Here is a 57,671-nt window from a genome sequence, read left to right as displayed (position 1 = left end):
TCAGTCCTGCGGGCAGTTTGCCGTTTTGTCGCCATGTCGGGAAATCAGGGTGTTGGCCAACTTGTTCTAGGAGTTCATTGATTAGGGGCGTGTTTTTCTGTGCCATTAACTCCCAAAGTTGACGGCGGGTGGGCTCGTTGGCGATTAGGCGACACTGGATGGTGATTTGACTCATCGCTGTTTTTAACACTAATGTTTCAATACTAACATAAATGTATAAATTAGCGCTGCTGTAGAATGAGTTTCATGGAAGAGCGCTTTTTTACGAGTAAGCAGGCGGCCCAGATTGCAGGCTGTACGTTACGTCAGTTGCAGTATTGGCGTGAGAGTGGGATTGTTGTCCCTGTGATTACGGAAACGGGGACGGGGAGGAGTATTTACTACTCTGAGGGAAATTTGGTGGAGTTGGCGGCGATGGTTTATTGGCTGTCGGTGGGTTTTACCTTTGAGGTGGCGCGGGAAGTGCTGAAGACGCTTAAGGAGCAGTATCCGGGGCTTTTGAGCGATCAAGAGCCAAAGCGGTTAATTTTTGTCAAAGAATCACAGGAAGGAGCGGCTAAGTTGGTAGAGTTCGATGGGGAGAAGGTAGTAGCCGCTTGGGCTGAGGGTAAGTTTGTTGTGCCGGTGTGGTTGGATGTGATTTATGGGCGATCGCGTGAGAGAGTGAATGTGAGAGTGAGGGTGTAAAGTGCGATCGCTCCAACTGGTAGAGTTTGATTGGGAGAGTGCGATCGCATCGTTAAAATCTGGTCAGCCTGTAATCCCTGTCTGGTTAGATCAGATTCATCAAGGGCTAGCTAGTAAGCTGGTGAGTTAGGCCCGATCGCATTTTTGCATTTAATTAGCCTTGTCGTGGTTTGAGCTGAGGTGATTCATTGGCGGTTGCTGGAAAACTAAAAGAAGTCGATAGTTCCAGTTGAATCTCAATAGCTTCCAAGTGGAGAGCGGTTCAATTCATCTTTATAGAAACGCCAATTAGGAAGGAATCGATTCATTAACAGGGTGAATCGCTCGTTATGATGCCGTTCTAAAAGATGCGTCATTTCATGGACGACGACATATTCTAGACAGTGAAGTTCTTTCTTTGCGAGTTCAAGGTTCAACCAGATGCGTTTCGCCTCAATGTTACAAGTGCCCCATTTTGTTTTCATCTGCTTCACTCCCCAATCATTAACCTGAACGCTTAGAATCGGTGTCCACTTTTCGATTAATGGAGGAATTGCTTGTTTTAACTGCTGCCGATACCAATTCATTATTACTTTTTGGCGTTGGGCTTCATCGCTTCCTTCCTTGACGTAGAGGTCGATATAGGTGTTGTTTCTGACTTTTACTTTGGGGCTACCTTTGTGATAAATAACATTGAGTAAATAGCGTTTGCCTTGAAAATAGTGCGTTTCACCGGATACAAATTCTCTTTTTGATTGGCGTTCTTGTGCTTTAAAATTGGCTTGGTGTTTTTTGATCCAAGCTATCTTTGAGATGGCAAATAAACGAACCGCTTCATCATTTACTTTTAAAGGGACAGCCATCCGCACCCGACCATCGGGAGGATATACCCCTAGATGGATGTTTTTAATATCTTTTCGGTCAATATCAATTACTAGCTCGCTGATTGTTATCTGAGGCATCTTAATAATCGCTTTGATTCTTCACAATATCAAAAATTATATCCACTTTTTCAGCAGGGTCAAGGTGTTTTTTGATGGCATTTCTAACTTCACGTTCCTTGATTTTATTGCCGCGCCAAGCATCTTTTTTAGTTTGGCAAATTGCACGATCGATCGCCAATGCCAGCACCTCATTTTGGTCTAGGTTATCGTATAAGGCTCGTTTGGCGGGAGAGTCCAGAGATGGAGGGTACTGGGTTGAGGTTGCAGGTTGGGTAACTTGTCGGCTGAGAGAGACAACTTTATTCAGGTAGTTTTCATACTCCTGAGCGGCTGTTTTGCGTTCTTGAATCAGTTTATCCAAGAGCTCGGACATTGTGCCGAAATACTTGGGGTTGGTGGGGCGTTGTTCGATGATGACTTTGCGTAGATTGTTCTCAATGGTTTCGGCAACGGCTTCTGGGTTTTGTCTGATGCCTTTGGGTAGGGTATTGACTGCATCCTTGCCGCGATCGACAATCAACTCAATCAGCGTCATATCCTCAAAGGTGGAAAGCACTTCGCTCTCTTCTGCGCCAATGTAGCTATCGATCAGGTGGCGCATCGCGGGTTCATAGGCTTTCAGGTCGATCGCATCCCCGCTGGCAAGTTTGACTTCGGCGCGAATTTGTTCGTAATATTTGACTTCCTGCTTAATGGTTTCAATTTCAGCAGCAGAATAGCCAGCTTCTGGCATATCATTTGCTAGATTAGCGTAAGCTCGAACTAGAGAAGCGGTGAGTTTGTAGAGGCTAACTCGCTTTTGTTCGTGTTCTTTTACTAAATCTGGGTCTTCGGTGTTGGAAGCACAGAAATAACGGATGTAGGCCAGGGTATTTTTTGGCGGTTCTACAGGCTCGCACAGGGCTTTGATGCTTTCTCGGGCAGTTTCTAAACGTTCGACTCCCTTTTCCAGGCGATCGCTCAACAACCCCTCGACATCGCCTCGATCGTAGTCCTCAAACGCTTCGGCGGTGTAGTCGAGAACGGATTTCTCCAGGCTGTTGAACAAATCTTTGTAATCGATAATATAACCATACTCTTTATCGTCACCATCCAGTCGATTAACGCGACAAATCGCCTGAAACAAACCATGATCTCGCATGGTTTTATCTATGTAGAGATAGGTGGTGGGGGGCGCATCGAAACCAGTCAGCAGCTTATCCACCACAATCAGCAGCTTCATCTGGGCGGGTTCATCAACAAATTTATTTTTGACCTCTTCCTCAAAGGCTTCGGGGGTTTTACCATTCAGCATTTTTTGGTAAATCTCATACTGCCGCTGCTTTTCGGTGTATTCGTCTCCGCCGGTGCTTTCGCCTTTGATGCTTTGGAGGGAGCCATCGTAAGAGGTGACGATCGCACATCGTTTGAAGCCGCGATTCTGGAATAACTCATAATATTTGCAGGCTTGGTAAATGCTGCCTGCCACCAACAGAGCATTGCCCCGATTGCTTTGGAGACGGTCTTTGGTTTCAAAGTCTAATAGGATATCGCTGACAATTTTTTCTAGTCTGGATGCCGAACTCAAAACCTGTTGTAAGGTACCCCAGCGCTGTTTCAGTTGAATCTTGGCTTGTGCGGTTAAGCCTCTAGTTTTCGCTTCAAACCACTGGTCGATTTTGGTTTCGGAAGTGATGAATTGATCGACATTGCGGGCTTCGTAGCGTAAATCGAGAACTACTTTATCGGCTACGCCTTCATGAAATTTATAGGTATGAATGTAACCGCCAAAGACCTCAATGCTATTCTGCTTGTCCTTTTTGAGTAACGGCGTACCTGTGAAGCCAATAAACACGGCATTGGGCAGAATTTCCTTCATGGCATCGTGCAGCTTGCCTGATTGGGTGCGGTGGCATTCATCTACAAATACATAGATATTGCCTTTGGAGGAGAAATCTGAGGGGAGACTGCGCTTGAGGTCTGCAATGTAGCTGTCGTAGTCTGCGTCGCTGACTTTATCTTTGTCTTTTTTGCCGAATTTATGAATTAAAGAACAGAGTAGCCAGGGGGCCGTGCGATCGAGTTTATCGATCAGGTCGCTGCCGTTTTCGGTGCGATAGATGTCTTCGTTAACGCCTTTAAAAACTTTCTCAATCTGCTTGTCTAGTTCATCGCGATCGGTCACGATCAGGACACGGGCATCGGGGATATTTTCGCGAATCCATTTGGTCAGCCACACCATTGTTAGACTTTTGCCACTGCCTTGGGTGTGCCAGATAATGCCGCCCTTCCGTTGTTGCAGAAAGGTTTGAGTGGCTTTAACACCAAAATACTGGTTATGACGGCAAACTTTTTTGATGCCTCGATCGAACACAATAAAATCGTGGATTAGTTCGAGGAATCGTTGTTTTTCGCAAAGGCGCAGCAGAGTGCAATCGAGTGCGTTGTCGGCAATCCCGCAGTCTAAACTGGATAAATATTTGTTTTCTTTAGGGTCTGTTTGAGGATTATAGTCTGGGTTTTCTTCTTTCCACGTGAGATAATATTTTTCAGGAGTTTCGATCGTGCCGTAGCGTAAGCCTTGAGTGTTATTGCCTGCCATAACAAACTGCATGGTGGCAAAGAAGGATTTGATAAATCTTGAGGTTTGGTTATCGAGGTTTTGACGGATGCCTTCGGAAACGGAGACAGTGCTGCGTTTGAGTTCTAATACACCCAAGGCGATACCGTTGATATACAGCACCACATCCGGGCGTTTGGCATTTTCGCCTTTGACTGTCACCTCTTCGGCAATAGCGAAGTCGTTTTCTAAGGGGTTTTTCCAATTAATCAGCCAAACGGTTTGGGCGTTTTCGCCGACTTCTTCCCGGACTTTGACCCCATAGCGTAACAGGCTGTAGACGGCTTTGTTGATGTCGTAGAGGCTTTTACTTTGGTCGTCTGCGGCTTTTTTGAGTTGGTCGAAAGCTTTGTTAATCAGGCTGTCGCTGTAGTGTTGTTTGTGGCGCAAAAAGTTGGTGAGGAGATCGCTTTCAACATGGCTATTATTGGGGCGGTCTTGCCAGTTGCCTAGATAGCCATAGCCCAACTGCTGCTGGAACAGTTGCACAACACGATTTTGGGTTAAGCGTTCCTTTTCTCCGACGTGACTCATACCAGCCGTGTCCTCCCAGTGAGAAGTTCCTGCATCATACCCTGTTTGATGGCTTTGTATTTATCGCGTTTTTGCTCTAAGGCTTCAATTTCGGCATCCATGCCGGTGAGGACTTGGGCGATCGCTTGTTGCTCAGAAATATGTGGAATAGAAACTAATAAATTTTTTAACTGAGCTCCTGTGATCAATGGTTGTCCTGAACCGAAAACCAGAGTATTGAGCTTATAATTCACCAATTTGTAGTAAGTAAAAATAATATCTACACTCTGATTAAGACTAATAATCAAGGTGTTATCTGATACACAATAATAGCCACTGACTAAATTGGTTGTTCCGGCATTTGCTCCAACTCTCGCAACTAATATCTTTTCACCACAGTAATCAAAGTTATTGTTATATCCAATTATTCCTGTTGAGCCATAGACGGGATATAACCCACTTTCTGATTTTGAATTGGATTTACCAGAAGCTATTGAGTGGCTAATTTCTCTTAATGTTTTTACTTCCCAAGTGTCAATAAAACCAGGTAAAGTTTTTCTGCCCGCCAAAAGCTCCTGCATTGCGCCTTGCTTGATGTTGCGCTTTTTGGTGATGAGGAGATCGAGTTCTGCTATCGCGGCATCGGCATCACTGAGGGCTTGTGCGATCGCTCTTTGTTCAGAGAGCGGAGGTAGAGGTATGGGAAACTCTTTTACATTCCTACTTGTGATGTTTGGATCTTTCCGGCTACTGATAGCAACACTTTTCCAGTAACTAACTCGAAAATTCAGATAGTTAATTATAAAAATTGAATCTAAAGTTTCGCGTTGTGGCTGAATAGCTATTAGTGCCTGATTAACAGCGGCTGGTATCTTGAGTAATCCTGTCCTTCCAATTTGATTAAATCCACCATACATGGCCACTAAAACTGTGCCAATACTATATTCCTTCAAGCAAGTCTCATTTAGCGCTAACTCGGTTATTTTTTCTCCGGTATGAATTATATTGCTATTATTTAGATCGGTGGTTTTTACCCAGTAAATGTTTCCGTTAGAATAGTACCTCTCCTCTAATTTTCTCGATGGTGTTGTTCCAGAAGACAGTTTGCTCACGTCTTCCAATCTTTTTTCCTGCCAATCATTAGGAATTAGCCCTACCTTAGTCTCTTTATAACCTTCTGGTACATTTGTAACCATCACCATGCCATCCCCATTCTCTTCAAATGAGCCTCCACCCGACTTGTCAACTCATCCACCCGACTTGTCAAATCTGGCAAAGGTGTCTCATATCGTTCTGCTAACTCCTTAATCCGTTGCGCCAACCGTTGCGAAATCCGCTCCATCTCTGAATTTATTGCTTGTTGCAGCGTCACCATCCACTTGTCATCTACCACCAGCGTTTTAATCTCGTCCTGCGTTAGATCCCGATATTTTTTTAACACACATTCATCTAAAAATTGAGTCCGTTCTTTAATTTTTTTAGTAAGTTCTGCCTCTTCGTCAATCAGTTTTAAATAAGCCTTTAACACCTTCAAATCATCCACAAACATTGTTGCATTATTCTTAATTTTCTTGATGCGATCATTCACGTTTGCTTTCGTAATTTTGCCACTATCATTAGTAACTTCTTCCAGCAAACCCTCCTCGCCACCGTGTTCTTCTTGCAGTTCCTCCTGCTGGCGAACCATGTCATCTCTTTTCGCTTCGAGTTTTTCAATCGCCGCCTGTTCAGCTTTAAAATAGCGGTTAATCATCAACTCTTTGGGAATCAGTTCGCAAGTAGCATCTGTAACTGCACCTTTTTTATTCCTCACCATTTTCAGTTCTGCCTTCCAGCCATCCTCAACCAGAATATAAACATCATCCTTCATACTCTCTACCCAATAAGTCATTAGGTGCTGATAGACATCGTATTTATCTATCAGACTTTTTCCAGTAAAAGCTTGCAACAAATCTTCTGAAAGACTGTAAATAATATCCTTGGGATGATGTCCCGGTTGGATCTCTTTCAGCCAATGTGTATTTTTTGCTTGCCACCCTTCAAAAACCGCCTGAATTTCTTGCCCATAGCTAATAAATTCGGGATAGTCAAAAATGCAGGCTTTGACCTCCTCTATGGAGATCTTTAGCTTTAAATATCCAGGTCGCTCTGCTATTTCAAAAAGCTTCTGCTTTAGCGTCGGATACACTTGCCAATACTCACTCAACGCCTCAACATCTCGCTTGGGAATTCCTCCCAACAGATGCGCCTCAATATCCTGAATATCTTCCTCTTCCTGGCTGTCGATGTAGCGGGGAATATTCAGGTTGTAGTCGTTTTTGGGTTCAGCAATTTCCTCAAATGGCACAAAGCGGGAATACTTCGGAATCTCTAGCTGCCGATTAAACACATCAACAATTTTGTGACTATCCTGATCCCGCAATCGGTTCTTATTGCCATCTTTGACAAAACTTTTGCTGGCATTGATCATAAAAAGGCCCTGGCGCTTCTCGGCATTTTCCTTGTCCAGCACAATGATGCAGGCAGGAATCCCCGTTCCATAAAATAGGTTGGGCGGCAAGCCGATAATGCCTTTAATCACACCCTGGCGAATCAGATTCTTGCGGATCTCTGCTTCGGCATTCCCCCGAAATAGAACCCCGTGAGGCAGAATAATCGCTCCTTTACCCTGACTTTTAAGCGATCTGAGCAGATGCAGCAAAAAGGCATAGTCGCCATTTTTCGCCGGAGGGATGCCATCCTCAAATCGCTTAAATTCGTCTTGAACCGGGTTAAATCCATTGCTCCAAGCTTTTGAAGAAAAAGGCGGATTAGCAACAGCAAAATCAAATTGTTTCAGTTTCCCATCTGCTTCTTTAAACAGCGGGTCTGCCAACGTATTCCCTTGTAAAATATCTGCCGTAGGATGCGCGTGCAAAATCATGTTCATCTTAGCCAAGGCGCGAGTAGCGTTGTCCATCTCCTGCCCATAGATGGTTAACCCCCGTGCAGTTTCATCCGCCGCCTTCAGCAACAAAGAACCGCTGCCACAAGTCGGGTCATAGATACACTGCTCCTGGCTTTCGGCAGTATTGACCCCAATCACCTTAGAAATAATCCGAGACACTTCCGCCGGAGTATAAAACTGTCCTTTGCTTTTCCCCGACTGGGTGGCAAAGTTCCGCATCAGGTACTCGTAGGCATCCCCTAACAGATCGTCCCCATCTGCCCGATTTTTACTAAAATTCAGGTTCGGATCATTAAAGATATCTACCAAGTTAGAGAGCCGATCCTGCATCTCCTTACCTTTACCCAACTTGTCAGCATCATTGAAATCAGCAACATCAATAATGCCCTTCAGGTCATTCGCTTCCGCAAGTTTGGCAATAATTTTATTGATTTTGTCCCCAATTTCTTTGTCGCCTTTGAGCGCCACAATGTCCTGAAAGCTTCCCCCATCCGGGACTTCAATCAGGGCATCCTCTACCCCAGCATAGCGGTCAGAAACATATTTAATGAACAATAACGCCAGTACATAATCTTTATATTGCGAGGCATCCATGCCGCCCCGCAACTCATCACAGCTTTTCCATAACGAACTGTAAAGTTCACTTTTTTTAAGTGCCATCTTGTGCCGCCTTGTACAGCGCGTCCTAAGTTTTGTCTGCTAGACAGTGTTAGAACGCAATTAATTATTTTACCTGGAAACGCAACCAGCCCGCAAAGAACCAGTAATATTTCACAACATCCAAATCTATTCACTGACCAAATCGTCTTTTTGCGTAAAGCGTAAAGGCTTTTGGTATATTTTTATTTCAGCAAAAGAGGTAAAACATCTTTGGCATTGCCCTTCAACCCATAAAGCTGGAATTTTGAATCTTGCCCCACAGTTAGGACATTCTGACAGCAAACGTAACTGGTGGCGATCGCACCCCGTTGCCGTCTTAAACTGCCACTCTATCCGGTGACAAGGCGACTGGGCATAACAAGCCCCACACAACCGAATCGGCTCCAACTTCTTCCCCACCCCAGGAGGCGGTAACATTTCCTGTAACCGTTCCCTTTCAACTCCGACCACTACCGCCAACGCATCCAACTGCTGAGGAGAAGGAGGCGGATTAAACCGAAACTTCTCCCAACGGGCGATCGCACCTCCCAACCCCGCCATCTTACCCAACCGATTCGGCGTTAACTCATTCGCCCGTCGAAACCGCCCCAAAAAATGGCTCAAACTCTCACCTTCCAACGGTTCCACCCGAAACAGCCAAGGCTGGATATCGATCGCTTCCATCACTTGTACTCCGCAGCAACTTCCTTGAGAGTCTCCAAATCAATCTTTGATAATCCCCTCTTCAAAGCCCGAATCGCCGTCTCCCTAAGTAATCATATCCAATAGCCCCACATAACCCCCAGTCGCCTCCCCCAAAGTCTTCAGCATGGCATTACTAGAAAGATTAGAAGCCACAGGTAACTGCAAAACCTTCTTTTCCCAAACTTCCGTCAGTTGCAGTATTGGCGTGAGAATGGGGTTGTTGTCCCTGTGATTACGGAAACGGGGACGGGGAGGAGTATTTACTACTCTGAGGGAAATTTGGTGGAGTTTGCGGCGATGGTTTATTGGCTGTCGGTGGGTTTTACCTTTGAGGTGGCGCGGGAAGTGCTGAAGACGCTTAAGGATCAGTATCCGGGGCTTTTGATCGATCGCTCAAAAGCTGTTAATTTTTGTCAAAGAGCCACAGGCAGGAGCTTCTAAGCTGATAGAGTTCGATGGGGAGAAGGTAGTAGCAGCTTGGGCTGAGGGTAAGTTTGTTGTGCCGGTGTGGTTGGATGTGATTTATGGGCGATCGCGTGAGAGAGTGAAGGGGTAGAGTGCGATCGCTCGAACTGGTGGACTTTGATTTGTTGAAGGCTATTGATTCCTTAAAATTTGATCAGCCTGTGATTCCTCTGTGGTTAGCTCAGATACATCAAATTAGGTTGAAGGGGTAGGGGGATCAAATTCTTTGTTTTCGGTAATTTATTGAGCAAAGTTACACAATAGTAATAAATTAGAGTGACCGAACTGATATCACCTTAAAATGGATAAATGTCCCAGTTTGCTTATGTCCCTATCTAATAGTACAATGGTACTATATAGTAGCAAATCAGCAAAATGAAAGGAGACTTACTTAAACGGCTATTTAGAGCGATCGCCAGTGAAGATAAAACGGCGATCCAAAGTATGCTATCTGTAGTCGTTGAGGAAGAACGTAAAAAAGGACACACCCTCCTAGCTGAACAACTCCAAAATATTACCCACAAAAGTAATTCTCAATCTTCTCGTATCCCTCCTGAGATTCCAGCACTTTCACCTAAGCTCTCTCGTGATGCAATTTCTTCTGCACCTTCTAGCGGTGTTCTTTCAAAGACACATGATACTCACTCCCTAACCTTGCTATCGAGCAAGCAACGTTTTAACCATCCCTTTATTGTTACGGTTCCTAGAGAGCGTTTACGACACCATATGATTCTTTCAGATGCTGTGGAAGATCGTTTTCGTCGTATAGAAAAAGAATATGTTGCACGTGACCGACTAGCTCATCATGGTTTACGCTACCGCCAAAAAATACTACTCTATGGTACTCCGGGGTGCGGTAAAACTATGGGAGCCGAACGTCTAGCTTGGAATACAGGACTTACTCTCGTAAAAGTACGTTTTGATGCAATGGTTTCTTCCTTTTTGGGGGAAACTGCAACCAATTTGCGGGAAGTATTTGAAACAGCTTCTCAAACTCCTTGTTTGTTGTTTATTGATGAATGTGATGCGATCGCTAAATCCCGGGAAGACGTTCAGGAAGTAGGAGAAATCAAGCGAGTTGTTAATACTTTTTTACAACTACTTGATGAATACGAAGCCTCAAATGGATTGCTTGTTGCAGCCACAAATTTGACTAAATTTCTGGATGAAGCTGTATGGCGACGATTTGATGATGTCATCGAAGTGCCAAAACCAACACCGGCAGAAATTGAGGCTATTTTGAAACAGACACTTTCTTCGGTAGAGTTTGGTATAATCGACTGGAGAAATATTGTGCTGAAACTAGACAAACTTTCAGCAGCACAAATTGTTCGAGTTGCTCAAGATGCGGCTAAACGCGCCATCCTTGATCGAGAAGAACTTGTCATCCAAGAACACTTAGAGGCATCTATTAAAGACGTTATAATTTCCCATGTCTGAACAATTGAATCAATTTTCTCATTTACCTCTACGTTTGACTAATGAAGGAACTGCTGCGCCACCTCCAAGAGGTGGGAGAAAACCCTCTACAACAACGCTGGCTAATAAAGGCGATGCAGGTGGACATGGTAGCAAGTTAAAGTCTTCTATCTCATCTATTGTCTCAAATTGGGAGAAGGAACGCGAAAAACGCAAGGAAGATGGTAAACCTGATCTGCCAGATGCAATTTCATTCATTTTACAAGTAGATCCCAATTTATTTGATGCAGATGCTCTGAAAAGTTTCGGGATTGAGATTGTTGCTGATCTGGAGGAGGGCTACATCATTGGAGCTTCAGCAGATATAGAACTCTCGGAACTCAGAAAAAAGATTCAGCAATTTATTGAGTCTGAGCATGGTGGCGGTAAGGTTCCAGAAATATGGGAAATTTTGGAGGGGACTCAACGACCAGAATATATCCTTTCCCCTAGCCTTAAAGAACAGTGGGGTCAGATTTTAGATGATCAAGAATATATTGTAGATGTAGGTATTTCTTGCATCAACATTCAAGAACAATATTCGAGATGTCCCAAGCGGAAAGATTTTAATAACGATGACAATTATCTGAAAAGCATTAATAAATGGTTAGATAAACATAATCTCACATCTGAAGAGTGGGATGATCTTTATTGGGTAAGAGAAGAGCAACTTAAAAAATTTATTCAAGCTCCACTATATTGTGGAAAAATTTTGAAGTCTGTTCAAGGTAATGATGTGGGTATTTCACGCCTACCCGATAGCTTTTCCTGCCGAATTCGCATATTTGGTAAAGGTCTGAAGGATCTTGTCCTCAACTTTCCATATATATTCGATGTCAGTGAAGCCGATGAATTTATCGCTCCATCCGTTACACCCAATAGCTCTGAATCCGAGCGGGAACAGTTTGAATTAGAAGCACCTGACCCAAACGCACCCAAAGTTTGTATTATCGACAGCGGCATTCAAGAGCGTCATCCTCACCTGAGAGCAGCAATTGACTCTGCTCTCTCTAACTCTTGGGTACCTAGAGAAACGAATACCACTGTTGATTGTGTTCAAGGTGGTGGACATGGTACTAGAGTTGCAGGAGCAGTTTTATACCCAGGAGGTATTCCTAAAAAGGGTAGTAAGCAGGCAGTATGTTGGCTTCAAAATGCCAGAATTCTTGATGCTCGAAATGAACTACCTAAACTTCTATTTCCGCCAGAAGTTTTAGAGGAAATTGTAGAGATATATTCTCGGCAAACTAGAACGCGCATTTATAATCACTCAATAGCTGGAATTTCACCATGTCGCACCCAATCAATGACTCCTTGGGCAGCAGCTATTGATAAATTGAGTTGGGAAAACGATGTTCTCTTCATTGTTGCCGCAGGTAATATTGAAGCACGGAAAAACTTTGTTACACGCCCTTCAATTTCCGCTCATCTACAAGCCGGTCGTAACTATCCAGAATATTTGCTAAAACCCTCTGCCAGAGTTGCTAACCCAGCACAAAGTTTTCAAGCACTAACTGTCGGTTCTGTTGCTCACAGCACTTACAATAATCCGCCTTTAAGTTCAATAGCGAAGAAGGATTATCCTTCTTCTTTCTCCTGCTCAGGCCCAGGCATTTGGGACACTATTAAACCAGAAGTAGTTGAATATGGGGGTGACTACGTAATTGACTCATCAACCTCACCCAATTTCACTACATCAGAATCTGTTTGCCCAGAATTGATTCGTTCAACCCGTGACGGTGGTAAAGCTGTTAGTGCAGATGCCGTAGGAACATCATTTGCTGCGCCTAAAGTCACCCATATCGCTGCGGCATTAGCAGCAGCATTCCCTCAAGAAAGCACACTGCTTTACCGGGCACTCATTGTTCAATCAGCACGTTTACCAGCGTGGACGAATAACTCGGATGCTAATCTCTATCATGCCATTCGGAGTATGGGTTATGGTATTCCAGATATTAATCGCGCTCTCGGCAATTCCCCAAATCGTGTAACGCTAACAACTACAGGATTAGAACGTATTAAAGCTCGACAAGCTAAGGTTTATCAAGTAAAAGTGCCAGAAAATTTTCTGCCTCAAGGAGAAGGATTTGACATTTTGATTGAAATCACACTTTCTTATGTGGCTGAACCTCGTCGTACCCGACGTAATCGCAGGAAATATCTATCAACTTGGTTAGATTGGACTTGTAGCAAACGAGGAGAAGATCCTGATTGTTTTCTCGATAAACTTGTCAAAGACTATGGTGCACCAGAAGAAACCAAGGAAGATGACGGACTATTCCAATGGACACTGGGAAAAAGACAGTTAGGCAAAGGCCAAACACGAGCAAATGGCATTGATGGCATAGTAAAAGAACTGTCTCGAAGTACAGGAACTGTTCAGAAAGATTGGGCGACTGTAAAATCTTATGAGCTACCCGAAAGCTTCTGTATTGCAGTAGTTGGACACGCTGGATGGAACCAAGATAGCAATGCTGACGTACCTTTTGCACTCGCTGTTAGTTTTGAAGCGGTAAATTCAACTATCGATGTATATGGCTCATTTGTTGAAGCGGAGGCTAAAGCACGTACTGAAGTTAAATCGCAGGAGAAAATACAGATTCAGCAATCAGTCTAAAAAGTTGAAGTATTTGGATTATTTTCCAAATATAGGGGCAATACAAAGAAAGCTAATAGTAAGTCCGAAGTAAATCGTATAGCTTATTTTAAGCTACAAAAAGTTCTAAATTTTGTTTGCGAATCAGAATTTTACCTTTTTTGACTTAGATATTAGTAATTTAATCAGCTTCTGGTATTTTTCCATATCCATAAAAGTCATAAAACAACGCTGACACCACCCATCCATCCACAAAGCCGGAATCTTAAACCTTGCCCCACAATTAGGACATTCTGACAGCAAGCGTAATTTGTGCCGATCGCACCCCTGCATCTCTTTAAACTGCCACTCGATCCGGTGACAAGGCGACTGGGCATAACAAGCCCCACACAACCGAATCGGCTCCAACTTCATCCCTACACCAGGAGGCGGTAACATTTCCTGTAACCGTTCCCTTTCAACTCCCACCAGCGCCAACGCCTCCAACTGCTGAGGAGAAGGAGGCGGATTAAACCGAAACTTTTCCCAACGGGCGATCGCGCCTCCCAACCCCGCCATCTTACCCAACCCAGTTGGCGTTAGATTGTTTGCCCGTCGAAATCGTCCCAAGAAGTGACTCAGACTTTCCCCCTGAAAGAGTTCCACTCGAAATAGCCAAGGCTGAACATCCGAAGCTTCCATTATCTGTACCCCGCCACTACTTCTTTTAACGTCTCCAAATCAATCTTTTGCAAGCCTTTATTTAAAGACCGAATAGCTGCTCCCCTGAGAATCATATCCATCAAACCGATATAACCCGCCGTCGCTTCCCCCAATGTTTTCAGCATCGTCTTACTAGACAAATTAGAAGCCACAGGCAACTGCAAAACTGTCTTTTCCCAAACCTCTACCGTCTGCTTAAACTCTCCTGCTGACAACTTGCCGTAGCGATAGACAGTACAAAAGCGCTTGAGAACTTGCTCATCTCGCCCAATTACCGTCTCCAAGCGGTCAGTACCTACCAAAATAACGGGAATCTCCAACTTGTCAAAGATATCCCGCACCTCAGCAAACGTCTTAGCCTGAAACCGATCCGCTTCATCAATAATCAGCATCTCCACGCAGCACCCCTTGAGCACGCGCATCGTGCGATGGCGAATTTCGGCGACCGTTCCCTTAACCACCTGATACTTCAAATGCTCAAGAATCATCCCAAAAAATTCCTTCGGGCCACACTCTGGCGGAATGTGGATGTAAACCACAGGAACCGTTGGCGGCTGTCCCGGCTCCTGCTTGGGTTTGTGCAGTAACCTGTAAGCATGACACGCCATAGTTTTGCCCGTCCTCGACTCGCCCATAACTCGCCCCGCCTGCCGAGACTCGCGCTTTTCTTCCAGCCACGCATGGAGACTTTTCACCTGTTCCAACTCCACAAAAGTCTTGCGGTTCAATCTTTGAATTTCCTTTTGAATTTTTTCTGGGTTAAGCGGAATATCGCCTTGATTCGTCATTTTTTACCACCCGTAATCTTCGCACATTTCTTCGTAATCCCATACTTGCGGCATTTCTGGTTCAGCTTCATTGTTGTGCGATACCACTTCCTCCGGTTCCGGTTCTATAGATACAGGCTGTTTTGCCTTACGGATTTCACCTTGCTCAGCCTTTTGGCGTTCCTTTTTCGTTTTCTTCTGAGTGAGGAAAGTTTCGCGATCGCGCACCTCAGCCAAAATCGAACGGTTACTAACCGCCTTCCCAGCTTCCCGAACCTTGCGGCTACTAGCTTTTGCCTCATCTATAGACAGTTGCTCTGTCTCCAAATCTTGAGCATGGGCACGAGCTAAAAATACTTCTCGATCGCCCTCTGTTCGATAGACCAAGACCGTTGTAATATCTCTAGGGTCATATCGCAGCGCAACGCTTTCTCCAGCGTATCCTGCCAAATTTTCGCCTCGATAAGTCAAATTTTCAAACTGTAAATAGCCGCCTCGATAAATCGAGCGCCGCGTCTGCTTCATCAAGCAAATATCTAAATCTCTCTGAGAAATTAGATTGGGAACAGCAATCAACCCTGCTTCCCACCGTTGAAACCGCGACTGGTCGCCCATTCGGGCATCAACACTCTGGTTGTATTTATCAACAATAAAGCGCACCAGCATTTGTTCTAATTCCCGCAGCGTCAGACAAGCTTCTTTCTCGGCTTCTTCTGGTCGCTTTTGCACATTTGAACCCGTATATCCCGGTAACATCGAAAACAATTCAGTGTTAAAAGTGCCAAAAGGACGCTCAACAATACCACCTTCAGAGGGGCGATCGCGTAAATGACAAACAAACCCTAACTGCACCCCAATCTGTTGCAGATGGTTAGAACGGAAATCCTTACCGCCATCTGTATAAAAGTGTTCAGGTTTGCCATAAGTCCCCCATTCGCAATGGAGTTGATAATATGAGCCATACTGCTTCGGTAAAATTGCATGGCGCAATGCCAGCGCTACCACCTGAGAACTCGGTGCATCGTAGCCCAAATTAATGCCCACAATGCAGCGAGAATAGGTATCAATCACCGTTGTAAACCAAGGACGACCTAGAATCTGACCATCTCGATCTACCAACAACACATCTGCACGGGTATGGTCACATTGCCAAACATGGTTGCTGTATTCCACGGATAAATCTTTGCCATCACGAGTCTTAACCGATAGCCGCGATCCTCGCCATCCCCTACTCCTGACACTTTGGGTTTGCTCTTGCTTCTCAATAATTGGTTGCAGAACGCGATATACCGTTCTGTAACTGGGGTAATCTTCTTGACCTAATTCTTGCGCCCTTGCCTGAACACGAATCGCTACTTGGGCAGGGGTAATGCGTTTACTACCTTTATTGCCCTCCTTGTAGGTTTTAAGGATGAAGTCTTGCCAGTCAGGGGCGATGCGATGCTTTCCTTTATCGGCGCGTTGATCCTGGTTAAGAGCTGCTAATCCTTCTTGCTCCCACTTAGCAACCAACCGTCGCACCGTTCGCACTGATACGCCCAGCTTTTGGGCTGCTTCTCTTTGCCTTTGCCCATAGGTGCGGTGATCGCACGGTTCCATAAGGGTCTGAATTACCTCCTGCTTAAGCTTTGCTTCATCTGAGAGTTCAGTCACTATTTCCTGAACTTCAACAGGGCTAGCTGTTTCATCTGAGGAAGGGATAAGCATTTATACCTCCAAGCAATTGCTGCATAACGGTTTATACATAAATGTTTTGATTGCAACGTTTATGTATTATAAAGCAAAAGGACAATAATGTGTCAATCCTTAAAAAACTCGTAAAAATAGCGGTTTTCAAGAAAAGACACATAATTTGTCAATTATCGAAGAGCGGACAACTAATTTGTCAAAAGTATCCAGTCGTCAAAGAAAGGTGTTAAAATAGCTCAAAGCCTTATTGTATAAAACTTGTGAAGCGATCAAAAATAGCGGTCAATAATTTGGCAAGCGGACAAATAATTTGACACTCGACATAATTAAAGTGCGATCGGGCGATCGCACTTTTAACTTCTCTGAGATACAGCAGGGACACGGCACTCCCGTGTCCTGTATTTCCTCTAAAACACAGATACCTGGGTAGGGAAACGGCACTGCCGTGTCCTGCATTTTCTCGCATCGCAAACCATTTATTGCATCAAAATCGACACACCAGAAACGTTAGACAAACCTAATTATACCAATTAAAAAAAAGCTACTTATAACAATTATTAAAAGTTGCAGAATCCAGCGCCGTACACGGCAGTGCCGTTTCCCTACAGATGCTCGCGTATGATGATATATGTAGGAATAGTTTCGGGAATTGATATTAGCTAGTTTCATACTATAAATCAAGTATTTTGTCAACACAAACTGAGCAAATAGACCGCTAGATTGGAAAATTAAATAATTCTTGCAGTTTAGCTGGGGCTGCTTGTATTTGTGCTACAAATGAGGGAATAAAGAATGTTGAAGGTCATGCCTCATGGATGAAAACCGCGTCCGAGCTTACCTGAATCTGATTCAATTGCTGCTGAGTTGTCCGGCTGGGGAAGAGGGGGAACTGTTGCAAGAGCACTCTGAGTTTGTTGACTCAGGTTTGATTGAAGTGATGCAGCAAGTGGCGAGTCGGATGGCGGCGGATGGCGAACACCATGCAGGTTTTTTGCAGCAATTGGCGGGGCAAATTAGTCAAGCTTTGGCGGAAGATACGCAGGGAGGGAATGCAGACCGCAATTCTGCTTATCTGGAATTGATTAATACGCTGCTGAGTTGTCCTAGCGGTGAGGAAGCGCAGATTTTAAGTGCTAACTCGGAATTCCTGGATCTGGGGTTTATGCAAGCTTGCGAGGTGGTAGCGGTAACTTTGGCAGAGCAAGGAGAGGAAAATCGGGCTAATTATTTGCAAAATCTTGCCAGTCAGGTAGGGGAATTCTTGGGCTTCACATCCTCTGAGCATAATAATTTAGAGAATATCTCCCCACGTGATTATTTAGCGTTTTTGCAATTGCTGGTGCAGACAGAGCAAAATAATTTTGGTGGGGATTCGCACCACATTTATGCAGTATTACAAGCAAATCTAGACAAGCTAAATCTTAATTTTATTCCAATTTTCCAACAAACTATGACTGGATTACTGGGTGGAATAGAAGACCCTGAAGAAGCTGAACGAGGTGCTGCTTTCATTGAAAATATTGCTATTAAGATTTGCCAATTCCCTAGAGGCAATAGGGCTGAAAACCTAGAAATTTCTATTGCGGCTTACGAAATCGTGCTTTCAGTTCGTACCTTTGAAACCAACCCAGAAAAATGGGCGCAGACGCAAAGTAATCTGGGAAATGTCTATTTATACAGAATCAGGGGAGAGAGGGCAGACAATATCGAACAGGCGATCCTTTGTTACCAAAATGCACTAAAAGTTCGTACACGCGATGCCTTTCCGACAGATTGGGCAACGACCCAAAATAATCTGGCGGCTGCCTACTATTCCAGAATCAGGGGAGAGAAAGCAGACAATATCGAACAGGCGATCGCATCTTTCACTGAAGCACTGGAAGTACGCACCAGCAACCGCGAGATAATTCCCGAACGATGGGCCGAGACACAAAATAATCTAGGAGAAGCTTACCGTCAAAGAATCAAGGGAGAGCGGGAACAAAATATCGAGCAGGCGATCGCATATTACACTGCTGCACTTGAAGTCTTCACCCGCGATGCCTTTCCCGAACAATGGGCAACAACGCTAAATAATCTGGCAATTACCTACTTGCTCAGAATCCGGGGAGAGCGGGCAGAAAATATCGAGCAGGGGCTCACATCTTTCACAGCCGCATTGAAAGTCTGCACTCGCGAAGCTTTTCCCCAACACAATGCTGAAACCTTATGTAATTTGGGACTTGGCTATCGAGAAGTTCCCAACTTACAGTTAGCTTATGATACCTTTGCTGAGGCGATTAATACTGTCGAGTTACTCCGAGGTGAGATTCACTCTGGAGATGAAACCAAGCAGAAATTAGCCGAAGAATGGAATCAACTTTATGTAAATATGGTGGAAGTTTGTATAGAACTAAAAAACTACACCGCAGCCATAGAATACGCCGAACGCAGCAAAGCCCGCAACTTAGTCGAACTCCTTGCCACCCGCGACCTCTACCCCAAAGGTGACATTCCCGAAACCGTTATCACCGAACTCTCGCGCCTGCGTCGAGAAATTGATACCGAACAGCGACGAGTGGACATCGAACAGACAAATCGTAACAGCAACGGCGGCAGACTATCGGGAGAACGCAGCCCCCAAATCGACAACCTACAAACCACCATTCGCGATCAAACTCATCTCACCCAATTACGGCAACAACTAAAGGAATTGATTGCCCGCGAAATCAAACCCATCGACCCCGACTTCGCACTCACCCAAGAAGTTAAAGCCATCTCCTACAGCGAGATTCAATCCCTCACAGCAAAAAACAGCACTATCCTTCAGTGGTACATTACAAACGAGAAATTTCTTGCTTTCATCATCACCCCAGAATCATCAACTCCTATTGTCTGGCAATCTTCAAAAGCAGACTTGACAGCCTTGGAGAAATGGGTCAAAGAGTATCTGACAGAGTACGGAAAAAACAAAACTCAATGGCAGGAAAACCTAGCCTCCCGCCTCCAAAACCTAGCTGAGATTTTGCACCTGGATGAGATTCTAAAAAATGTACCCAAAGAGTGTCATCAACTAATTCTAATTCCCCATCGTTTCCTGCACCGACTCCCCCTTCACGCCTTGCCAGTTAGCCGTGAAACCTGGCAGCGGTTTAATTCAGAAACCCAGTCTCCAGAACCAACTAATCCTTACCTGCTAGATTGCTTCAAACAAGGTATCCGCTACGCCCCCAGTTGCCAAATTCTGCAACAGGCACAAAGCCGAAAACGCCCCCATTTTACACACCTATTTGCGATCGCCAATCCTAGCAACGCCAATCCTACCGACGACCGCTATTTACTTGAACTTCAAGCTGCCAACATCTGTGACCGATTTAAACCTAATGATTTCTTGCTAAAAAAAGATGATGCCAACAAGAAAGCCATCCAAAGCCAACAACTCAGCCTTGCCAACTGCGTCCATTTCGGTTGTCACGGCAAATTTGAGCCTAACTCGCCTTTGGAATCAGCCCTCAAATTAGCAAATAACGAACGTTTGACACTGCTGGAAATCTTGAATCTTGACCTAAATCAATGTCGCCTTGTCACACTCTCCGCCTGCGAAACTGGATTGACAGAATCCAAAACCAGCGATGAATATATCGGCTTACCTTTTGGCTTTCTATTGGCTGGTAGCCCTAGTATGGTTAGTACCCTTTGGGAAGTCGATGAACTGGCCTGCACTTTATTACTGATGCGGTTCTATCAAAACCTAGAAACTCTGTCAACAGTTAATGCTCTCAACGAGGCACAACAATGGCTGCGTAATTTGACCTCCGAGGGGCTGGAAGAGGTATTAGAACTCCTCAAACCCCAAATCGATCAAGTATTCGAGCAATTGCCTCGAAAGGAACGCACGCGCTTTGTTAAAGCTCCTCTTGATGCCGCACTTAACCGCAAGCCGTTTCCCTTTGCTGAACCTCATTACTGGGCTGGCTTCACTGCGCTCGGTGTTTAGCAATCTTTACAAAACTCATCCAGAGCTCTCGTACTGATATAAATAAGTATCAGTGTTAGTGGTAATGCTGAGTAGATGGCCGCGGTTATTAGCCAACCCAATGCAGCCCCAGAACCTTGATTCAATACGTCTTTAAAGGCTTGCGTACAAATATGAGGGCGCAATCTCTCGAATTGTTTGTGTAACAAGCTAGGCTGATTCGGGTCTTTTTCAGCTAGATCGTTCTTTAATTCTCCTGACACAATTGCTATAGTTTCTGCAGCATATTCTAAATCGCCTTCACAATCTTCAAGCACATCAAGGGCTTTCAACGCATCAGGATATTCTGCTAATTGCAAGCGGTAGCGCTCAATTTCTGATTCGGTAACGATAGTCATAGAATTTTTTCGTTTTTAAAAGTTAACTATTGTTAGTTTACCATAATATGTGAATAGGAAATCTCAATATTTTTCGGTACTCTAGCTTACCACTCATAACCGTGTTCTTTTCCCCATTGTATCCACGCTAGGGCCATTTGCTTCATCCGGCCGCGCTGTTCGGGTTTTACCGGATTGTCACCAGTAATTGCCCTCAACGCCCAAAACCAATGGTCTGGCTTTTGTTCGAGGTCACGCAAAATCAACGGGATAACTGGCTGTCCCATGCCGATAATTCTCTGATAAGCCTGGTGCATTGATTTCTGCGTAACTAATGATAGCATCCCCGTTTCGAGGCGCCATTCTTCGGCGAACTTCTTAAACTCTGCTTCGAGTTCTACCTGGCTTTCTAAAACATTTTTTGCTTTTGATGGAAATTCTAAAAAATTAGGCATCAACAAATCATTCATTTTTTGGCAAAAACGCTCTTTCTCTTCTTTTGATAAGTTAGAGAGTTCTTCAGATTGGTCAACAGCATTAATCAGCTCATTCGCTAATTCTTCGGGTGTCAAAGTCGAACTTTTATTTAAGGCATATATAGGAACAATACTCTCTAGTATCTTGACTAAATCATCATGGTTCATGTTTTTTACCTATAACTCAACGCTGGGCTAGTCAAACCTCTAATAAATATGGCAACTTAATTGCTAATCACTAATCGCCCCAAAGCAATTAGCAATTAGCAATCTTACCCAAATTATCACATTTTGCTGATAATTCTTTGCAGGATTTCCACGCCTGATACCGCTTGCCAGCCAAACAGCCCCAAAAGCACAATATTCAGAAAGATGTGAGTGTTTCTCGCCCAATCACTGCCTTTTTGCATTAAAGGAGTCAGCGAGGCTGCGATCGCAATTATTGCCATCATTCCCAACCCAGCTAGCAAGTGCGGCCCGACAAATAGTTTGCCGTTGTTGATGTAGGTGACGGCCATCCCGACGATCGCAACCGTAACCATCAAGGCTAACAGCAAAGAACCCATCTGGTGGTGCTTGACGTTGAATTTGCCCTTAATTAACTCTTTTTTGAGTTCGCCTTCCGCACTTCTGGTACGTCGGATTTGAATGCCCAGATACAAAGCATAAAATGAGATGGCCAGCAGTACCCACATTAAAATTGGGTGGATGAATTGGCTCCAAACTTTCACTGACTGAGGAATTTCGAGATTCATAGTGTTCTGAGGATTAGCAAACATACTTCATAAAACTTAGCATACCAGTCAGGCCGTCTCGTGCGACGGTAAAAATATACGGTATGAGAGACTATTATGCCTGCCACTAAACAAGACGCTGTATTGATTCAAGCCGCCAAGACTGGCAACATTATTCACGTCCAAGCTTTACTCGCTAAGAATGTTAACGCTAACGCCAAAGACTCTGAGGGGACGACGGCTTTGATGTTTGCTGCCCAAAAGGGCTATACAGAAATCGTGCGTACTCTACTAAACAATGACGCTAATGTCAACCAAGTGAGCAGGCGTTTTGGGCTAACGGCTTTGATGCTGGCGGCGGCTCACAAACAAGCTGACTCTGTGCGGCTGTTGCTCGCTGCTGGTGCTGATGTTAATGCTAAAAATGATGATGGAAGTACGGCTTTGATGGCGGCTTCTTTGAAGGGCGATATCAATGTTGTGCGGATGTTACTTGATGCTAATGCTGATGTAAATGTCCGAGATAAAGATGGAGATTCAGCTCTGAAAATAGCTGCTTTATCCGGTCATCAAGCTGTTGTAAAAGCTTTGGTGGATGCGGGTGCTGTTGCTGACAATTCTATGCTGTTTTTAGCTGTCCGTCAAGGAAGCGCTGAAATTGTGCGAATTTTGCTCAAGTGTGGGGCGGATGCTAATGTTAAAAATCTAGAAAGCAAAACAGCTTTGATGCTGGCTGCGACGGCGGGAAATTTGGCTGTTGTCGAGGCGCTGTTGGCTGCTGGTGCTGATGTCGAAATTCCCGACAAAAACGGAGAAACTGCTTTAACTTTGGCTGCAGATGCCGGCAATACTGATGTAGTGCAAACTTTGCTTGGTGCGGGTGCTAATGCGAATGTGAAAAATGGAGATGGGGGCACGGCTTTGATGGCCGCTGCTGCTGGCGGAAATGCGGCGATCGCCCATATCTTACTCGATGCTGGCGCGGATATCAACGCTAAGGATAAAGATGATGAAACTGCTTTGAATTTTGCCGTGATTGAAGGCTGCGAAGATGTGGTGGAATTGCTCTTAAACCGAGGTGCTAGTGTCGGTTCGAGAAATCGGTTGGGCGATACGCCTTTACTGGTGGCGGCTGTTCACGGCCATAGTGCGATCGTATCGGCTTTGCTGCAAAAAGTAAACTCAAATCGGGCTGATTTTCTGAATGCTAAAAACTTTGGGGAGACGGCTTTGACGCTGGCTGCGTTTCACGGACATACCGAGACGGTGAAGGCTTTGCTTGACGGCGGTGCCGATCCCAATGTCCCGGCGGATTTGGGGAAAACGGCTTTAATGAAGGCGTGCGATCGCGGTCATATTGCGATCGTCCAATTATTAGTCGAAAAAGGTGCGGATGTCAACTTGCTGGATGATTCGGGCGCAACTGCTTTAATGTGGGCCGCACATCGGGGTTATGCTGAGGCAGTAACCATTTTAATTGATGCTGGTGCAGAACTAAACCACAAAAATCCAGGAAATTATACAGCTTTAATGCTGGCTGAGTTTAAGGGTTATTCCAATGTGGTGAAATTGCTCAAAAGTGCTGGAGCACTGGAGTAAGAATTAAATAGTTTTGAGTAAGGTAATTCTGTCATTCTGAGGGTAGAGTTTGGGAAGTGAAGAAGCTCACATATCGGAACTTACGCACTGTAATGTGTGGCAATAATTGAGATTCTTCGCCTTACTCAGAATGACAAAATTAGGTGATTAGTGCGTCCAGGACTATGAATTAACCTCAGTTTGCTTGGCGTACCCAGCCGTTAATAGTAAAGCGGCTATCAGCAAAAGCTTTTGAGGGACAGCTAACTCGCAAAACTTCGTGCATATAGCGACTTAGAAAAAATACGATGCTGTTATTGCGAGGCTCAACGGTTCTGAAGGTCTTGTCCGCAACATAAAAATTGTTCTCGATTTTGCTGTCATAAATCTGCAACTCGCCACCTGAAAAACCCTTGGGTTCTCGATAGAAATAGTAAACGTAAGTAAAAAATCGGCTGGCCGTATCTGGCGAGCCACTGTCGTTGTGAAGTTTATAAAAGTTGTTGTCATTGTGCATGGTTAGCTGAGCTTCTATCTCACCTAGGGGAAATGACGGAATATTTAAACTTTTCAGCACGTCGGGGAGAATTGCTTTGATGCGATTAACCATCAGTTCCGAAAATTCCGGGAACGAGTGGAGTACCATCGAACGGCGGTAATCTTCGGCATTAGTTGAGGTGCTGGTACTCACAAATTCTGATTCTTTTGCTAAGACATATTTAATGAGTTTGTTCTTTTCGGCGGGGGTCAAAAAGTTGTCTATTTGGGCGTAGCGAGATATTAAATCGTCATTTACAGGCGGCGCAGGGGCGGGAATTTCTGCGGCGGGAATTTCTACGGGAGTTGCAGGCTGCTGCGGTTGCAGTTCCTGCAAGTAAATTGGGGGTTCGGTGACTAATCCCACTAGGTTTTCGCCGGGAAAAGAAAGGGCGGAACGACCTCCGTCTATAGGGATTTGAAATAAGGTGGAAAAACCGGGTGTTGGTTGAGTGCGATCGACTAATGTTTTGATCAGGCTGTGCAATAATGGTGTATCTGATTTGAGCGTGACGGTGCATTGATGTCCGCCAGTGAGCAGGATTTTGACTTTTATGTCTTGGGGTTTAATTTGCGGTTGAATTGTGCTAGTCATAGCCGTTAGTTATAGAAGAAAAAAGTTCGGCAACGGATTCGCAAGGGCGGATGTAACGGATGGATGGGAGAAGGAAGATGGAATATGGAAGAAGGAAGAACAAAAATTCCATCATTGCTTGAGGGCGGGCTAGAAGCCCACCCCACAATAGAATTGACTCTTTGTGGAATAGGCATCTTCCCTGTTCGTGAGAGATAACTAAGATGTCATTACTACACTAGGAACTTAATTAATGCAAGAAGTGGCGGATATCAGTGAAAACCATTGTGATTCCGAGTTGGTTGGCGGCTTCAATGGAATCTCGATCGCGCATACTTCCGCCTGGTTGGACGATCGCAATTATGCCCGCCTCAGCCGCAGTTTTGACTGAATCGTCGAAGGGGAAGAAACCGTCACTGGCCAAAATCGCTCCTTTGCTCTTGTCTCCTGCTTGTTCTAATGCTAGTTTAACTGAGCCAACGCGATTCATTTGTCCGGCGCCGACACCGATTGTAGTGCGATCGCGCGTCACAACGATCGCATTTGATTTGACGTGTTTCGCTACTTTCCAAGCAAACAGCAATTCTTCCAACTCTTGGGCCGTCGGCTGTTTCTCAGTAACAACCCGCCATTTGCTAGTTTCTTCTACTATATTATCTGAGTCTTGCACCAGCAAACCGCCTGCAATAACTTTAACAGTTTGTGGCGGCCCTTGAGTCAAGTCTGGCAAAATTAATACTCGAACTTTCGCCTTTTTCTTGATAATTTGTTCGGCTTCTGGTTCGCACCCCGGCGCGACGATACATTCTAAAAATGTTTGAGTTAACGCCGTTGCGGTAGCAGCATCTATGGGGCGATTGAGGGCGACAATGCCGCCGAATGCTGAGACTGAATCGGTGTCAAAGGCTTTTTGATACGCTTCAGAAATAGTTGTTCCCAAGGCTGTGCCGCAAGGATTTGTATGCTTCAGAATAGCGGCAGCGGGTGTGTCGGGGAATTCTACGATCAGCCGCCTTGCTGCTTCTAAATCTACTAAATTATTGTAGCTTAATTCTTTGCCTTGCAGGATGGTGCTAGTCGTCCAGCCTGTCGGTGTACTTCCGCTTTGATACCAGGTGGCGGCTTGATGGGGATTTTCCCCGTAGCGGAGAGTTTGCAACTCTTTTCCTGATAAATTAAACTGGTCGGGTAGCGAAGATTCTTCAGCGGATTGGCTGCTGAGATAATTTGCGATCGCGCGATCGTAGTTTCCTGTATGTTTGAAGGTTTCTAGCGCACATCTTTGCCGAAACTCTAAGGATGCTTCGCCGCCATTTTCCCGCAGTTCTTTTAAATAAGTATTGTACTGTTCTGGATCGCACAAAACTGTTAGGTGAGCGTGGTTTTTTGCTGATGCTCTCAGCATCGCCGGCCCGCCGATATCTATCTGCTCAATTGCGTCTGCTAGAGTAACTCCTGGCTTAGAAATTGTCTCTTCAAATGGATACAAATTGACTACAACTAGATCGATCGCCCGAATTTGATTTGCTGTTAAGTCTGCGAGGTCTTCCGGTACATCGCGGCGTGCTAAAATGCCACCGTGGATTCGTGGGTGAAGTGTTTTGACTCGCCCTCCCAAAATTTCGGGAGAACCAGTATATTCCGCAACTTTGGTCACTGGGATGCCTGCTTCTTTGAGAGCCGTTGCTGTCCCGCCGCTACTAATTATGTCAAATTCAAATTCTTCTACTAGACTGCGCGCTAAGTCGATTAGTCCGCTTTTATTGGATGTGCTCAGAAGTGCTAGACGTGCCATTGGTTTGAAGTTGCGATCGCAAAAATAGATAGGTTATATTCTATATCACATCTGCCTGCAGGGAGATGATTTGGTAATGGCTAATTATGATTATTTTTGAGGATTTAAAGATGAGTTCGCTCATTTTTAAGTATATTTTTTCTCCAAACTCTATAATATTTTATACTGACCTGTGGCTTTTAAATATTTAAGACTTTTGCGGGGAACTGATTATTTTGTGAGTGGGAGAGGGATTGAAGCCATATCCAGCTTGCACCGTTCGTATCGCTACGTAAGTATAAATGTTGTGGAAATTACTTAATAAAACGTAATAGATAATTATAGCGCGATTACTCAGGAATTTTAACGAAGTTTTAGGATGAATTAGAAAAGTAATGTGCTAGCATCGGGTGTAAATTGCTATCCCCCTAAGTTCCCCGGAGAATTGGGCGATCGCAATACCTAAATCTAAAAAATAACTTGGTAGGGTAGAAATATGTTTTTTCAAGAAGCCGATCCAGAAAATAAGGTCAGTAATATTAGCAGGAATCATAAAAAAACTGCTCACAATACGATTCACAGAACCGACTACCAACAGATTCCCAAAAAAAGAGCCGAGAATTCGACAGATGCCAACATTTCCGAAGCTTATAGTCTTAGTCTGTGCGAACTGCAGCAGATGGAGCGAGCAATGGAACAGCTAAAGCAGGAGTTGAAAGCTAGCGAATCTCGGTTTCGGAATGCGATCGAAAAAAATGCCGACGGCATCGCAATCGTTAACAAGCGAGGACTTGTCTGTTTTGCCAACCCGTCAGCAGAAGCGCTGTTTAACTGCACGGCAGAGGAACTTCTAGGTCAAGCATTTTTTGGCAATTTAGTAGTAGAAGTTTCAGCTTGCGACCTTGAGATGGCGACGGATATTATTCCCCAAGTTGGAAAAACAGAAGCGCCAGGAACTCGCGTCGTGCAAACAGAAGTTGAAGCTATTCGCAAGCAAAAAGCAAATGCTGTAGTAGAAATGCGGGTGGTGGAAACGGAATGGGATGGAGAAATGGCTTATTTAGCTACGCTACGGGATATTACCGATCGCAAGCGCGCAGAAGAGATGCTTTGGTTGTACGATCGAGCTATAGCAGCTACTAGCACGGGATTTACGATTTCTGACGCCACTGACCCAGAACATCCAATTATTTATTGCAATCCCGCATTTGAAAGCATGACAGGTTATCGGCGGCAGGAAATTATCGGAAAAAACTGCCGATTTTTGCACGGAAGCGATACCGATCCGGCGGCAGTAGAAATAATTCGCCAAGCCTTGCAAACAGAAAGCGAATGCAAGGTAATATTAAAGAATTATCGCAAAGACGGAACCGCTTTCTGGAATTGTTTCTCAATATCTCCTGTGCGCGATCGACTGGGCAAATTAACTCATTTTATTGGCGTACAGAGAGACATCACTGAGCGCAAACAAGCTGAAGAAGCCTTGCATATTTCCGAAGCACAAAGCAGAGAACAAGCCGCTCAACTAGCAGCCACACTTAACCAGCTCAAAGCCACTAATTCCCAATTAGTTCAAAGCGAAAAAATGTCTAGTTTGGGCTTGCTACTTGCCGGCGTCGCTCACGAAATTAACAACCCAGTCAGCTTCATTTACGGCAACCTCACTCATCTCACAAATTATACTCAAGACTTGTTTCACCACCTCGAACTTTACCAAAAACATTATCCCGATCCAGTCGCGGAAATTCAACAGGAAAGAGAAGAAAATGAACTCGATTTTTTAGCTGAAGATTTACCTAAAATACTGTCTTCCATGAGCGTTGGTGTCGAGCGGATTTGCCAGATTGTGCAGTCGCTGCGGAACTTTTCGCGCCATGACGATTCACAGATGAAACCCGTTAACATCCACGAAGGTATTGACAGCACGCTGTTAATTCTCAATCACCGTTTGAAAGGGAACGGAGAAAAGCCGCCCATTCAAATTGTAAAACAATACGGAGAATTGCCGACTGTTGAGTGTTTTGCTGGGCCGATCAATCAAGTTTTTATGAATATTCTCAGCAATGCGATCGATGCTTTAGAAGATGCGAACAATAGGAAAAATTGTCAAGAAATACTAGAAAATCCTAGCCAGATTAGGATTGGTACGGAAGTGGTCGGCAATTTTGTAGAAATTAAAATTGCCGACAACGGCCCGGGAATAACTGAGCAAGTCAAACAGCAGATATTCGATACATTTTTTACTACCAAGCCCATTGGTAAAGGCACGGGAATGGGATTGTCAATTAGCTATCAAATTATTGTAGAAAGGCACAAAGGCGAATTATATTGTAATTCGGAATTGGGCAAGGGCACGGAATTTACTATCAAAATTCCGATCGCACCTTAGCGCAGAATGGGCAATCCGCGCTTTACCAACTTGATATACAGGCAAACAAGCGAGCTGGACGCTCGCACTCCTAAAAAACGATTTTTCTCGTTTTTTCTCGTTCCCAGCCCGAGTCGGGGGACGCATATTTAGAGGCTCCGCCTCCCCATTGTAGAGACAATTTCAGGGTGCTTTTCTGTTCACATTACCCACATAAATAGGGAATTAAAAAACCTCCACACCATCCAACTTCTTAAAAGTTTCAACCTTAGCCCTCGCCGCTTCCCCGCAAGTCTTCGGCGTCGGAAACATCTTCCCAGGATTCGCCAAACCTTTCGGATTAAACACCTGACGTACCCACTGCATCGTCTCCAAATCTACCTCCGAAAACATATCCGGCATAAAACACTTCTTATCAGCACCGATGCCGTGTTCTCCCGAAAGACTTCCCCCAACTTTCACGCAAAGCCTGAGAATTTCTCCGCCCAATTCTTCCACCTTTTCCAGCGCACCTTTTACCGAGTTATCGTACAGAATCAGCGGGTGCAAATTCCCGTCTCCCGCGTGAAATACATTAGCAATTCGATAACCGTATTTCTCGCTCAAACCCTCTATTTCTTTCAAAACATAAGCCATTTGCGTTCGCGGAATTACGCCGTCTTGCACGTAATAATCAGGGCTGAGATGGCCCGCAGCCGCAAAAGCAGCTTTCCGCCCTTTCCAAATTTTTAGCCGCGTTTCCGGGTCGCTTGCTGTCGTGATATTGCGCGCTCCGTTATGCTTGCAAATATCGGCAATCCGCTGTTTGTTTGTGGCAACTTCCACTTCTAAACCGTCGATTTCTATGAGGAGAATTGCGGCCGCATCGCGGGGATAACATCCAGTTGCCACCACATCTTCCACAGCATTGATGCTGATGTTGTCCATAATTTCCATGCCGCCGGGAATAATGCCAGCGCTGATAATGTCGGAAACCGATTCGCCCGCTGCTTCTATACTGGAAAAATCCGCTAGGAGAACGCAAATCGATTCCGGCGCTTTGAGAATTCGCAGAGTAACTTCTGTAGCGATTCCTAAAGTGCCTTCAGAACCGACAAATACACCAGTTAAATCGTAACCGGGCATTTCGGGAATTTCGCCACCGACATCGACAATAGAACCGTCGGGAACTACCAATTTTAATCCTAAAACGTGATTCGTTGTGACTCCGTATTTGAGGCAGTGAACCCCACCAGAATTTTCGGCAACGTTGCCGCCAATCGAACAAACAATTTGACTGGAAGGATCTGGCGCGTAGTAGAAACCGGCGCCGCTAACTGCTTGCGTTACCCAGTTATTAATTACTCCCGGTTGCACTACTACTTGCTGATTTTCTAAGTCTACTTTCAGGATTTTTCGCATCAGGGCAGTGACAATCAGCACGCAGTTTTCTACAGGCAAAGCGCCGCCAGAAAGACCTGTTCCTGCGCCTCTAGCCACCCAGGGAATTGAGTTGCGATCGCATATTTTGACCACTTGCGCCACTTCCTCGGTAGTTCGAGGCAATACCACCATGGCGGGGCGCTGGCGGTAGCTGGCGAGTCCGTCGCACTCGTAGACAATCAATTCTTCGCGGCGCTGCACGACACCATTTTTGCCGACTACAGCCTCGAATTCTTTAATAACGGGTTTCCAGTTGCGTTCTGTTTCTATGGCTATCATTAGTGAATTTAATTAGGGAACTATCAATAATATTGTGGCAAGTTTTACTAAGTTTAGGCAATTATTTTTCTAAGGGTTGCAATATTGACACAGGGAAGGATCGGCAGTCTCTCGACCGTCGGGAAATACTTTTTCTTTAGTATAACCGCAGTTTTTGCATTTATAGATTGCCGATCGCGCTAGCTGAGTCGGAAAATAGCACAGTCCGCAGGGCAATCCGATTTTCATCTCAGCAATATCGAATCCCGGCCAACCGCACTCGGGGCAGAATTGCTTGAATTTTTTAACTAAATCCAGAGTTGCATTTTCGATGTTTTTCATCCGAGTTGGATTGTACATCGCCCGCATATCTGTTTCGATGTGAACTCGGCCGGTTGACGATTTTTTTAAGCCTGCTGTCACAGCGTCAAAAAGTTGTTTTTCTGTCCTAATGCCCTTGACAATTTCGCTGTTACCGAGTGCAGCGTCGCCAACTATAACCACCAGTCCATGTTGGGGAAATCCAGCTTTTTTAGCAAAATCATCTGCTTCTTCTATACTGGAAACTAACTCGTGACTGTAGTTAGTTTCAACGGAGAAAGAGTCGCCGATTAGTTCTAGATTGTTGGCTCGATCTAATAAAATTACTATTTCTCTGTTAGCTGGCAGATACGGCATCATTGGGTGAGGGCCGAAAGTACCTTCGCTGGCAAAGGCAAGAGTTTCGCCCGCAATTTCTAGAGCTTTATGTGCTTTATGGCGAGCCGCTTCTATTTGAGTTCCTAAGCGTTTAACTTCTCTGGTGAAGGTGCCGAAAGTGTCTGTGTCAAGCTCCGCAGGTACTAGAATTTTTACACCCAATTCTCGTTCCAAAACGGGAGCCATCACCCGTTCTTTTTGGTGCATGGTAGCAAGCACTGCGGTGCGATCGCTCAATAATTGATTGGGATTCACAGGCTCAGAAATATTAGACATACAGCAACATTATTTCATAACAGAAGGCTCAAATACACCCTTTGACCTAAGTTATCAATTAAGCACTCAAGCGTCAATCTTAAAAGCGATCGCTAGTTGCCCCCAGTCACTCCCCCAACTTGACCTCTGAGTACAAAAATTACTCCCGTCATAATTAGCGCCACACCTACTAACCGCAGCGGAGGCAAAGGCTCGTGAAATATAAGTTTGCCACCTAAAACCGTAAACAGGTAACTAATTGACAATAAAGGTGAGACTATGCTAAGGTTTGCCCGCGACAAAACTACAATAAAGCCGATGGAAGAAATTGCATACAAAGAAAGACCACCTACAATTAACGGCTGGGTAGCCATTGCTAGAATTTTTTCCATTAAATTAGCAGCGCCAATGGGCCCTAAGATTTTAGCTCCTGCCTTCAGACTGAATTGACCTGCGACGCCGCACAAGATTGCAGCAAGCAATAACATAAAAACGCTTCTATTCATAAGTTTATTAACCTATAGTACAATCAAAAATTGCCGTTTCCAAAAACCTGAAAAACTTTAATTAAGTTTTGCTAGGTTTTATTCACAACTAATATTTTAAGCAGAAATACGGGAAAATCAAGTATGGTCGATCGCGATCGAGAGTCGAACAAATATATGGCAGAGCAGACCAATCCAAGCGGAGAATACACTCTAGAACTATCGATACTCATGCCTTGCCTGAACGAAGCAGAAACTTTAGAAATCTGCATCGAGAAGGCGCAGAAGTTCCTGCGCGAACTTGATATTGCCGGCGAGGTCATCATAGCAGACAACGGCAGCACTGACGGTTCTCAAGCTATCGCTACCAGAATGGGAGCGAGAGTCGTGCCCGTAGCAGCCAAAGGCTACGGCAGCGCCCTCATGGGAGGCATCATCGCAGCGCGCGGAGTTTATATTATCATGGGCGATGCTGACGACAGCTACAATTTTTCAAACCTCGGCGCTTTTGTCAACAAATTGCGAGAAGGTTTCGACTTAGTAATGGGAAACCGGTTTCAAGGGGGCATCAAACCTGGGGCCATGCCGCCGCTGCACAAATATTTAGGAAATCCGGTGCTGACATGGGTTGGGCAGTTATTTTTCGCGAGTCCCGTCGGCGACTTTCACTGCGGACTCAGGGGTTTTAGGAGAGACTCAATTTTGAAACTCGACTTGCAAACAACGGGGATGGAATTTGCTAGCGAAATGGTAGTCAAGGCTTCTGTATACAAGCTGCGGATAACTGAAATCCCAACCGTACTTTCTCCCGACGGCCGCAGCCGGCCGCCACACTTGCGAACTTGGCGAGATGGCTGGCGGCACCTCCGATTTTTGCTGCTTTACAGTCCTCGGTGGCTGTTTTTGTATCCGGGTACTGCGCTGATGATTTGGGGTCTAATTATCGTGGTTTGGCTGTTACCCGGTACTCAAAAGATTGGGAGTATCAGCTTTGATGTACACACGCTGCTTTATGGTGCGATCGCAATTATCATCGGTTTTCAAGCAGTAACTTTCGCTTTTTTCACCAAAATTTTCGCCATCAGCGAGAAATTCCTGCCCGAAGACCCCAAACTCAACAAAATATTTCGCTATGTCACCCTAGAGACAGGATTGATTGTCGGAGTCACGCTGATTTTAACCGGAATAGTGGGCTCGTTCTTGTCATTAACTATTTGGAGAGAAACTGCTTTCGGTACTCTCGACCCTTCTAAAACTCTGCGTTTGGTTATTCCCTCACTAACTTGCCTGACTGTCGGTTTGCAGATGGTTTTGTCGAGCTTTTTTCTGAGCGTGCTGGGGTTGAAGCGTAGGTGATAACATTAAAGTTACTGCCAAGATTCCTCAAAACTAAACTGCCATGCAGGGGAATTTCAGGGGGATCGCACTTCCCTCGATCCTAAATTGCTATAATGACAATCAGCCCAAAAATCTCAACATCAAGCCTATGTCTACTTATAGCGAGGTACTTAGTCAGGCTCAAAATCTTACTCCTGACGAGCAACAGCAACTGTTAGAAGTATTGTCCGCATTGGTTCGCGATCGGGTAACAACCCAGACTCAGGATAGCAGTCAAAGATTGCCCAAGAAAAATCTAAAGAGATGGCGCGGTTTTTTGCCTAAGCGTGTGGATGCTTTGGAATTCCAGTTACAACTTAGAGAAGAATGGGATGATTAATAAATATCTTCTCGATACCAACATTCTGATTTACTACTTCTATGACGAGCCGGAGGTTCAGCCTATATTTGATGAGATTGAAGCTGGAGATGCAGAGGCATTTTACTCTCCGATTAGTTGGGTAGAGTTACTTTGTTACCCCGCATTGACCGAAGAACAAGCGAATGAGATGCGGGAATTTTTGAGGCTTATTAAGTGCGTATCATTAAGAGAATCAGTTTTAGATCGTGCAGCCCAAATTCGTAGAGATTATCGCTTGAAATTAGGTGATGGTGTAATTGCAGCCTGTGCTTTAGTTGAGGGATGTGTCTTGGTAACTCGCAATGCTAAGGATTTTAAGCGCGTTGATGGGTTAACTATATTGAATCCATTTGATTAGGTAAAAGAAGGGGCGATCGCACCTTGGGGAATATCGGGGCGATCGCACATTTATTGACTGTTCTTTACATGATGTTCAACATAAGAGCGCAGCACAGCGTTCATTAGAGATTGATAGCCTTTTCCTTGGCTTTTAAACCACTCTAATACATCGCTATCAACTCTTAAAAAAATAGCTTGTTTGGTCAGTGGTTTTACCTGTTTTGCTTGTGACCAGAAACTCGCATCTAATTCAGAAATATCAGATGTATCGATCGCAGATTCGGGAATATTTTCTAAGTCTTCAAGTCGTTTGGGCGAGATAGTCATAGTAGGTATTTCTTTCTTGCTTAAAATCCGATTGGGGGAAAACAGAGGCGCGATTCCCACGGAATAGCTGCGCTTCACGCACTTTAGGAAAAAAAGGACGATAATACTTGCCTCTCCATCCAACCCTTTAACAACAAGGTTCTTTCCTAACCTTGATAATTATACGTTATTTCTAAGATTTTTTTGAGTTCAATAATGGGTAACGGTTGTTGTCTAGTGCCAAGCAATTGATGAGTCACACCATAAAAAACATTAGTAGTCACATCTTTCTCGCTTAGAATGTCTCCTTTATTTGTTTGCAGTTTATCTCTATTTTCAAAATTCACCGTCCAAACCACTAAAATATCAATATGACTCATATCTTTTTTGTTAGTCTCGATATCTTTATAAATGCTGTTTAAATCTTTTTTAAATTCTAACAAAATTTCTTTTTTTAGACTGCCACCATTAGCAGTGAATATTTCTCTGCGAACGCCTAACTTATTATTTTCTGAATATTCGACTTCTTCATTTTGCTCCAATTGATATTCGTAAAGTCCATCATAGACTTGATAACCTGAAAGAACTTTAAGGAAATAGCCTCTTAAGATTTTTTGGGCCACCATTTCTACAAAGAGACTAATCACTTCTTGTTCTTCAAACGGAGGAAAATATTTATGTGTTAAAATTGAATCAAACCATTTCTTTTCTTTGAATTTAATGCCAAGGTCTTGTTTAGGATCGTAGAAGGGATTACTAATTCGACTATCACCACCTCCTACAATATAGGGACGGTATTTTATGAAATTTCTTTCCTTCAATACATCTTTAATTTTCTCAGCTATTTGTTTCATCCGATAAGGGCTGATTCCTTTACGACCAGCATCGAGTTCTTTCCGGATCGACATATCTTTTATATCCACAATTACTGTATAAGGCAAGTAGTTACTATGTTCAAATGGGTCTAAACAAACACCTATAGGCATCCCACATATAGCCAACCACAATCCATGCTCTAACTGAAAATCTGAGGAAATACCATCCTCATTTCTAAATCTTTCATTAAATAGACTAATATGAGATTTACTTGTGGCAGAAATAAATACACGAGCGTGTATTGGATTTCTTGTGCCAATTTCTATATTGTCTATTTTTTCATCTAATACTATAGCTTTTCTTGCTTGTTCTTTTGCATTTATTGGTAATTTTTCTGTTAACCTTATAAAGTTCTCATACTCACTAGGTCGTTCATAAAATTGACCTTCACTCTTAAGAACTGACTGAACCACCTCTCTGATAGTTAAATAGCCAGTTTTTATTGGAATAATTCTTCCCGTTATTTTTAAGTTAAATTCAAAACAATCCCCGTTATTAAATACTCGATCTAAAAAGCCTACAATTGATTGAGTTCTAAGGACTGCTTTAATAATTTCCTCTGATTTTGCTATCCGAAATGTTGCTGCTAAAGATTCTTCAACTATTTCCTCAGGAAAATTTTTAGGAAATTTAATGGTAATGTGTGTACCATTTTCTTGATTAACTTCTTGTGGTTGATCGCCCGCTTCCTCCTCTTCAGAATTTGGTATATCTGAACCTGAGTAAACAAATTGATATAATTCTTTATAGGTTCTTGATGCTTTTATTCCATTTTTAACACTTTCTATTTTTAGATATTCACTTTGAAAAACAACAAATGTAAATCCATAACCCATAAAACCGAATTTTCCTGCATTACGCTCTCTTTTAAGAGATTTACCAGTAACAAGTATTTTGGATATTTCTGCTTCTTCTATTCCCACACCATTATCTACTATAATAATTTCTCTGTCATCTGGATTTATTTCTAGGGCAATTTTACCTTTACTGATATTCTTCTCTCCAAATTGTTCAATAATTGCATCTGCACTATTTTGTAGGAGTTCTGTATAAACATCCCAAATGTGTCTATAACTAGAAATAATACGTTCAATATTAGAACGAATTTGTCCAAATTCTTGTTGGGATAATTCTTGTTTTAAAAGATTACTCATAGTAGCTAAAAAATCTCCAAATTTTGAACTGAATTTATGTAAAGGTGACTAATGTGAGTGAAACACCCTGATTTTATCGTAGTCTATTCTATCTATGCCGTCAATTCCAGCTTCTACCTCATGACAGACTTTAGCAATTCGCGTGAATTCAAATAATGATGTTTAAGGTTTTCAAATAGTGGATGGGGTACAAGAACCCCATCCACTATTCTATACTAATTCGGAAACCTTACTCAACCCCCTCAATCCGGTCTTCCACCTCCTGATACAACTCACGCAGGCGATCCAAATTGTTCTCCGAAGTCTCCCAATAACCCCGGCCATTCACCTCAAGCAAAGTGCTGACAATCTTGCGGAACGAATGAGGATTTAAGTTAAGCAAACGCTTCTGCATCTCCTCATCTTGGATAAACGTAGTGTTGACATCCTCATACACCCAATTATCCACCGCGCCCGCAGTCGCACTCCATCCAGTCGTATTCACCAGACGCTTAGAAATCTCCCGCACACCTTCATAACCGTGCGACAACATCCCTTCGTACCACTTCGGATTCAGCAGCTTAGTCCGCGAATCTAAACGCACGGTTTCTGATAGTGTCCGCACCTGCGCGTTGGCTGTGGTTGTATCAGCAACAAAGGATGCCGGTTTCTTCCCATCTGCGCGCAAACTGCCGATCAATTTAGTCGGGTCGGAGTCGAAATAGTGCGACACATCGGTTAGGGAAATCTCCGCCGAATCCAAGTTTTGGAAGGTGACTTCAGCAGTTTTCAAGGATGATTCAAAAATCTGCCGATCTTGTTCCATTGTTCCGGGATTGTCGGAAGAAAAGGCGAAGGATTTGCGAGTTAAGTACATTTCCTGCAACTCGGCTTCGCTTTCCCAAGTGCTGTTTTCCACCGCCAAGTTGACGTTAGATGAATAGGAACCAGAAGCATTGGAAAATACGCGGGTTGCTGCTTGCCGCAGGTTGATTCCCATTTCTTCCGCTTGCTTCAGGGCGTGTTTGCGGACGAAGTTCATTTCTAAAGGTTCGTCGGCTTCCGCTGCCATTTTCACGGCTTTATCTAACAAATTCATTTGGTTGATGAACAAGTCGCGGAATACGCCTGAACAGTTAATTACTACGTCGATCCGAGGGCGTCCCAACTCTTCTAAAGAAAGCAATTCGAGTTTGTTTACCCGGCCCAATGCGTCGGGTACTGGCTTCACTCCCACCATCCACATTACTTGGGCGAGGGATTCACCGTAAGTCTTGATGTTGTCGGTTCCCCACAACACAACGGCGATCGTTTCTGGGTAATTTCCGCCGTTATCAACGCGCTGTCTTTCTAACAGCCGATCGACTACAAGCTTAGCAGACTTAACCGCCCCCGTTGTAGGGATTGACTGCGGGTCTAAAGCGTGCATATTCTTGCCAGTCGGCAAAACATCCGGGTTGCGAATCGGATCGCCACCGGGCCCAGGCAGAACATACTCGCCTTCTAACGCGCGCAACAAAGCGCCTAATTCGTTGTCAGCACAAACTTGCTGCAAGCAGAATTCCAGATACTCAAACAGCGGTTTAATCGGTTCTGGATCGATTTTTTTGTAACCAGCGGCGTGCAGCGCATCAATCCAAGGTGTTTTCTTGCCCATGTTGAAGAAATTCAACTTAGAAACAAGGGAAACTCTACCCTCAGCATCGGTTTGTTCCTTCACCAAAGCGCCAACGGCATCCCGACAGGCCAAGGTGATGTTTTGCAGCAATTCGACATCATTTAAAATGCCTTTGTCGCTGTTAGTGTAAATTTCGCCGATATCGCGTCCGAGACTGTTAGCGATAATCCGCGGCAAGCTGATCAGCCCGTCTTCTTCGCGGTCTAAATTGGCGATATTCACCAAAGTTGCGATCGCCTCTTCCGCAGTCGGCGGCTTACCGATAACGTGCAAACCGCAAGGTAACAACCGCGACTCAATCTCCATCAACTTGCGGTAAACCAAGCCAACTAAATTGTCCCGTTCCTCCGAAGTCATTCCCGCCGCAACCCCTCTTTCTTGTTCCGGAGGTAGGGCGATATCCTTGTCCAAATTCACCAAACGGCATTTTTCGACGATCGCATCAACAATCGGCACACCGCGCCCAGTCCCTTTCAAAGTTTGATAAGAAGCAATTAACTCGCTGAGTTCCTGCAAACCTTTGTACAAACCAGCATTTTCAGCCGGAGGAGTCAGATAGCTGATTGTTTCAGCATAACTGCGGCGCTTGGCAATTGTTGCCTCGCTGGGATTGTTGGCGGCGTAATAATAGAGGTTAGGAATTTTGCCGATCAAACTGTCGGGATAACAATCCCCAGACATTCCCATCTGCTTACCGGGCATGAATTCTAGCGAACCGTGAGTGCCAAAGTGCAGCACCGCATCCGCACCCCAAATGCGCTCCAAATATGTATAGTAAGCAGCAAAACCGTGGTGCGGGCTGGCAGAACGAGAGAATAACAACCGCATCGGATCGCCTTCGTATCCAAAAGTAGGTTGCACTCCGATAAACACATTGCCGAAATGTTTGCCGAAAATCAGCAAATTTTGTCCGTCGCTGTTCAAATGTCCCGGAGGCGGGCCCCAATTTTCTTGCAAGCGTTCCGAGTAAGGAGTGAATTCTTCGTATTCAGCTACGGACATCCGGTAAGCAACATTTAATTCCGGGCTTTGGTATTGGGCTGTTGCGTCGTGGATGACTTCTTGCATCAGTTTTTCGGCGGAATCCGGCAATTCTGGCAAGTCGTAACCGTTGCCTTTTAAGGCTTTCAATACTTGGTAAATCGAGCCGAAAACGTCCAAATAAGCGGCAGTTCCGACGTTGCCTTTGTCCGGCGGGAAACTGAAAACTGTGATCGCAACTTTTTTATCTAATTTTGGTTTCCGGCGCAGCATTGCCCACTTCATAGCGCGCTGGGAAATTGCTTCGATCCGGTCTTGTAGGGCGATCGCCTTGCCAGTTGCGCCATCACGTCCCGACAAAATAATCGGTTCGATCGCGCCATCCAACTCGGGAATGGCAATTTGCAAAGCAACTTGAATCGGGTGCAAGCCTAAATCGCTATTTTCCCACTCTTCCGTCGTTTGGAAAACCAGCGGCAAAGCCACCATGTAAGGGCAGTTTAGCTTTTTCAAAGTCTCGATCGCCTTCGGGTGATCTTGTTTCGCCGGGCCGCCCACCAGCGCAAAACCAGTCAGAGAAACCACCGCATCAACGATCGGCAGCGGTGCAACACCTTTGGTTCCAACTTCCAAGAAGAAAGTTTCGACTGGTTTCGAGAAGTCCAAACCGCCAGCAAAAATCGGCACCACCCGCGCCCCCATTGCCTCCAATTCCTGCACCATTGCTACGTAGTGCGCGTCATCTCCGGTGACTAAGTGAGTCCGCTGCAATACCAAGCCGATGCAAGGTGCGAGGGGGTCTTTGAGGTCAGCAGAAATATCTTTGCGGGCGTTGTACCAGGTGAGGTAGGCTTTTACATCCTCAAACATCGACGGTGCCAAAGGATGCCAAATTCCCATATCCGGGTAGACAACGGGCTCTTGGAAAGTTAGCTGTTCCTGGCCTTTGAATACATATTTATGTGACAGCATCAGCAAGAAGTTTTCCAAGTTTTCTTGGGAACCTCCCAGCCAATACTGGAAACTCAGCATGAAGTTGCGGGCATCTTGGGCTTTGTCGATGGGCAAATATTTCAGCACTTTCGGCAAAGTTTGCAGCAGTTTCAGCATTCCGTCTTGGAAGGAACTCCCGGATTTTTCCTTCCGTTTTTTCATGAATTCGCCGATCGCACTTTTGCTTTGTCCCAATTGTGCCATCGAGAAACTGCCCATTTTATTGAGGCGCATCACCCCTGGCATCGACGGGAAGACGACGGCGACATCCAAGCTGTCGCGCAGCGGTTCAACTGCCGCTACCACTTTTTCTGCCAAATCTTCGATGAAAATTAGAGAAGCAATAAATACATTGGCATCTGCCACATCCCGCTTGAAGGCTTCGTAATTTTCCGGGCTGCGGAGTTCCTCGATCAGGTAGCCGCTGATTTCTATTGCCAAATTCGGATTTTTCTTGTTTATCGCTCGAACCGCTGCAGACAGGGCGCTTTGATACTGCGGTTCCAGTACGACATAGACCACCTTCATTAGCGATCGCCCCTGCAAGTTTTCCGGCACGACGTGGCGAATGGTGGGCTTGACGTGAGTGAACATCCGGTTAGGCTCCTTTAAGATGCTGTTTTCGGGAATCGGGAATTTTTTTATCCCATAAGCATTTTTACCAGAAAACGCTTGCCATTAGGCGATTTGAGCCTGCACATGACACAATTCGACAAATTTAGGGCAACTTTTCGTTACATTTTCTTCTAAATTCCTTGAGCAAATACTCCATATTTTATTTACAAAAATTTACTTGACATAAGCATATTTATGTGCACAGAATTAAGCTGTTGGATAAAAATAATTAAAAATTAACCAAAGATTGAGAAATAAATCCTGAAAAAAGTTTCAATTTTTGTAGAATCGATCAAACTTGCGATCGAGCAATTAACTGAGGAGAAAAAGGCATAATTTCTGAAATCAGAATGTAGCCTTCGGATAATTGCTGCGTCATCAAGATTGATATTTTACCAGGAATTTAAAACCATTTCATAACGTCTGTTTTGTCTAAATTCCTGATTGGCGATCGAGTTCATGGATAGCTAATTGCTATAGAATCTCAAACTCATCAAAACTTTAGGGGGAAACATGGCTAACTACGCAATTTTCGACGAACAATTCTACCTCGCCTCATATCCTTGGATCAAACCAGCCATTGACGCAGGAGTCATCTCATCTGGGAGAGAACACTTTGAAAAATTCGGGCGAGAAGGCGGTCTAACTAATGTATCGCGTTATTTTGACGAAAATGCTTACCTTGCTGGCAATCCAGACCTCGCACCTTTCGTCCGCACAGTCAACCCAAACGCGCCTTTTGCGACCGGCCTCGATCACTTTATTCAGTTCGGTTACGATGAAGGACAGCGCCGCACCCAAGTATCACCCGAATACAACGAAACCTTTTATTTAGCAAACAACTCTGAACTTCAACCGTTTATTCAAAACGGAACTTTCAAATCAGGGTTCCAGCATTTCGTTCAATTCGGGGCCAAAGAAGGTCGGTTTGGGACTTCATTTTTTGAACCGGAATACTTAAAAGAAAACCCCGACATCGTGCCGTTTGTCAACTCTGGAACCTTGAAAACAGGTCGGGAACACTTTTTCAATTTCGGGCAATTTGAGCCGGCCCGCGACGCGACTTTTGTCGGTACCCGTACCAACGATGTTTTAACTGGTGTTGGCGTGGGCGATGTCGAACTTGTGGGAGTAGAAGTAGGTATAGACTCCCAACGTAACCTGCAGTATGAAAGCTTTGGCACCAATGAATTCGATGTCTTGATTGGTGCTCCGGGAACTAATACATTCGTACTCGGAGTTCCTGCTACAGCCGGGAATGTCACCCCGACACCGCTGTATTTGGGTAACGGTCAAGCTACGATTCGCAACTTCGACATAGAAAGCGATTTTATCCAACTGCAAGGAACTTCTTTAAACGGCTACAGCCTGACTCCGGTTGGCAACAATTTGTCAATCCAGCGTTTTGGAGATGTACTGGGCGTGATTGAAGGAGGAGCAAGCTTGGGTTTGACTTTCCAAGAATCTAACGGTAACGGTACTTTCTTGATTGGATAGTGATTAGTCATCAGTCATCAGTCATCAGTCATTAGTCATTAGCTCAGGCTGATGATTAATGATTTTTTATTGGTTGTGGGCTAATGTGCTATGAAAAAGTACGATCGCACTTTACGTTCTTAAAGGAGCAACAATGAATTACAATATCTTCGACGAACAATACTACCTTTCGCAATATCCGTGGCTGAAACCAGCCATTGATGCAGGAATCATCAAATCTGGAAGAGAACACTTTGAAAAATTTGGTCAAGCCGCGGGCCTAACAAAAATATCGCGGTATTTTGATGAAGATACTTACCTTGAGGGAAATCCAGACCTTAAACCCTTTGTCCGCACTCCCAACAATCCAAACGCGCCTTTTGCGACCGGACTAGACCACTTTATCCAATACGGTTACGAAGAGGGTCGCAGCCAAGTATCGCCTGAGTATGACGAAGCGTTTTATCTCGCGACTAACCGAGCTTTGCTGCCGTTTATTCAGAATGGAACGTTTAAAAACGGCTACCAGCATTTCATTGAATTCGGCCTCAAAGAGGAGCAGTTTGGGACTTCATTTTTTGAACCGGGATATTTACAATTCAACCCCGATGTTCGGCTGCTTGTCGAATCGGGAGCCTTGAAAACTGGTCGCGAACACTACTTCAATTTCGGGAAAAACGAGCCAAACCTATCTGCTACTTTTGTCGGAACTTGCGGCAATGACATCCTCACTGGTGTAGGGGTGGGGTATACCCAATTAATAGGATTTCAATTAGGTTACACTACACAAAGTAATAAAATTTTTATCCACAGGTAATATTAGGAAAGTGACGGCAGCAATGAATTCGATACTCTAACTGGCGGTAGCGGCCGCGATATATTCGTGTTGACCCGTAGAACTCGCACTCTAGGGGGTGGTAGATCGGCGGTTTACACTTACCTGTCCTACATCGGGCCGGGTTTTGCTACAATTCGGAACTTTACGCAAGATCAGGATACGCTCGATATAGGGATTTCCTCAAATCAATTATTGGTATTTTTCATCAACAATAATCGAGATTTAGCTATTCAAAAGAAGGGCTTATTCGTCGTTAACAAGGGAGTTACCGAAACCACTCCCTCTGACACGATCGCTGTTATTGAAGGTGGCCGAAATCTCAAGTTGAATCTATTACCAGAAAATAGAGATAATCTATCTTTAGGCTCTAGAGGTAATCTACCTTTACTTGGATAGAAATCTCTAAGCTATTGGGGATTTGCCTGATTGCTGCTGGGGAGTACGATCGCACATTCGCAAAAATGGCGATCGCACTGTTGTGTTTGCCATAAAAATCATAAAACAGGCTTGACAATAATTACAGCAGGTTCCATGTTGCTCAAGTAAACCTCGAAAACCCAGAAGGGCGCGCACTGTTGGCACCGCCCTTACAACAGCCAATTTTTTTTGCTTCATTTACCTAAAAAGTGCTGTAACTTGACATACAGAGTTAGTAGAATTAGTAATAGTGGGTCAATTTTAACCGACAAGTAAGCAAACTAAGCTTGCAGCAAAACTTATGACTAATTATGAAATTTTTGACGAGCCATACTACCGGGCGCAATATCCATGGGTGAAACCGGCTATTGATGCAGGAATTATAAAATCCGGCAGAGAACACTTTGAAAAGTTCGGTCAAGCCGGCGGCCTGACCAAAGTATCGCGTTACTTTGACGAAGAAACCTATCTAGCTCAAAATCCAGATATTGCTCCCTTGGTTCGCACCCCAAACAATCCAAACGCGCCTTTTGCGTCTGGCCTCGATCACTTTATTCAGTTGGGCTACGAACAGGGTCGCACCCGCGTGTCACCTGAATACAACGAAGAGTTTTATTTGGCAAATAACTCAGAGTTGCGATCGTTCGTTCAGAACGGAAATTTCAAATCAGGCTACCAGCATTTCATTCAATTCGGACTCAAAGACGGTCGTTTTGGGACTTCATTTTTTGAACCGGAATACTTAAAAGAAAACCCCGACATTGTGCCGTTTGTCAACTCTGGAGCCTTGAAAACCGGTCGAGAACACTACTTCAATTTCGGAAAAAACGAGCCAAACCGATCCGCTACTTTTGTCGGAACTTCCGGCAATGACACCCTCACAGGCGTTGGTGTGGGGAATAACGAACTGATTGGAGTGGAAGTAGGTATCGATCCCCAAGGCAATCGGCAGTATGAAAGCTTGGGATTTTATGAATCTGATGTCCTGATCGGCGGCCCTGGGAGAGATACATTCGTACTCGGAGTTCCTGCTACCTCCGGTAACCCCACATCCCGTCAACTCTATGCGGTTGCCACCGGTGCAGTTACAATTCGGAACTTTGATGAAGACTTGGACAAGATCCAGTTGGAAGGAAGTCCCAATCTCTACACAACACTTTCGGATGCTAACGAGCTCATAATCCTCAGCCCAAGATATGAAACAATTGGTATTATTCAGGGACCAAATTTATCTTGGTCTACAATTCAGCCAAAGGAAGACGGCACTTTCTACCTATTCCTTAAATAACCGGAACCTCGGTTATCTCTTTCTCGGTTAACATGGTAGGGTGCGTTAATAACGCACCCAAGTGAACTCAGATTATAGCAGTTGCCAAATTGCTGTCGATAGCGATGGAGTTGTTCTTCGGCTGGCTCAGCTTTTGCTTCGGCTGTCAAATACCGAGAAGCGTGTTCATCGTGCCAGTATCGAACAGTACCCTGACAGAAAGTTGACAACTTTATTAATTAATTGTACGCTTCAGAAACCGGGTTTCTAAATATCAAAATCATTAAAGCCGCAGTAGGAAAACATGGCTAGTTACGCAATTTTTGACGAAAAATACTACCTTGTTCAATATCCTTGGGTCAAACCCGCCATTGATGCAGGAGTTATCAAATCTGGAAGAGAACACTTTGAAAAGTTCGGTCAAGCCGGCGGCTTAACCAAAGTATCGCGGTATTTTGACGAAGCTACTTACCTCGCTGGCAACCCAGACATCGCTGCCTTAGTCCGCACTCCCAACAACCCAAATGCACCTTTTGTGACCGGACTAGACCACTTTATCCAATACGGTTACGAAGAAGGTCGCACTCGCGTATCTGCTGAGTATGACGAAGCGTTTTATGTAGCAAATAACCGACAGTTGCAGCCGTTTATTCAGAATGGAACTTTTAAAAATGGCTACCAGCATTTCATTGAATTTGGCATCAAAGACGGTCAGTTTGGGACTTCATTTTTTGAAACAGAATACTTACAAAAAAACCCCGACATCTTGCCGCTTGTCAACTCTGGAGCCTTGAAAACCGGTCGCGAACACTACTTCAAGTTCGGAACTTCCGATCCAAACCGCTCTGCGACTTTTATCGGAACTTCCGGGAATGACATCATTACCGGTGCTGGGGTGGGAAATACCGAATTAATTGGAGTTGAAGTAGGTTATGTTACAAACAGTGATGGCTTTTCCATCCCCGGTCGAAATTATGAAAGTGATGGTAGTAATGAATTCGATATTCTCACTGGCGGTAGCGGCCGCGATAAATTCATGCTCGGTGACCTTTTACCAGGCAGTGGTGGTAAGGGATTCAGTTCCCCAACAAGGCTCTATATCGGGCCGGGTTTTGCTACTATTCGGAATTTTACCCAAGGTCAGGATAGCATCCAGCTAGCATCAGGTAATTCTGACGGAGATCCCTTAGATAAATTCTTGGTATTTCCTATCAACAACAATCGAGATTTAGCTATCGAGACGAACGGCTTGTCAGTCTTGCGTCCAAATGGATCTTCCGAACTTAGTAGCTTTGACAGGATAGCTGTTATTGAAGGTGGCGGAAATCTCAAGTTGAATCAATTACCAGGATCTTCTTTTTCCATACTTTTACTTGGGTAGAAATCTCGCAGCTATTGGGGATTTGCCTGATTGCTGCTGGGGAGTACGATCGCACATTCGCAAAAATGGCGATCGTACTGTTGTGTTTGCCATAAAATAATAAAACAGGCTTAACAATAATTAACTTCACATACTGAGTTAGTAGAATTAGTAATAGTGGGTCAAGTTTAACCGACAAGTAAGCAGACTAAGCTTGGAGCAAAACTTATGACTAATTATGACATTTTTGACGAACAATACTACCGGGCGCAATATCCTTGGGTCAAACCAGCCATTGATGCAGGAATTATAAAATCCGGCAGAGAACACTTTGAAAAGTTCGGTCAAGCCGACGGCCTGACCAAAGTATCGCGTTACTTTGACGAAGAAGCTTATCTAGCTCAAAATCCAGATATTGCTCCCTTGGTTCGCACCCCAAACAATCCAAACGCGCCTTTTGCGTCTGGTTTAGACCAATTTATTCAGTTTGGCTACGAAGAAGGGCGCACCCGCGTATCGCCTGAGTACAACGAAGAGTTTTATTTAGCAAATAACCGAGAACTGCTACCACTTGTTGAGAACGGAACTTTCAAAAATGGCTACCAGCACTTCATCAAATTCGGAAATAAAGAGGGCAGATTTGCGACCTCTTTTAGGGAACCGGAATACTTAATCGACAACCCCGACATCGCGCCGTTGGTCAACTCAGGAGCCTTGAAAACTGGTCGAGAACATTATTTCAAATTTGGGCAATTTGAGCAGAGGCGCTCCGCTACTTTTGTCGGAAGCCCCGGCAATGATATCCTCACAGGCGTTGGTGTGGGGAATGTCGAATTAATTGGAGTTGAAGTTGGAGAAAATCTTAACGGCACCCCACTGCCTGAAAGTGACGGCAGCAACGAATTCGATACTCTGATTGGCGGTACTGGTCGCGATACATTCGTGTTGGGCGAGGCTTTGTTCGGCAAGCTTTTTCTTGGAGTTGAAGAGTTCTACCATGGGCCCGGTTTTGCTACAATTCAGAACTTTACCAAAGGTCAGGATCGTATTCAACTCGGAGGGTCTTTCTTAGATCGCTACATTCTGGTTCCCACCAACAATCGAAATTTAGAAATCCAAACCAACGGCGGTGACACGATCGCTGTTATTGAAGGCGGCGGAAATCTCAGTTTAAATTTATTACCAGAATCAGGTACTTTTACATCTTTCATTGGATAGAAATCTTGACGCTGGTAGGGATTCACCTTTGTCTGCTGGGGAGTGCGATCGCACATTCGCAAAAATGGCGATCGTACTTTTGTGTTTGCCATAAAAATCATAAAACAGGCTTGACAATAATTACAGCAGGTTCAATCTTGCTCAAGTACACCTCGAAAACCCAGAAGGGCGCGCACTGTTGGTACCGCCCCTACAACAACCAATTTTTTGTGTTTCATTTACCTAAAAAGTGCTGTAACTTGACATACTGAGTTAGTAGAATTAGTAATAGTGGATCAAGTTTAACCGACAAGTAAGCAGACTCAGCTTGGAGCAAAACTTATGACAAATTATGACATTTTTGATGAACAATACTACCTGGCGCAATATCCTTGGGTCAAACCAGCCATTGATGCAGGAATTATAAAATCCGGCAGAGAACACTTTGAAAAGTTCGGTCAAGCCGGCGGCCTCACAAAAATATCGCGGTATTTTGACGAAGATACTTACGTGGAAGGAAATCCAGACCTCAAACTTTTTATCCGCACCCCCAACAACCCAAATGCGCCTTTTTCTACAGGACTAGACCACTTTATCCAATACGGTTACGAACAGGGTCGCAGTCAAGTATCACCTGATTATGACGAAGCGTTGTATCTAGAAAGTCGGCGAGATTTGCTGCCGTTTATTCAGAATGGAACTTTTAAAAGTGGCTACCAGCATTTCATTCAATTCGCAACCAGTGCGACTGTTTTCGGAACTTCCGGCAATGACATCCTCAGTGGTTCCGGGGTGGCGTATGTCGAATTAATAGGAGTTAAATTAGGTTTATTACCTGGAAACAACATCCCATGGTATGAAAGTAACGGCAGCAATGAATTCGATACTCTTATTGGCGGTAGTAGTCGCGATACATTCGTACTTGCCGATGTTCTCCGAAACTCCAAGTTGGGGGACCCGTTCGCACCCTACCAGTTCTACGTCGGGCCGGGTTTTGCTACAATTCGGAACTTTACTCAAGGTCAGGATACCATCCAGATAAGTCCGCCCTTAGAAAACATATTGATGTTTCCGATCAACAATAATCGAGATTTAGCTATCCAAACCAGGGGTTATTCCTTGGTTGAAAATGGAGTTACCATAACCCCTCCGTTTGACACGATCGCTGTTATTGAAGGCGGCGGAAATCTCAGTTTAAATTTATTACCAAAATCAGGTACTTTTACATCTTTCCTTGGATAGAAATCTTGACGCTGGTATCGGTTCACCTTTGTCTGCTGGGGAGTACGATCGCACATTCGCAAAAAGGGCGATCGCACTGTTTTGTTTGCCATAAAAATCATAAAACAGGCTTGACAATAATTACAGCAGGTTCCATGTTGCTCAAGTAAACCTCCAAAACCCAGAAGGGCGCGCACTGTTGGTACCGCCCCTACAACAACCAATTTTTTGTGCTTCATTTACCTAACAAGTGCTGTAACTTGACATACTGAGTTAGTAGAATTAGTAATAGTGGATCAAGTTTAACCGACAAGTAAGCAGACTAAGCTGGGAGAAATAATTATGACAAATTATGACATTTTTGACGAACAATACTATCTGGCGCAATATCCTTGGGTGAAACCAGCCATTGATTCAGGAATTATAAAATCCGGCAGAGAACACTTTGAAAAGTTCGGTCAAGCCCGCGGTCTCACCAAAGTATCGCGTTACTTTGACGAAGAAACCTATCTAGCTCAAAATCTAGATCTTGCTCCCTTTGTTCGCACCGCCAATAATCAAAACGCGCCTTTTGCGTCTGGTTTAGACCAATTTATTCAGTTTGGCTACGAAGAAGGCCGCACTCGCGTATCGCCTGACTACAACGAAGATTTTTATTTAGCAAATAACCCAGAACTGCTACCACTTGTTCAGAACGGAACTTTCAAAAATGGCTACCAGCACTTCATCAAATTCGGAAATAAAGAGGGCAGATTTGCGACTTCTTTTTGGGAACCGAAATACTTAATCGACAACCCCGACATCGCACCGTTTGTCAACTCAGGAGCCTTGAAAACTGGTCGAGAACATTATTTCAAATTTGGGCAATTTGAGCAGAGGCGCTCCGCTACTTTTGTCGGAAGCCGGGGCAATGATATCCTCACTGGTGTAGGGGTAGGGGATGTCGAATTAAAGGGAGTTGAAGTAGGCTCCCTTAACAGCACCGTAGGGACTGAAAGTGACGGCAGCAACGAATTCGATACTCTGATTGGCGGTACGGGTCGCGATACATTCGTGTTCGGGGAACCTTTAATAGGCAGTAGAGCGTTTTTTCGTGGATTTAAAACTTTCTACATTGGGCCGGGTTTTGCTACAATTCGGAACTTTACCCAAGGTCAGGATAGAATCGAAATCAGTGACTCTTCCTTAGATAGCTACATTCTGGTTCCCACCAACAATAATCGAGATTTAGCACTCCAAACGAACGGCTTGCCCTTCGATCAAAATGGAGTTAGCCAAACCAGCCGCGGTGACACGATCGCAGTTATTGAAGGTGGCGGAAATCTCAAGTTGAATTTATTACCACAATCTTCTTTTGGGACACTTTTACTTGGATAGAAATATCGCAGCTATTCGGGATTTGCCTGATTGCTGCTTTCGGTGGGATAATTAATTGTACGCTCCAGAAACCGGGTTTCTCGAATAAACCCGGCTTCTAAGTCTTTAATGGCGATCGCGCGCTAGCTTCAAAACCTCAACAGTATCTTTGTGACCCTCCGAAGACGCCCAAATTAACGCAGTCCAAGTATTATTATCCTTAGCTTTGATATCAGCTCCTTTATCGATTAAAAATTCCACAACTTGAGTGCGCCCGCTACCTGCTGCACTCATCAAAGCCGTCAAACCAAAATTAGTTTTAGCATTCACATCCGCTCCCGCCTCCAGCAAAAGCTGTACAATCTCGATATGTCCGGCCGCAGCCGCACTCATTAACGGCGTCCACCCGTCATTATCGTGACTGTTGACATCCGCACCAGCCCCCAGCAATTTGTTGACGATCGCCGAATTGCCAGCCTCAGCCGCCGTCGTCAAAGCAGTCGCACCTTCCTCATCTTTGGCATTGATATCTGCACGCTGTTCGATCGCACTTTCTACAGCCGCAACATCACCCGTCTTGACGGCATTAATTAAATCTGTCATAAAATCTCCGTTGCATCCTTTCAAATCTTAAATCCTATGGCAGTAGATATTTTAATCCTCTCCAACGGCCCCGGAGAATTGGCAACTTGGGTGCGCCCCGCCGTGCAAGCTTTGCGCGAGCAATTGGGAAACGCGGGCACTCAAGCGCGCATCTCTGTGGTGCTGTCCCCCTGTCCGCACGCCACCGGGAAAGAAGCAGAAATAGCCTGTTCCTACCCAGAAGTGGACAGAGTGCAGGCGCCGGAGCATTTTTTTCCATTCCTATTATCTGGCAAAACTGCTGAAAATTGGGATTGGCACGAAACAGGAGTTGTTTTATTTTTAGGCGGCGATCAATTTTTTACGGTTGTTATTGGCAAAAGGCTCAAATATCGCACTGTTATTTATGCTGAATGGGACGCGCGGTGGTATCGCTGGATTGATAAATTTGCGGCGATGAAACCCGAAGTTTTTGCTAAAATTCCCGAAAAATATGCTAAGAAATTTACAGTTGTCGGAGATTTGATTTCCGAAGTAGCGAACGGGAAATCGGGCAGGGCGAGTACGGGGGCACCGCCCCTACGGAAAATAGAATTAATTGGATTGTTGCCCGGTTCTAAAGCGGCTAAATTAGCTTTAGGTGTACCGTTATGTTTGTCGATCGCCCAATCCATCCACCGCATCCGCCCTGAAACTCGCTTTGTAATTCCCGTTGCTCCTACCATAGATGTGCAAACTCTAGCAGGTTTTGCCGACCCTGAACAAAATCCTTGCCTGCATTTATTTGAGAACGCTAGCGCAGAACTTCAGTTAACAGAACGGCCGTTTTTGCAGACAGCAAATAACTTGCAAGTAGAACTTTGGACGCAGACGCCCGCCTACGATTTGCTATCAGAATGCAGCCTGTGTTTAACTACTGTGGGAGCGAATACTGCGGAATTGGGTTCGTTAGCCGTACCGATGATTGTTTTGATTCCGACGCAGCAATTGGATGCGATGAAAGCTTGGGACGGATTGCCGGGATTGCTGGCAAATTTGCCGTTAGTCGGTTCAGCTTTTGCGACTGCGATTAATTGGCTAATCTGGCAATTGGGAAAGGGAAAGCTTTATGCTTGGCCGAATATTTGGGCACAGGAAGAGATTGTGCCGGAGTTAATTGGGAAGTTGGAACCCGATGCTGTTGCTCAATTGGCGATCGACTATTTGAGCCATCCTGATAAATTAGCACAAATGGGCGATCGTTTGCGTGCGGTTCGAGGAGAATCGGGGGCGGCGAAAAAAATTGCTGAATTGGTTTGTGAAGAAATTGAGGTGCAATCTAATTGTCATAAGAATTAGATTTTTTTATTTTTAACCGCAGAGGAACGCGGATGAATGCAGATTTAATCCAGATTAATTCGTGAAAACAGGCAAAAGAAAGTTTATTTTCTCTTGCCTGTTTATTATCCAAAAACTGGATTTGCCCTCAAGTTAAGCTCGATCGTGCTTAGCAATCACCCAAACAGCGTGAATGATACCGGGAATAAAGCCCAAAAACGTGAGAACCAGGTTGATCCAAAAATCCATACCGATGCCGACAGTCAAAAATACGCCCAGAGGGGGAAGAAAAATTGCAGCGACTATGCGAATTAAATTGTTCATCTCAGTTACTCCAAACGAGTTTTCTCTTTCAATTTAACTTCACTGACTGACAGAACCTTTCCCGAAAAATTTAGGCGGTGCTGCCATAGTGTAAACTTCGGTTTCAGCCGCGATTACCTGTCGTAAGTGACCGGGAACTTGCATCAACCCCAACAGTGTAATTCCGTCGAACATCCGCAACCCGCCAGTTGTTTTCTCGGCGAGTAATGTGTCAGTAGCTTCGGGATAGGGTCGCGTATTTATTTCTTGATTAGAAGCTACGGCAAAACCCCAAGGAGCTCCATAAGTAGAAATAAAGCTGGTGCAGGATTGAACATTGGAAAAAACAGATTTCAGGGTATTTACAATGCGAGCGTGCATTTTCATTTCTGCCGGAGAAACGGGGCCCGCTTGCACTACGAAATATCCGTTAGGTGACATTACGCTGCGAACTTTCTCAAAATACTCCTTGGTAAACAACTGGAAAGATGGGCCTTCTTCAATGGGATCGGACAAGTCAGAAATGACAATATCCCAATCATTGTCAGTTTTATCTAAATAGTCCAAAGCATCGCCGATTACTACTTCGCAGCGGGGGTCGTCAAAGGCATTTTGGTGCATTTCTGGCAGGTGTTCGCGGCAAGCTTCTACTACTTCGCCGTCAATGTCGATCATCACGACTTTTTCAACTGTTTTCCAGCGCAGAACTTCTCTAATCGTAGCTCCTTCTCCGCCACCGAGAACGAGGACTTTTTTGGGTGAACCGTGACAAATCATGGCTGGGTGTACCAGGGGTTCGTGGTACAGAAACTCGTCGCCTGTACAAGATTGCCACTTACCGTCTAAAACTAAGCCTTTGCCGTAGGTACCGGTCTGAACTACGTACATTTCTTGATAGGCTGTTTTCTTGTAAGCGAGCACCGCGATGACGCCGTGAACGTAAATATCCCAAGGGGTAATGTACTCGCTCATCCAAAAATCGGCACGAACTTCGCTACCTGACATCAATTACTCTCCAAATATAAACTGCTGTGTCGATGTTGTCACAAGTAGTAGTTATTAGCACAAAATGGTGCGGGTGTGTGAGTACGATCGACACATTAAAGTGAGATTTCTCAGCAATGCTATAGTGTGATTGCGTTCTGGGAGAGAGCAACGAGCTTGTTACTTGAGATTGCTTGTGGGCGATCGCGCGCCCAGCCGATCGCACTTTTCCCGTCGCCCCGGAGTCGATCGCACTCACATTTAATATTTTCGCTTTGCATTGCCGACGGGTTTTGTACAAAGGTTGTCTGAATCGGGCATTTTTTTGCGCTGGGCCCGCCTTTATAAGTTTGCGATCGCCCTGCTTATTTATCAATATTCGGATGAAAAGCCCACAAATGCGAGTACAGGGAAGAAAAGTAGCGATCGGTTTTAACGAGATTTCTTATTAATATGTTGACATTTTGAATGTATCTTAGATAAGATTTTTAGATCGAGCAAACTAAAGGAAGTGTTAAATTTTCCGGACAAAGTTGCCGAGGCGATGGTCGCCGAGATTCTAACTAGGTGAAGGGTGCAATTAAATTTATTAATAAAACTGTTCAGACACTATTTTTAGGTTCAAAATAATAGCCGATGGAACCAACAGACTGGGAAAACCGAATCAAAGAGCTGGAAAAGGAAAATCGAAGCCTGCGGAAAAAACTCGAAACTTCGGAAAGCGAACGCAACCAATTAAAAGCCCTTAATCAGAAAAAAGAATCTTTGCTAAAAATAGTCACTGAGGAATTTAGAGATTCCGAAAATATTTTAAAAGCAAGAATGTCTACACTAGAAAAAGCTCTGGAAAACCAGCAAACAATGCAGCTCAAATTGATCGAAGCAGAAAAGATGTCGGCTTTGGGGATTTTGGTAGCTGGTATCGCCCACGAAATCAACAATCCCGTCAACTTCATATACGGCAATATTACCTATGTCAATGACTACGCTGGCGACATTTTAAAATTGCTCGCAATGTACCAGGATCGGTATCCCGAAACAGATGCAGAGATTGAAGCTTTTATTGACAAAATTGACCTCAACTTTCTGCGCGAAGATTTGTTGAAAACTCTTTCGTCAATGAAAGTAGGCTCCGAGCGCATCCGTGAAATTGTGCTGACTTTACGCAACTTTGCGCGGGTAGATGAAGCAGAAAAGAAACCAGTTAATATTCACGAAGGAATTGACAGCACATTGTTAATTCTGCAAAACTTAACTAAAGAAAAACCCGGTCATCCGGCTATAAAAATTGTTAAAAATTATGGACAATTGCCGAAAATTGAATGTTATGCGGGGCAATTAAACCAGGTATTTATGAACATCATTAATAATGCTGTTGATGCCGTGCGGGAGCGAGATCAAAAGCTTTCCATAGGGGAAATAGAAGCCCACCCCAGCCAGATTGTAATTACTACTTCTATTTTTTCCGAAAATTGGACGAGAATTAGCATCAAAGATAACGGTTTGGGAATGAATGAAACTGTAAAAGGGAAAATTTTTAATCCGTTTTTCACCACAAAACCAGTCGGTCACGGGACGGGCTTGGGACTGTCAATTAGCTATCAAATTGTTGTGGACAAACACGGCGGGAGGTTGGAGTGCATATCCGCAATGGGAGAAGGCACTGAATTCGTGATCGAGATTCCGATCGCCAATTCCCGCAGCTAAGATCGATCGATCGAGCTAAACTGAGGGATAATGAAAACTCCCTTTGACCGCGGCTCCTCCTAGTTTGATGTGCAACCCTATGTCTACTGTCACTTTTGGTTTGTCAACCCCTATAGCGGCAGAGGCCGGGGCATCCTACGGCAGCAGCGAACCGCCACAGCGCCCCACAGTGCGGGCAGAGTGGATCGAGGTATTGGTGGACTCTCCTTTCAGGGTTGCGGGGGACTCGTCTGGGGAGGAAAATAAGTTATTTACCTATCGTTTACCTGCGGAACTTACCGTGCAACCAGGGGATATTTTGAGTGTACCCTTTGGCAGTCAACAGGTAGGCGCGATCGCAATTCGGTTCATTTCTCAACTGCCGCCAGACTTAGATGCGGCGCGGGTTAAAGATGTCGAAGATGTTGTCAGTACGGGATTTTTCCCACCGACTTACTGGGAATTACTCGCTCGCACTGCCACCTATTATTGCACACCTTTAATTCAAGTAATTAGAGCCTCCCTGCCGCCCGGTTTGTTAAGCCGTTCCGTGCGCCGAATTCGCTTAATTAAAAGTGCTATTTCTCCCAATGCCGAAACATTTCTCAATCCCGCAGCCAGTCAAATTTTGCAATTGCTGCAAGCTCAAAAAAACGGCGATTACACTTGGCAATACCTCCAGCGCCAAGTTAAGGGAAGTTATCGGGGATTGAAAGATTTATTGAAACGCGGTTGGGTAGAAAGTTATTTAGAACCCCCCAATCCTCCCAAACCACAACTCAAACCGGCAGTGACATTAATTGCTAGTGCATTTGTCACAGATTTAACCAAGCGACAACAAGAAGTATTGGAAGTTTTGCGGCGCGGTGGCGGTGAAATGTGGCTGAACGATTTGTTGAGAATTTGCAGTGCGAGTTCTTCGGTTGTAAAAGCTTTGGAACAAAAAGGTAGCGTTGTAATTGACCAAAGGGAAGTTCTCAGGGGCGATCGCGGAATTTCTCAATTGCCCGATGCACCCAAAACTTTAACTCATTTTCAAGCTCAAGCTTTAGCGTTTATTAACTCTTTTTCGGGCTTCCGTCAAGTGCTGCTGCACGGCGTTACAGGTTCCGGGAAAACCGAAGTGTATTTGCAGGCGATCGCCCCCATCTTAGCCAGCGGCAAATCCGCCCTCGTACTCGTTCCCGAAATCGGCCTCACACCGCAACTTACAGACAGATTCCGCGCCCGTTTTGGCGAGCAAATTTGCGTCTACCACAGCGCCCTATCCGACGGCGAACGTTACGATACATGGCGTCAGATGCTGACTGGAACGCCGCAAATTGTCATCGGCACGCGATCGGCCATTTTTGCGCCTTTACCTCACCTCGGCTTAATTATCCTCGATGAAGAACACGACAGCAGCTTCAAACAAGACCAACCAGCCCCCTGCTACCACGCCCGCACCGTTGCCAAATGGCGCGCCGAATTAGAAAATTGTCCCTTAATTTTAGGTTCCGCAACGCCAGCATTAGAGACTTTTGTCGGGACGCGAAGAGATTATTACTCGTTACCAAATATCCATTATTTATCATTGCCCGATCGCATTTATTCGCGCCCGATGCCACCTGTGGAAATAGTCGATATGCGCCAAGAATTGCGGCAAGGGAACCGCTCAATTTTCAGCGCTTCCCTGCAAAACGCCCTCGAACAATTGCGAGCAAGACAACAGCAAGGTATTCTATTTATTCACAGAAGAGGACACAGTACCTTTGTCTCTTGTCGGAGTTGCGGCTATGTGATGGAATGCCCGAACTGCGATGTTTCGCTTTCTTATCACCACGTCGGCGAAGGAACAGCAGAAATATTGCGCTGTCACTACTGCAACCACACGGAACGACACCCTCAAAACTGCCCGGAATGCAGTTCTCCTTACTTCAAAAACTTTGGTAGTGGCACTCAGCGAGTAGAACAGGAATTAACGAGATTATTTCCCGAATTGCGGGCAATTCGATTTGACAGCGATACAACTAGAAATAAGGGCGACCACCGCAGGTTATTAACGCAATTTGCTAATGGGGAAGCTGACATTTTGTTGGGTACGCAAATGCTGACGAAAGGGTTAGATTTAGCTGGAGTCACCTTGGTGGGAGTTGTGTCTGCTGACGGGTTGCTGAACTTATCGGATTATCGGGCAAGCGAACGAGCTTTTCAAACATTAACTCAAGTCGCGGGACGTGCGGGCAGAGGCGACGATCCGGGGCGGGTAATTATTCAAACTTACACTCCCGAACATCGAGTTATTCAAGCAGTTAGGCGGCACGAATATGCAGATTTTGTGGAAACAGAATTAGCAGAAAGAGCGGCGCTGAATTATCCACCTTCGGGGCGTCTGATTTTGTTGCGGTTGAGCAGTGTAGATGCGACAGAAGTCGCGGTGACGGCGGTACAATTGGCGTCTGTTTGTCAGGAGTATATTGAGCGATTGTCTGTACCGGGGTGTGAGTTGTTGGGGCCTGCACCTGCGGCGATTATGCGGGTCGCAAATCGGTATCGGTGGCAGATTTTGCTGAAGTTGCCTTTGGATGAGTCGGTGGATTTGTCGGATTTGATCGGATTGCGCGATCGCACGCCGCGTTCTGTTAGTTTAACTATTGATGTCGATCCGTTGAATTTTGGTTGAGGGTTATTGGTTGGGTGGGGGCGGGTTTTTGTAGATTGTTTATCAGCCTCAAATATTGTTGGTATAACCCGCCCCTACCGGCCCATCGTAGATACTGTCTTGACCTGTCAAGAGGTAGCGATCACATAATTGGGGTCGAAAGGCTTTTGGGATTTTAAAATACC

General features: G+C 44.7%; 47 protein-coding genes (1 of these 47 running past the window's edge). 21 read left to right on the top strand and 26 right to left on the bottom strand.

From position 1 onward, the window contains the following. Positions 1–175: the 5' portion of a type V CRISPR-associated protein Cas12k gene (gene cas12k / locus QUA71_RS19940; RefSeq protein ID WP_333287629.1), read on the bottom strand. 1,739 nt of this gene lie to the left of the window's left edge; only the first 175 of its 1,914 coding nucleotides appear in the window; it begins with the start codon at positions 173–175; its stop codon lies off the left edge, out of view. A 71-nt stretch (positions 176–246) separates the two neighbouring features. On the opposite strand from cas12k, the gene QUA71_RS19935 reads away from it, so the two are divergent. Beyond that, positions 247–687, top strand: coding sequence for a MerR family transcriptional regulator (locus QUA71_RS19935; protein ID WP_333287627.1), 441 nt, complete (start codon positions 247–249; stop codon positions 685–687). A 236-nt stretch (positions 688–923) separates the two neighbouring features. Here QUA71_RS19935 and QUA71_RS19930 read toward each other — a convergent pair whose 3' ends face one another. The 5 genes from QUA71_RS19930 to QUA71_RS19910 all read right to left on the bottom strand — a co-directional run bounded on the left by QUA71_RS19930 (position 924) and on the right by QUA71_RS19910 (position 8,992). Then, complete coding sequence (locus tag QUA71_RS19930) at positions 924–1,628, bottom strand: SprT family zinc-dependent metalloprotease (RefSeq protein WP_333287625.1); 705 nt, start codon at positions 1,626–1,628, stop codon at positions 924–926. Between the two features lies 1 nt (position 1,629). Beyond that, positions 1,630–4,743 (bottom strand): HsdR family type I site-specific deoxyribonuclease, encoded by a 3,114-nt coding sequence (locus QUA71_RS19925; RefSeq protein WP_333287624.1) that lies wholly within the window; start codon positions 4,741–4,743, stop codon positions 1,630–1,632. Beyond that, entirely contained in the window at positions 4,740–5,924 is a 1,185-nt protein-coding gene (locus QUA71_RS19920) for a restriction endonuclease subunit S (RefSeq protein WP_333287622.1), read from the bottom strand. Before QUA71_RS19920 ends, QUA71_RS19925 begins: the two co-directional genes overlap by 4 nt. Further along, positions 5,918–8,329 (bottom strand): type I restriction-modification system subunit M, encoded by a 2,412-nt coding sequence (locus QUA71_RS19915; RefSeq protein WP_333287620.1) that lies wholly within the window; start codon positions 8,327–8,329, stop codon positions 5,918–5,920. The genes QUA71_RS19920 and QUA71_RS19915 overlap by 7 nt, the downstream gene beginning before the upstream one ends. 126 nt (positions 8,330–8,455) lie before the next feature. Then, positions 8,456–8,992 (bottom strand): TniQ family protein, encoded by a 537-nt coding sequence (locus tag QUA71_RS19910; RefSeq protein ID WP_333287618.1) that lies wholly within the window; start codon positions 8,990–8,992, stop codon positions 8,456–8,458. 213 nt (positions 8,993–9,205) lie between these two features. Here QUA71_RS19910 and QUA71_RS19905 point away from each other — a divergent pair, with 213 nt between their 5' ends. The 3 genes from QUA71_RS19905 (at position 9,206) to QUA71_RS19895 (ending at position 13,553) form a co-directional block, all read left to right on the top strand. Continuing rightward, positions 9,206–9,454: a MerR family transcriptional regulator gene (locus QUA71_RS19905; RefSeq protein WP_333287616.1), complete on the top strand. Its 249-nt coding sequence runs from the start codon at positions 9,206–9,208 to the stop codon at positions 9,452–9,454. 399 nt (positions 9,455–9,853) lie between these two features. Beyond that, positions 9,854–10,918 carry an ATP-binding protein gene (locus tag QUA71_RS19900; RefSeq protein WP_333287615.1) on the top strand — a complete coding sequence of 355 codons (1,065 nt, stop codon included), beginning with the start codon at positions 9,854–9,856 and terminating at the stop codon, positions 10,916–10,918. Then, a complete protein-coding gene (locus QUA71_RS19895) occupies positions 10,911–13,553 on the top strand; it encodes a S8 family peptidase (protein WP_333287613.1) in 2,643 nt (880 codons plus the stop codon). Before QUA71_RS19900 ends, QUA71_RS19895 begins: the two co-directional genes overlap by 8 nt. Before the next feature lie 123 nt (positions 13,554–13,676). On the opposite strand, the gene QUA71_RS19890 is transcribed toward QUA71_RS19895, so the two are convergent. The 4 genes from QUA71_RS19890 to QUA71_RS19875 all read right to left on the bottom strand — a co-directional run bounded on the left by QUA71_RS19890 (position 13,677) and on the right by QUA71_RS19875 (position 17,146). Further along, the gene (locus tag QUA71_RS19890) at positions 13,677–14,213 is read right to left on the bottom strand and encodes a TniQ family protein (protein WP_333287611.1); all 537 of its coding nucleotides are present in this window, start codon (positions 14,211–14,213) and stop codon (positions 13,677–13,679) included. Next, positions 14,213–15,022 (bottom strand): TniB family NTP-binding protein, encoded by an 810-nt coding sequence (locus tag QUA71_RS19885; RefSeq protein WP_333287609.1) that lies wholly within the window; start codon positions 15,020–15,022, stop codon positions 14,213–14,215. Before QUA71_RS19885 ends, QUA71_RS19890 begins: the two co-directional genes overlap by 1 nt. 3 nt (positions 15,023–15,025) lie before the next feature. Beyond that, positions 15,026–16,708 carry a Mu transposase C-terminal domain-containing protein gene (locus QUA71_RS19880; RefSeq protein WP_333287607.1) on the bottom strand — a complete coding sequence of 561 codons (1,683 nt, stop codon included), beginning with the start codon at positions 16,706–16,708 and terminating at the stop codon, positions 15,026–15,028. Positions 16,709–16,972: 264 nt separating this feature from the next. Then, positions 16,973–17,146, bottom strand: a complete 174-nt coding sequence (locus tag QUA71_RS19875; RefSeq protein ID WP_333287605.1) for a hypothetical protein — start codon at positions 17,144–17,146, stop codon at positions 16,973–16,975. Positions 17,147–17,501: 355 nt separating this feature from the next. Between QUA71_RS19875 and QUA71_RS19870 the strand changes: the two genes are divergently transcribed. After that, positions 17,502–20,666, top strand: a complete 3,165-nt coding sequence (locus tag QUA71_RS19870; RefSeq protein WP_333287603.1) for a CHAT domain-containing tetratricopeptide repeat protein — start codon at positions 17,502–17,504, stop codon at positions 20,664–20,666. Here the strand turns inward: QUA71_RS19870 and QUA71_RS19865 are convergent. The 3 genes from QUA71_RS19865 to QUA71_RS19855 form a co-directional block, all read right to left on the bottom strand. Continuing rightward, entirely contained in the window at positions 20,663–21,043 is a 381-nt protein-coding gene (locus QUA71_RS19865) for a hypothetical protein (protein ID WP_333287601.1), read from the bottom strand. The two genes, QUA71_RS19870 and QUA71_RS19865, sit on opposite strands and share 4 nt — an antisense overlap. A gap of 86 nt (positions 21,044–21,129) precedes the next feature. Next, a complete protein-coding gene (locus QUA71_RS19860) occupies positions 21,130–21,666 on the bottom strand; it encodes a hypothetical protein (RefSeq protein WP_333287599.1) in 537 nt (178 codons plus the stop codon). A gap of 116 nt (positions 21,667–21,782) precedes the next feature. After that, positions 21,783–22,253 carry a DUF4079 domain-containing protein gene (locus QUA71_RS19855; RefSeq protein ID WP_333063238.1) on the bottom strand — a complete coding sequence of 157 codons (471 nt, stop codon included), beginning with the start codon at positions 22,251–22,253 and terminating at the stop codon, positions 21,783–21,785. Positions 22,254–22,349: 96 nt separating this feature from the next. Here QUA71_RS19855 and QUA71_RS19850 point away from each other — a divergent pair, with 96 nt between their 5' ends. Continuing rightward, positions 22,350–23,831 carry an ankyrin repeat domain-containing protein gene (locus QUA71_RS19850; protein ID WP_333287597.1) on the top strand — a complete coding sequence of 494 codons (1,482 nt, stop codon included), beginning with the start codon at positions 22,350–22,352 and terminating at the stop codon, positions 23,829–23,831. A 175-nt stretch (positions 23,832–24,006) separates the two neighbouring features. Here the strand turns inward: QUA71_RS19850 and QUA71_RS19845 are convergent, their stop codons facing one another. After that, the gene (locus QUA71_RS19845; protein ID WP_333287595.1) at positions 24,007–24,942 is read right to left on the bottom strand and encodes a 2OG-Fe(II) oxygenase; all 936 of its coding nucleotides are present in this window, start codon (positions 24,940–24,942) and stop codon (positions 24,007–24,009) included. 229 nt (positions 24,943–25,171) lie between these two features. After that, complete coding sequence (gene purH / locus QUA71_RS19840) at positions 25,172–26,716, bottom strand: bifunctional phosphoribosylaminoimidazolecarboxamide formyltransferase/IMP cyclohydrolase (RefSeq protein ID WP_333287593.1); 1,545 nt, start codon at positions 26,714–26,716, stop codon at positions 25,172–25,174. Positions 26,717–27,191: 475 nt separating this feature from the next. Between purH and QUA71_RS19835 the strand changes: the two genes are divergently transcribed. Beyond that, the gene (locus QUA71_RS19835) at positions 27,192–29,084 is read left to right on the top strand and encodes a PAS domain S-box protein (RefSeq protein ID WP_333287591.1); all 1,893 of its coding nucleotides are present in this window, start codon (positions 27,192–27,194) and stop codon (positions 29,082–29,084) included. 204 nt (positions 29,085–29,288) lie between these two features. Here QUA71_RS19835 and glcD read toward each other — a convergent pair whose 3' ends face one another. The 3 genes from glcD to QUA71_RS19820 form a co-directional block, all read right to left on the bottom strand. Further along, the gene (gene glcD, locus QUA71_RS19830) at positions 29,289–30,764 is read right to left on the bottom strand and encodes a glycolate oxidase subunit GlcD (RefSeq protein ID WP_333287589.1); all 1,476 of its coding nucleotides are present in this window, start codon (positions 30,762–30,764) and stop codon (positions 29,289–29,291) included. A 69-nt stretch (positions 30,765–30,833) separates the two neighbouring features. Then, positions 30,834–31,718 carry a DUF6671 family protein gene (locus QUA71_RS19825; RefSeq protein WP_333287587.1) on the bottom strand — a complete coding sequence of 295 codons (885 nt, stop codon included), beginning with the start codon at positions 31,716–31,718 and terminating at the stop codon, positions 30,834–30,836. A 92-nt stretch (positions 31,719–31,810) separates the two neighbouring features. Continuing rightward, entirely contained in the window at positions 31,811–32,185 is a 375-nt protein-coding gene (locus QUA71_RS19820; protein ID WP_333287585.1) for a transporter, read from the bottom strand. A 141-nt stretch (positions 32,186–32,326) separates the two neighbouring features. Here QUA71_RS19820 and QUA71_RS19815 point away from each other — a divergent pair, with 141 nt between their 5' ends. The 3 genes from QUA71_RS19815 (at position 32,327) to QUA71_RS19805 (ending at position 34,278) form a co-directional block, all read left to right on the top strand. Beyond that, positions 32,327–33,538, top strand: coding sequence for a glycosyltransferase family 2 protein (locus QUA71_RS19815; RefSeq protein ID WP_333287583.1), 1,212 nt, complete (start codon positions 32,327–32,329; stop codon positions 33,536–33,538). 130 nt (positions 33,539–33,668) lie between these two features. Then, positions 33,669–33,899 (top strand): hypothetical protein, encoded by a 231-nt coding sequence (locus QUA71_RS19810; RefSeq protein ID WP_333287581.1) that lies wholly within the window; start codon positions 33,669–33,671, stop codon positions 33,897–33,899. Next, complete coding sequence (locus QUA71_RS19805; protein ID WP_333287579.1) at positions 33,892–34,278, top strand: type II toxin-antitoxin system VapC family toxin; 387 nt, start codon at positions 33,892–33,894, stop codon at positions 34,276–34,278. Before QUA71_RS19810 ends, QUA71_RS19805 begins: the two co-directional genes overlap by 8 nt. Positions 34,279–34,328: 50 nt before the next feature. On the opposite strand, the gene QUA71_RS19800 is transcribed toward QUA71_RS19805, so the two are convergent. The 3 genes from QUA71_RS19800 to QUA71_RS19790 all read right to left on the bottom strand — a co-directional run bounded on the left by QUA71_RS19800 (position 34,329) and on the right by QUA71_RS19790 (position 40,820). Further along, positions 34,329–34,586 (bottom strand): BrnA antitoxin family protein, encoded by a 258-nt coding sequence (locus QUA71_RS19800; RefSeq protein WP_333287577.1) that lies wholly within the window; start codon positions 34,584–34,586, stop codon positions 34,329–34,331. Positions 34,587–34,732: 146 nt separating this feature from the next. After that, complete coding sequence (locus QUA71_RS19795) at positions 34,733–36,595, bottom strand: ATP-binding protein (RefSeq protein WP_333287575.1); 1,863 nt, start codon at positions 36,593–36,595, stop codon at positions 34,733–34,735. A gap of 229 nt (positions 36,596–36,824) precedes the next feature. Next, the gene (locus QUA71_RS19790) at positions 36,825–40,820 is read right to left on the bottom strand and encodes a magnesium chelatase subunit H (protein WP_333287573.1); all 3,996 of its coding nucleotides are present in this window, start codon (positions 40,818–40,820) and stop codon (positions 36,825–36,827) included. A gap of 534 nt (positions 40,821–41,354) precedes the next feature. Between QUA71_RS19790 and QUA71_RS19785 the strand changes: the two genes are divergently transcribed. The 3 genes from QUA71_RS19785 (at position 41,355) to QUA71_RS29315 (ending at position 43,551) form a co-directional block, all read left to right on the top strand. Then, complete coding sequence (locus QUA71_RS19785) at positions 41,355–42,338, top strand: calcium-binding protein (RefSeq protein ID WP_333287571.1); 984 nt, start codon at positions 41,355–41,357, stop codon at positions 42,336–42,338. A 133-nt stretch (positions 42,339–42,471) separates the two neighbouring features. Further along, on the top strand, positions 42,472–43,134 hold the full coding sequence (locus QUA71_RS29320; protein ID WP_445243804.1) for a hypothetical protein: 663 nt from the start codon (positions 42,472–42,474) through the stop codon (positions 43,132–43,134). 66 nt (positions 43,135–43,200) lie between these two features. Continuing rightward, positions 43,201–43,551: a hypothetical protein gene (locus QUA71_RS29315; RefSeq protein WP_445243803.1), complete on the top strand. Its 351-nt coding sequence runs from the start codon at positions 43,201–43,203 to the stop codon at positions 43,549–43,551. A gap of 6 nt (positions 43,552–43,557) precedes the next feature. Here the strand turns inward: QUA71_RS29315 and QUA71_RS19775 are convergent, their stop codons facing one another. Beyond that, positions 43,558–43,770: a hypothetical protein gene (locus QUA71_RS19775; RefSeq protein ID WP_333287569.1), complete on the bottom strand. Its 213-nt coding sequence runs from the start codon at positions 43,768–43,770 to the stop codon at positions 43,558–43,560. Positions 43,771–43,873: 103 nt separating this feature from the next. Between QUA71_RS19775 and QUA71_RS19770 the strand changes: the two genes are divergently transcribed. From QUA71_RS19770 to QUA71_RS19750, 5 genes are all read left to right on the top strand, one after another. Next, positions 43,874–44,860, top strand: coding sequence for a calcium-binding protein (locus QUA71_RS19770; RefSeq protein ID WP_333287567.1), 987 nt, complete (start codon positions 43,874–43,876; stop codon positions 44,858–44,860). Between the two features lie 283 nt (positions 44,861–45,143). Next, positions 45,144–46,220, top strand: coding sequence for a calcium-binding protein (locus QUA71_RS19765; protein ID WP_333287565.1), 1,077 nt, complete (start codon positions 45,144–45,146; stop codon positions 46,218–46,220). 207 nt (positions 46,221–46,427) lie between these two features. Continuing rightward, a complete protein-coding gene (locus QUA71_RS19760) occupies positions 46,428–47,417 on the top strand; it encodes a calcium-binding protein (protein WP_333287563.1) in 990 nt (329 codons plus the stop codon). 321 nt (positions 47,418–47,738) lie between these two features. Continuing rightward, entirely contained in the window at positions 47,739–48,638 is a 900-nt protein-coding gene (locus QUA71_RS19755; RefSeq protein WP_333287561.1) for a calcium-binding protein, read from the top strand. Between the two features lie 321 nt (positions 48,639–48,959). After that, complete coding sequence (locus QUA71_RS19750; protein ID WP_333287559.1) at positions 48,960–49,994, top strand: calcium-binding protein; 1,035 nt, start codon at positions 48,960–48,962, stop codon at positions 49,992–49,994. A 105-nt stretch (positions 49,995–50,099) separates the two neighbouring features. Here the strand turns inward: QUA71_RS19750 and QUA71_RS19745 are convergent, their stop codons facing one another. After that, positions 50,100–50,576, bottom strand: coding sequence for an ankyrin repeat domain-containing protein (locus QUA71_RS19745; RefSeq protein WP_333287557.1), 477 nt, complete (start codon positions 50,574–50,576; stop codon positions 50,100–50,102). Positions 50,577–50,612: 36 nt separating this feature from the next. Between QUA71_RS19745 and QUA71_RS19740 the strand changes: the two genes are divergently transcribed. Beyond that, positions 50,613–51,893: a lipid-A-disaccharide synthase gene (locus tag QUA71_RS19740; protein ID WP_333287555.1), complete on the top strand. Its 1,281-nt coding sequence runs from the start codon at positions 50,613–50,615 to the stop codon at positions 51,891–51,893. A gap of 132 nt (positions 51,894–52,025) precedes the next feature. On the opposite strand, the gene QUA71_RS19735 is transcribed toward QUA71_RS19740, so the two are convergent. From QUA71_RS19735 to QUA71_RS19725, 3 genes are read right to left on the bottom strand one after another with little or no spacing between them, the layout of a single operon-like run. Continuing rightward, entirely contained in the window at positions 52,026–52,196 is a 171-nt protein-coding gene (locus tag QUA71_RS19735) for a YqaE/Pmp3 family membrane protein (RefSeq protein WP_190662028.1), read from the bottom strand. Between the two features lie 39 nt (positions 52,197–52,235). Beyond that, the gene (locus QUA71_RS19730) at positions 52,236–53,180 is read right to left on the bottom strand and encodes a fused MFS/spermidine synthase (protein ID WP_333287552.1); all 945 of its coding nucleotides are present in this window, start codon (positions 53,178–53,180) and stop codon (positions 52,236–52,238) included. Further along, positions 53,170–53,460 carry a hypothetical protein gene (locus QUA71_RS19725; RefSeq protein WP_333287550.1) on the bottom strand — a complete coding sequence of 97 codons (291 nt, stop codon included), beginning with the start codon at positions 53,458–53,460 and terminating at the stop codon, positions 53,170–53,172. The genes QUA71_RS19730 and QUA71_RS19725 overlap by 11 nt, the downstream gene beginning before the upstream one ends. 335 nt (positions 53,461–53,795) lie before the next feature. Here QUA71_RS19725 and QUA71_RS19720 point away from each other — a divergent pair, with 335 nt between their 5' ends. After that, the gene (locus tag QUA71_RS19720; RefSeq protein WP_333287549.1) at positions 53,796–54,866 is read left to right on the top strand and encodes an ATP-binding protein; all 1,071 of its coding nucleotides are present in this window, start codon (positions 53,796–53,798) and stop codon (positions 54,864–54,866) included. A gap of 79 nt (positions 54,867–54,945) precedes the next feature. Then, complete coding sequence (gene priA / locus QUA71_RS19715; protein ID WP_333287547.1) at positions 54,946–57,507, top strand: primosomal protein N'; 2,562 nt, start codon at positions 54,946–54,948, stop codon at positions 57,505–57,507. The last annotated feature ends 164 nt before the right edge of the window (positions 57,508–57,671 follow it).

Source organism: Microcoleus sp. MON1_C5 (genome assembly GCF_036701875.1).
GTDB lineage: Bacteria > Cyanobacteriota > Cyanobacteriia > Cyanobacteriales > Microcoleaceae > Microcoleus.
Note: the sequence above shows the minus strand (reverse complement) of the source record. Positions and strands in the feature narration are given on the sequence as shown.

Excerpts from the sequence above, each read along its gene's own strand:
- QUA71_RS19935 (WP_333287627.1), top strand. The coding sequence starts at position 247 with ATGGAAGAGCGCTTTTTTACGAGTAAGCAGGCGGCCCAGATTGCAGGC.
- QUA71_RS19930 (WP_333287625.1), bottom strand. The coding sequence starts at position 1,628 with ATGCCTCAGATAACAATCAGCGAGCTAGTAATTGATATTGACCGAAAA.
- QUA71_RS19925 (WP_333287624.1), bottom strand. The coding sequence starts at position 4,743 with ATGAGTCACGTCGGAGAAAAGGAACGCTTAACCCAAAATCGTGTTGTG.
- QUA71_RS19920 (WP_333287622.1), bottom strand. The coding sequence starts at position 5,924 with ATGGTGATGGTTACAAATGTACCAGAAGGTTATAAAGAGACTAAGGTA.
- QUA71_RS19915 (WP_333287620.1), bottom strand. The coding sequence starts at position 8,329 with ATGGCACTTAAAAAAAGTGAACTTTACAGTTCGTTATGGAAAAGCTGT.
- QUA71_RS19910 (WP_333287618.1), bottom strand. The coding sequence starts at position 8,992 with ATGGAAGCGATCGATATCCAGCCTTGGCTGTTTCGGGTGGAACCGTTG.
- QUA71_RS19900 (WP_333287615.1), top strand. The coding sequence starts at position 9,854 with ATGAAAGGAGACTTACTTAAACGGCTATTTAGAGCGATCGCCAGTGAA.
- QUA71_RS19895 (WP_333287613.1), top strand. The coding sequence starts at position 10,911 with ATGTCTGAACAATTGAATCAATTTTCTCATTTACCTCTACGTTTGACT.
- QUA71_RS19890 (WP_333287611.1), bottom strand. The coding sequence starts at position 14,213 with ATGGAAGCTTCGGATGTTCAGCCTTGGCTATTTCGAGTGGAACTCTTT.
- QUA71_RS19885 (WP_333287609.1), bottom strand. The coding sequence starts at position 15,022 with ATGACGAATCAAGGCGATATTCCGCTTAACCCAGAAAAAATTCAAAAG.
- QUA71_RS19880 (WP_333287607.1), bottom strand. The coding sequence starts at position 16,708 with ATGCTTATCCCTTCCTCAGATGAAACAGCTAGCCCTGTTGAAGTTCAG.
- QUA71_RS19875 (WP_333287605.1), bottom strand. The coding sequence starts at position 17,146 with ATGCAGGACACGGCAGTGCCGTTTCCCTACCCAGGTATCTGTGTTTTA.
- QUA71_RS19870 (WP_333287603.1), top strand. The coding sequence starts at position 17,502 with ATGGATGAAAACCGCGTCCGAGCTTACCTGAATCTGATTCAATTGCTG.
- QUA71_RS19865 (WP_333287601.1), bottom strand. The coding sequence starts at position 21,043 with ATGACTATCGTTACCGAATCAGAAATTGAGCGCTACCGCTTGCAATTA.
- QUA71_RS19860 (WP_333287599.1), bottom strand. The coding sequence starts at position 21,666 with ATGAACCATGATGATTTAGTCAAGATACTAGAGAGTATTGTTCCTATA.
- QUA71_RS19855 (WP_333063238.1), bottom strand. The coding sequence starts at position 22,253 with ATGAATCTCGAAATTCCTCAGTCAGTGAAAGTTTGGAGCCAATTCATC.
- QUA71_RS19850 (WP_333287597.1), top strand. The coding sequence starts at position 22,350 with ATGCCTGCCACTAAACAAGACGCTGTATTGATTCAAGCCGCCAAGACT.
- QUA71_RS19845 (WP_333287595.1), bottom strand. The coding sequence starts at position 24,942 with ATGACTAGCACAATTCAACCGCAAATTAAACCCCAAGACATAAAAGTC.
- purH (WP_333287593.1), bottom strand. The coding sequence starts at position 26,716 with ATGGCACGTCTAGCACTTCTGAGCACATCCAATAAAAGCGGACTAATC.
- QUA71_RS19835 (WP_333287591.1), top strand. The coding sequence starts at position 27,192 with ATGTTTTTTCAAGAAGCCGATCCAGAAAATAAGGTCAGTAATATTAGC.
- glcD (WP_333287589.1), bottom strand. The coding sequence starts at position 30,764 with ATGATAGCCATAGAAACAGAACGCAACTGGAAACCCGTTATTAAAGAA.
- QUA71_RS19825 (WP_333287587.1), bottom strand. The coding sequence starts at position 31,718 with ATGTCTAATATTTCTGAGCCTGTGAATCCCAATCAATTATTGAGCGAT.
- QUA71_RS19820 (WP_333287585.1), bottom strand. The coding sequence starts at position 32,185 with ATGTTATTGCTTGCTGCAATCTTGTGCGGCGTCGCAGGTCAATTCAGT.
- QUA71_RS19815 (WP_333287583.1), top strand. The coding sequence starts at position 32,327 with ATGGTCGATCGCGATCGAGAGTCGAACAAATATATGGCAGAGCAGACC.
- QUA71_RS19810 (WP_333287581.1), top strand. The coding sequence starts at position 33,669 with ATGTCTACTTATAGCGAGGTACTTAGTCAGGCTCAAAATCTTACTCCT.
- QUA71_RS19805 (WP_333287579.1), top strand. The coding sequence starts at position 33,892 with ATGATTAATAAATATCTTCTCGATACCAACATTCTGATTTACTACTTC.
- QUA71_RS19800 (WP_333287577.1), bottom strand. The coding sequence starts at position 34,586 with ATGACTATCTCGCCCAAACGACTTGAAGACTTAGAAAATATTCCCGAA.
- QUA71_RS19795 (WP_333287575.1), bottom strand. The coding sequence starts at position 36,595 with ATGAGTAATCTTTTAAAACAAGAATTATCCCAACAAGAATTTGGACAA.
- QUA71_RS19790 (WP_333287573.1), bottom strand. The coding sequence starts at position 40,820 with ATGTTCACTCACGTCAAGCCCACCATTCGCCACGTCGTGCCGGAAAAC.
- QUA71_RS19785 (WP_333287571.1), top strand. The coding sequence starts at position 41,355 with ATGGCTAACTACGCAATTTTCGACGAACAATTCTACCTCGCCTCATAT.
- QUA71_RS29320 (WP_445243804.1), top strand. The coding sequence starts at position 42,472 with ATGAATTACAATATCTTCGACGAACAATACTACCTTTCGCAATATCCG.
- QUA71_RS19775 (WP_333287569.1), bottom strand. The coding sequence starts at position 43,770 with ATGAAGCAAAAAAAATTGGCTGTTGTAAGGGCGGTGCCAACAGTGCGC.
- QUA71_RS19770 (WP_333287567.1), top strand. The coding sequence starts at position 43,874 with ATGACTAATTATGAAATTTTTGACGAGCCATACTACCGGGCGCAATAT.
- QUA71_RS19765 (WP_333287565.1), top strand. The coding sequence starts at position 45,144 with ATGGCTAGTTACGCAATTTTTGACGAAAAATACTACCTTGTTCAATAT.
- QUA71_RS19760 (WP_333287563.1), top strand. The coding sequence starts at position 46,428 with ATGACTAATTATGACATTTTTGACGAACAATACTACCGGGCGCAATAT.
- QUA71_RS19755 (WP_333287561.1), top strand. The coding sequence starts at position 47,739 with ATGACAAATTATGACATTTTTGATGAACAATACTACCTGGCGCAATAT.
- QUA71_RS19750 (WP_333287559.1), top strand. The coding sequence starts at position 48,960 with ATGACAAATTATGACATTTTTGACGAACAATACTATCTGGCGCAATAT.
- QUA71_RS19745 (WP_333287557.1), bottom strand. The coding sequence starts at position 50,576 with ATGACAGATTTAATTAATGCCGTCAAGACGGGTGATGTTGCGGCTGTA.
- QUA71_RS19740 (WP_333287555.1), top strand. The coding sequence starts at position 50,613 with ATGGCAGTAGATATTTTAATCCTCTCCAACGGCCCCGGAGAATTGGCA.
- QUA71_RS19735 (WP_190662028.1), bottom strand. The coding sequence starts at position 52,196 with ATGAACAATTTAATTCGCATAGTCGCTGCAATTTTTCTTCCCCCTCTG.
- QUA71_RS19730 (WP_333287552.1), bottom strand. The coding sequence starts at position 53,180 with ATGTCAGGTAGCGAAGTTCGTGCCGATTTTTGGATGAGCGAGTACATT.
- QUA71_RS19720 (WP_333287549.1), top strand. The coding sequence starts at position 53,796 with ATGGAACCAACAGACTGGGAAAACCGAATCAAAGAGCTGGAAAAGGAA.
- priA (WP_333287547.1), top strand. The coding sequence starts at position 54,946 with ATGTCTACTGTCACTTTTGGTTTGTCAACCCCTATAGCGGCAGAGGCC.